At 67.5% G+C, this 54,616-nt stretch carries 63 protein-coding genes (1 of these 63 cut by a window edge); 44 read left to right on the top strand and 19 right to left on the bottom strand.

The features are described 5' to 3' along the window. The 8 genes from CYU89_RS01075 to CYU89_RS01110 all read left to right on the top strand — a co-directional run. The coding region (locus tag CYU89_RS01075; RefSeq protein WP_296278373.1) for a Fe2+-dependent dioxygenase at window positions 1–397 on the top strand (397 nt) is incomplete at its 5' end. A 102-nt stretch (window positions 398–499) separates the two neighbouring features. Further along, entirely contained in the window at window positions 500–955 is a 456-nt protein-coding gene (locus tag CYU89_RS01080) for a hypothetical protein (protein ID WP_296278374.1), read from the top strand. A gap of 92 nt (window positions 956–1,047) precedes the next feature. Next, window positions 1,048–3,429, top strand: coding sequence for a TonB-dependent receptor (locus CYU89_RS01085; protein ID WP_296278375.1), 2,382 nt, complete (start codon window positions 1,048–1,050; stop codon window positions 3,427–3,429). 106 nt (window positions 3,430–3,535) lie between these two features. Then, a complete protein-coding gene (locus CYU89_RS01090) occupies window positions 3,536–4,171 on the top strand; it encodes a PepSY-associated TM helix domain-containing protein (RefSeq protein ID WP_296278376.1) in 636 nt (211 codons plus the stop codon). Between the two features lie 23 nt (window positions 4,172–4,194). Continuing rightward, window positions 4,195–4,725, top strand: coding sequence for a DUF2271 domain-containing protein (locus tag CYU89_RS01095; protein WP_296278377.1), 531 nt, complete (start codon window positions 4,195–4,197; stop codon window positions 4,723–4,725). Between the two features lie 29 nt (window positions 4,726–4,754). Next, a complete protein-coding gene (locus CYU89_RS01100; RefSeq protein ID WP_296278378.1) occupies window positions 4,755–5,567 on the top strand; it encodes a DUF4198 domain-containing protein in 813 nt (270 codons plus the stop codon). 45 nt (window positions 5,568–5,612) lie between these two features. Next, on the top strand, window positions 5,613–6,605 hold the full coding sequence (locus CYU89_RS01105; RefSeq protein ID WP_296278379.1) for an FAD:protein FMN transferase: 993 nt from the start codon (window positions 5,613–5,615) through the stop codon (window positions 6,603–6,605). Continuing rightward, window positions 6,602–8,248 carry a sulfite reductase subunit alpha gene (locus CYU89_RS01110; protein WP_296278380.1) on the top strand — a complete coding sequence of 549 codons (1,647 nt, stop codon included), beginning with the start codon at window positions 6,602–6,604 and terminating at the stop codon, window positions 8,246–8,248. Before CYU89_RS01105 ends, CYU89_RS01110 begins: the two co-directional genes overlap by 4 nt. Window positions 8,249–8,257: 9 nt before the next feature. Here CYU89_RS01110 and CYU89_RS01115 read toward each other — a convergent pair whose 3' ends face one another. Together CYU89_RS01115 and CYU89_RS01120 are read right to left on the bottom strand one after the other, a co-directional pair. Continuing rightward, entirely contained in the window at window positions 8,258–8,848 is a 591-nt protein-coding gene (locus CYU89_RS01115; RefSeq protein WP_296278381.1) for a HutD family protein, read from the bottom strand. 284 nt (window positions 8,849–9,132) lie between these two features. Further along, complete coding sequence (locus CYU89_RS01120) at window positions 9,133–9,471, bottom strand: helix-hairpin-helix domain-containing protein (RefSeq protein ID WP_296278382.1); 339 nt, start codon at window positions 9,469–9,471, stop codon at window positions 9,133–9,135. Window positions 9,472–9,712: 241 nt separating this feature from the next. On the opposite strand from CYU89_RS01120, the gene CYU89_RS01125 reads away from it, so the two are divergent. Beyond that, window positions 9,713–11,203 carry a M20 family metallopeptidase gene (locus CYU89_RS01125; protein WP_296278383.1) on the top strand — a complete coding sequence of 497 codons (1,491 nt, stop codon included), beginning with the start codon at window positions 9,713–9,715 and terminating at the stop codon, window positions 11,201–11,203. Between the two features lie 247 nt (window positions 11,204–11,450). Continuing rightward, window positions 11,451–11,717 (top strand): GlsB/YeaQ/YmgE family stress response membrane protein, encoded by a 267-nt coding sequence (locus CYU89_RS01130; RefSeq protein WP_296278384.1) that lies wholly within the window; start codon window positions 11,451–11,453, stop codon window positions 11,715–11,717. Between the two features lie 319 nt (window positions 11,718–12,036). On the opposite strand, the gene CYU89_RS01135 is transcribed toward CYU89_RS01130, so the two are convergent. Next, complete coding sequence (locus CYU89_RS01135) at window positions 12,037–13,443, bottom strand: mannose-1-phosphate guanylyltransferase/mannose-6-phosphate isomerase (protein WP_296278385.1); 1,407 nt, start codon at window positions 13,441–13,443, stop codon at window positions 12,037–12,039. Window positions 13,444–13,514: 71 nt separating this feature from the next. On the opposite strand from CYU89_RS01135, the gene CYU89_RS01140 reads away from it, so the two are divergent. Genes CYU89_RS01140 through CYU89_RS01160 form a run of 5 tightly spaced genes read left to right on the top strand, consistent with a single transcriptional unit; the run spans window position 13,515 to window position 17,084 of the window. Then, on the top strand, window positions 13,515–14,531 hold the full coding sequence (locus CYU89_RS01140; RefSeq protein WP_296278386.1) for a phosphotransferase: 1,017 nt from the start codon (window positions 13,515–13,517) through the stop codon (window positions 14,529–14,531). Beyond that, complete coding sequence (gene murU / locus CYU89_RS01145; RefSeq protein WP_296278387.1) at window positions 14,528–15,235, top strand: N-acetylmuramate alpha-1-phosphate uridylyltransferase MurU; 708 nt, start codon at window positions 14,528–14,530, stop codon at window positions 15,233–15,235. The genes CYU89_RS01140 and murU overlap by 4 nt, the downstream gene beginning before the upstream one ends. Before the next feature lie 41 nt (window positions 15,236–15,276). Continuing rightward, window positions 15,277–15,825, top strand: coding sequence for an RNA polymerase sigma factor (locus CYU89_RS01150; protein WP_296278388.1), 549 nt, complete (start codon window positions 15,277–15,279; stop codon window positions 15,823–15,825). Beyond that, window positions 15,815–16,198, top strand: a complete 384-nt coding sequence (locus CYU89_RS01155) for a hypothetical protein (protein WP_296278389.1) — start codon at window positions 15,815–15,817, stop codon at window positions 16,196–16,198. The genes CYU89_RS01150 and CYU89_RS01155 overlap by 11 nt, the downstream gene beginning before the upstream one ends. Next, complete coding sequence (locus tag CYU89_RS01160) at window positions 16,161–17,084, top strand: PDZ domain-containing protein (RefSeq protein WP_296278390.1); 924 nt, start codon at window positions 16,161–16,163, stop codon at window positions 17,082–17,084. The genes CYU89_RS01155 and CYU89_RS01160 overlap by 38 nt, the downstream gene beginning before the upstream one ends. Window position 17,085: 1 nt before the next feature. On the opposite strand, the gene hda is transcribed toward CYU89_RS01160, so the two are convergent. From hda to CYU89_RS01175, 3 genes are read right to left on the bottom strand one after another with little or no spacing between them, the layout of a single operon-like run. After that, window positions 17,086–17,820: a DnaA regulatory inactivator Hda gene (gene hda / locus CYU89_RS01165; protein ID WP_296278391.1), complete on the bottom strand. Its 735-nt coding sequence runs from the start codon at window positions 17,818–17,820 to the stop codon at window positions 17,086–17,088. Continuing rightward, window positions 17,817–18,980: an AI-2E family transporter gene (locus tag CYU89_RS01170; RefSeq protein WP_296278392.1), complete on the bottom strand. Its 1,164-nt coding sequence runs from the start codon at window positions 18,978–18,980 to the stop codon at window positions 17,817–17,819. The genes hda and CYU89_RS01170 overlap by 4 nt, the downstream gene beginning before the upstream one ends. A 14-nt stretch (window positions 18,981–18,994) precedes the next feature. Then, window positions 18,995–20,080 (bottom strand): DUF2066 domain-containing protein, encoded by a 1,086-nt coding sequence (locus tag CYU89_RS01175; protein ID WP_343125234.1) that lies wholly within the window; start codon window positions 20,078–20,080, stop codon window positions 18,995–18,997. 170 nt (window positions 20,081–20,250) lie between these two features. On the opposite strand from CYU89_RS01175, the gene purM reads away from it, so the two are divergent. The 6 genes from purM to CYU89_RS01205 all read left to right on the top strand — a co-directional run bounded on the left by purM (window position 20,251) and on the right by CYU89_RS01205 (window position 24,246). Next, window positions 20,251–21,267 (top strand): phosphoribosylformylglycinamidine cyclo-ligase, encoded by a 1,017-nt coding sequence (purM, locus tag CYU89_RS01180; protein ID WP_296278561.1) that lies wholly within the window; start codon window positions 20,251–20,253, stop codon window positions 21,265–21,267. A gap of 7 nt (window positions 21,268–21,274) precedes the next feature. After that, entirely contained in the window at window positions 21,275–21,895 is a 621-nt protein-coding gene (locus CYU89_RS01185) for a DUF2238 domain-containing protein (RefSeq protein ID WP_296278393.1), read from the top strand. Next, window positions 21,892–22,545 carry a phosphoribosylglycinamide formyltransferase gene (gene purN, locus CYU89_RS01190; RefSeq protein WP_296278394.1) on the top strand — a complete coding sequence of 218 codons (654 nt, stop codon included), beginning with the start codon at window positions 21,892–21,894 and terminating at the stop codon, window positions 22,543–22,545. Before CYU89_RS01185 ends, purN begins: the two co-directional genes overlap by 4 nt. Window positions 22,546–22,598: 53 nt before the next feature. Then, the gene (locus tag CYU89_RS01195) at window positions 22,599–23,276 is read left to right on the top strand and encodes a DUF3108 domain-containing protein (RefSeq protein ID WP_296278562.1); all 678 of its coding nucleotides are present in this window, start codon (window positions 22,599–22,601) and stop codon (window positions 23,274–23,276) included. A 2-nt stretch (window positions 23,277–23,278) separates the two neighbouring features. Further along, window positions 23,279–23,968 carry a DUF3108 domain-containing protein gene (locus CYU89_RS01200; protein WP_296278395.1) on the top strand — a complete coding sequence of 230 codons (690 nt, stop codon included), beginning with the start codon at window positions 23,279–23,281 and terminating at the stop codon, window positions 23,966–23,968. An 86-nt stretch (window positions 23,969–24,054) separates the two neighbouring features. After that, a complete protein-coding gene (locus CYU89_RS01205) occupies window positions 24,055–24,246 on the top strand; it encodes a hypothetical protein (protein ID WP_296278396.1) in 192 nt (63 codons plus the stop codon). Window positions 24,247–24,352: 106 nt separating this feature from the next. Here the strand turns inward: CYU89_RS01205 and murA are convergent, their stop codons facing one another. After that, complete coding sequence (gene murA / locus CYU89_RS01210; protein WP_296278397.1) at window positions 24,353–25,624, bottom strand: UDP-N-acetylglucosamine 1-carboxyvinyltransferase; 1,272 nt, start codon at window positions 25,622–25,624, stop codon at window positions 24,353–24,355. A gap of 63 nt (window positions 25,625–25,687) precedes the next feature. Next, window positions 25,688–25,927, bottom strand: a complete 240-nt coding sequence (locus CYU89_RS01215) for a BolA family protein (protein ID WP_296278398.1) — start codon at window positions 25,925–25,927, stop codon at window positions 25,688–25,690. 53 nt (window positions 25,928–25,980) lie between these two features. Here CYU89_RS01215 and CYU89_RS01220 point away from each other — a divergent pair, with 53 nt between their 5' ends. The 18 genes from CYU89_RS01220 to CYU89_RS01305 all read left to right on the top strand — a co-directional run bounded on the left by CYU89_RS01220 (window position 25,981) and on the right by CYU89_RS01305 (window position 42,088). Beyond that, window positions 25,981–26,985: a KpsF/GutQ family sugar-phosphate isomerase gene (locus CYU89_RS01220; RefSeq protein WP_296278399.1), complete on the top strand. Its 1,005-nt coding sequence runs from the start codon at window positions 25,981–25,983 to the stop codon at window positions 26,983–26,985. A 46-nt stretch (window positions 26,986–27,031) separates the two neighbouring features. Then, a complete protein-coding gene (locus CYU89_RS01225) occupies window positions 27,032–27,577 on the top strand; it encodes an HAD hydrolase family protein (RefSeq protein WP_296278400.1) in 546 nt (181 codons plus the stop codon). Next, entirely contained in the window at window positions 27,574–28,137 is a 564-nt protein-coding gene (gene lptC, locus CYU89_RS01230; protein ID WP_296278401.1) for an LPS export ABC transporter periplasmic protein LptC, read from the top strand. Before CYU89_RS01225 ends, lptC begins: the two co-directional genes overlap by 4 nt. Next, window positions 28,115–28,624: a lipopolysaccharide transport periplasmic protein LptA gene (gene lptA / locus CYU89_RS01235; protein WP_296278402.1), complete on the top strand. Its 510-nt coding sequence runs from the start codon at window positions 28,115–28,117 to the stop codon at window positions 28,622–28,624. The genes lptC and lptA overlap by 23 nt, the downstream gene beginning before the upstream one ends. Further along, window positions 28,624–29,343: an LPS export ABC transporter ATP-binding protein gene (lptB, locus tag CYU89_RS01240; protein WP_055936391.1), complete on the top strand. Its 720-nt coding sequence runs from the start codon at window positions 28,624–28,626 to the stop codon at window positions 29,341–29,343. The genes lptA and lptB overlap by 1 nt, the downstream gene beginning before the upstream one ends. A 46-nt stretch (window positions 29,344–29,389) precedes the next feature. Continuing rightward, window positions 29,390–30,826, top strand: a complete 1,437-nt coding sequence (locus tag CYU89_RS01245; protein ID WP_296278403.1) for an RNA polymerase factor sigma-54 — start codon at window positions 29,390–29,392, stop codon at window positions 30,824–30,826. A gap of 258 nt (window positions 30,827–31,084) precedes the next feature. Further along, entirely contained in the window at window positions 31,085–31,405 is a 321-nt protein-coding gene (gene raiA / locus CYU89_RS01250; protein WP_296278404.1) for a ribosome-associated translation inhibitor RaiA, read from the top strand. A gap of 208 nt (window positions 31,406–31,613) precedes the next feature. Further along, window positions 31,614–32,564: an HPr(Ser) kinase/phosphatase gene (gene hprK, locus CYU89_RS01255; RefSeq protein ID WP_296278563.1), complete on the top strand. Its 951-nt coding sequence runs from the start codon at window positions 31,614–31,616 to the stop codon at window positions 32,562–32,564. Next, window positions 32,561–33,481 carry an RNase adapter RapZ gene (rapZ, locus tag CYU89_RS01260; RefSeq protein ID WP_296278405.1) on the top strand — a complete coding sequence of 307 codons (921 nt, stop codon included), beginning with the start codon at window positions 32,561–32,563 and terminating at the stop codon, window positions 33,479–33,481. The genes hprK and rapZ overlap by 4 nt, the downstream gene beginning before the upstream one ends. A gap of 174 nt (window positions 33,482–33,655) precedes the next feature. Beyond that, complete coding sequence (locus CYU89_RS01265) at window positions 33,656–34,048, top strand: PTS fructose IIA subunit family protein (protein WP_296278406.1); 393 nt, start codon at window positions 33,656–33,658, stop codon at window positions 34,046–34,048. Then, window positions 34,041–34,310 carry an HPr family phosphocarrier protein gene (locus tag CYU89_RS01270; protein ID WP_296278407.1) on the top strand — a complete coding sequence of 90 codons (270 nt, stop codon included), beginning with the start codon at window positions 34,041–34,043 and terminating at the stop codon, window positions 34,308–34,310. The genes CYU89_RS01265 and CYU89_RS01270 overlap by 8 nt, the downstream gene beginning before the upstream one ends. A 4-nt stretch (window positions 34,311–34,314) precedes the next feature. After that, window positions 34,315–36,036 (top strand): phosphoenolpyruvate--protein phosphotransferase, encoded by a 1,722-nt coding sequence (gene ptsP, locus CYU89_RS01275; RefSeq protein ID WP_296278408.1) that lies wholly within the window; start codon window positions 34,315–34,317, stop codon window positions 36,034–36,036. Window positions 36,037–36,239: 203 nt separating this feature from the next. After that, window positions 36,240–37,601 (top strand): magnesium transporter, encoded by a 1,362-nt coding sequence (gene mgtE, locus CYU89_RS01280; RefSeq protein ID WP_296278409.1) that lies wholly within the window; start codon window positions 36,240–36,242, stop codon window positions 37,599–37,601. A 9-nt stretch (window positions 37,602–37,610) separates the two neighbouring features. Next, window positions 37,611–38,222: a DUF1294 domain-containing protein gene (locus CYU89_RS01285; protein WP_296278410.1), complete on the top strand. Its 612-nt coding sequence runs from the start codon at window positions 37,611–37,613 to the stop codon at window positions 38,220–38,222. Between the two features lie 161 nt (window positions 38,223–38,383). Next, window positions 38,384–39,232, top strand: a complete 849-nt coding sequence (locus tag CYU89_RS01290; protein ID WP_296278411.1) for a DNA ligase — start codon at window positions 38,384–38,386, stop codon at window positions 39,230–39,232. 70 nt (window positions 39,233–39,302) lie between these two features. Continuing rightward, window positions 39,303–40,106, top strand: a complete 804-nt coding sequence (locus CYU89_RS01295) for a prolyl oligopeptidase family serine peptidase (RefSeq protein WP_296278412.1) — start codon at window positions 39,303–39,305, stop codon at window positions 40,104–40,106. A 3-nt stretch (window positions 40,107–40,109) separates the two neighbouring features. Continuing rightward, window positions 40,110–40,388 (top strand): hypothetical protein, encoded by a 279-nt coding sequence (locus tag CYU89_RS01300; RefSeq protein WP_296278413.1) that lies wholly within the window; start codon window positions 40,110–40,112, stop codon window positions 40,386–40,388. Between the two features lie 149 nt (window positions 40,389–40,537). Continuing rightward, window positions 40,538–42,088 (top strand): GGDEF domain-containing protein, encoded by a 1,551-nt coding sequence (locus tag CYU89_RS01305; RefSeq protein ID WP_296278414.1) that lies wholly within the window; start codon window positions 40,538–40,540, stop codon window positions 42,086–42,088. Window positions 42,089–42,242: 154 nt separating this feature from the next. Here the strand turns inward: CYU89_RS01305 and CYU89_RS01310 are convergent, their stop codons facing one another. From CYU89_RS01310 to CYU89_RS01320, 3 genes are all read right to left on the bottom strand, one after another. Then, window positions 42,243–43,187: an aspartate carbamoyltransferase catalytic subunit gene (locus CYU89_RS01310; RefSeq protein ID WP_296278415.1), complete on the bottom strand. Its 945-nt coding sequence runs from the start codon at window positions 43,185–43,187 to the stop codon at window positions 42,243–42,245. Window positions 43,188–43,207: 20 nt separating this feature from the next. Next, window positions 43,208–43,657: a Holliday junction resolvase RuvX gene (ruvX, locus tag CYU89_RS01315; protein ID WP_296278416.1), complete on the bottom strand. Its 450-nt coding sequence runs from the start codon at window positions 43,655–43,657 to the stop codon at window positions 43,208–43,210. 81 nt (window positions 43,658–43,738) lie between these two features. Continuing rightward, on the bottom strand, window positions 43,739–44,305 hold the full coding sequence (locus tag CYU89_RS01320) for a YqgE/AlgH family protein (protein ID WP_296278417.1): 567 nt from the start codon (window positions 44,303–44,305) through the stop codon (window positions 43,739–43,741). Between the two features lie 100 nt (window positions 44,306–44,405). Here CYU89_RS01320 and CYU89_RS01325 point away from each other — a divergent pair, with 100 nt between their 5' ends. After that, window positions 44,406–44,951, top strand: a complete 546-nt coding sequence (locus tag CYU89_RS01325; RefSeq protein ID WP_296278418.1) for a DNA-3-methyladenine glycosylase I — start codon at window positions 44,406–44,408, stop codon at window positions 44,949–44,951. An 85-nt stretch (window positions 44,952–45,036) separates the two neighbouring features. After that, on the top strand, window positions 45,037–46,551 hold the full coding sequence (locus CYU89_RS01330) for an acetyl-CoA hydrolase/transferase family protein (RefSeq protein WP_296278564.1): 1,515 nt from the start codon (window positions 45,037–45,039) through the stop codon (window positions 46,549–46,551). A 122-nt stretch (window positions 46,552–46,673) separates the two neighbouring features. Here CYU89_RS01330 and CYU89_RS01335 read toward each other — a convergent pair whose 3' ends face one another. From CYU89_RS01335 to CYU89_RS01360, 6 genes are all read right to left on the bottom strand, one after another. Next, window positions 46,674–47,090: a hypothetical protein gene (locus CYU89_RS01335; protein WP_296278419.1), complete on the bottom strand. Its 417-nt coding sequence runs from the start codon at window positions 47,088–47,090 to the stop codon at window positions 46,674–46,676. A 98-nt stretch (window positions 47,091–47,188) separates the two neighbouring features. Then, window positions 47,189–47,698 carry a DUF6622 family protein gene (locus CYU89_RS01340; protein ID WP_296278420.1) on the bottom strand — a complete coding sequence of 170 codons (510 nt, stop codon included), beginning with the start codon at window positions 47,696–47,698 and terminating at the stop codon, window positions 47,189–47,191. Window positions 47,699–47,735: 37 nt separating this feature from the next. Further along, window positions 47,736–48,128, bottom strand: coding sequence for a hypothetical protein (locus CYU89_RS01345; protein WP_296278421.1), 393 nt, complete (start codon window positions 48,126–48,128; stop codon window positions 47,736–47,738). A 99-nt stretch (window positions 48,129–48,227) separates the two neighbouring features. Continuing rightward, on the bottom strand, window positions 48,228–48,767 hold the full coding sequence (locus CYU89_RS01350) for a hypothetical protein (protein WP_296278422.1): 540 nt from the start codon (window positions 48,765–48,767) through the stop codon (window positions 48,228–48,230). Between the two features lie 185 nt (window positions 48,768–48,952). Then, on the bottom strand, window positions 48,953–50,083 hold the full coding sequence (locus CYU89_RS01355; RefSeq protein ID WP_296278423.1) for a PilT/PilU family type 4a pilus ATPase: 1,131 nt from the start codon (window positions 50,081–50,083) through the stop codon (window positions 48,953–48,955). 66 nt (window positions 50,084–50,149) lie between these two features. After that, entirely contained in the window at window positions 50,150–51,187 is a 1,038-nt protein-coding gene (locus CYU89_RS01360; protein WP_062352229.1) for a type IV pilus twitching motility protein PilT, read from the bottom strand. A 93-nt stretch (window positions 51,188–51,280) separates the two neighbouring features. On the opposite strand from CYU89_RS01360, the gene CYU89_RS01365 reads away from it, so the two are divergent. The 3 genes from CYU89_RS01365 (at window position 51,281) to CYU89_RS01375 (ending at window position 53,354) form a co-directional block, all read left to right on the top strand. Continuing rightward, window positions 51,281–51,964, top strand: coding sequence for a YggS family pyridoxal phosphate-dependent enzyme (locus tag CYU89_RS01365; RefSeq protein ID WP_296278565.1), 684 nt, complete (start codon window positions 51,281–51,283; stop codon window positions 51,962–51,964). Window positions 51,965–51,994: 30 nt separating this feature from the next. Further along, on the top strand, window positions 51,995–52,837 hold the full coding sequence (gene proC, locus CYU89_RS01370; RefSeq protein WP_296278424.1) for a pyrroline-5-carboxylate reductase: 843 nt from the start codon (window positions 51,995–51,997) through the stop codon (window positions 52,835–52,837). Between the two features lie 61 nt (window positions 52,838–52,898). Continuing rightward, window positions 52,899–53,354, top strand: coding sequence for a DUF4426 domain-containing protein (locus tag CYU89_RS01375; RefSeq protein ID WP_296278425.1), 456 nt, complete (start codon window positions 52,899–52,901; stop codon window positions 53,352–53,354). 167 nt (window positions 53,355–53,521) lie between these two features. Here CYU89_RS01375 and CYU89_RS01380 read toward each other — a convergent pair whose 3' ends face one another. Both CYU89_RS01380 and pdxH read right to left on the bottom strand, forming a co-directional pair. Then, entirely contained in the window at window positions 53,522–54,319 is a 798-nt protein-coding gene (locus CYU89_RS01380) for a cobalamin-binding protein (RefSeq protein ID WP_296278426.1), read from the bottom strand. Window positions 54,320–54,419: 100 nt separating this feature from the next. Then, window positions 54,420–54,616 carry the end of a pyridoxamine 5'-phosphate oxidase gene (pdxH, locus tag CYU89_RS01385; RefSeq protein ID WP_296278427.1) on the bottom strand. The gene runs 406 nt beyond the window's last position, so only the last 197 of its 603 coding nucleotides appear in the window; the start codon falls outside the window, past its right edge; its stop codon occupies window positions 54,420–54,422.

Genomic DNA, 54,616 nt, shown 5'->3' on the forward strand with positions numbered 1-54,616 from the left:
CGACAATGCGATCCGCTACGACCGCAGCCGCGGCGGCGTGGACCCCGTGCGCACGGATCTCTCCGCCACGCTCTTCCTGAGTGCACCGGAAGACTACGACGGCGGCGAACTGATCATCGAGGACACCTTCGGCACCCAAAGCGTGAAGCTTCCGGCCGGACACATGGTGCTCTACCCCGGCACCAGCCTGCACCGGGTGACGCCGGTGACGCGCGGCGCGCGCGTGGCTTCGTTCTTCTGGCTGCAGAGCATGGTGCGCGACGATGGCCACCGCAGGCTGATGTTCGAGCTGGATGTCTCCATCCGTCGCCTGACCGCCGACGTGCCCGAGCACCCTGCGCTGGTGCAGCTGACGGGCGTGTACCACAACCTGCTGCGGCAATGGGCGGAGGCCTGACCGATCCAAACAAGATCCATCCTTGTTTGCATTTGATAAGTATTCTCATTTAAGATTCGCCGTGTCCGGTGGGCCGCCATGGCTCGCCGCCGGGGAAGTCAGGTGTTCCAAGCATTCGCCTCCATCGTCGGACAGAGCCGCGCGCCACAGGCCCGCGCGGGACTGTACTGCCGTCTGCTGGGCCTGCTGGCGATCGTGCTCTTCCATGCCGCGATCAGCCTTTCGCTGGGAAGTGGCCATGTCAAAGCCTTGGACGCCGCCGGGTCCGGCACGCGGATAACACTCGCAATCGCTGCGGAGGACGGTGATCCGCCACCGGTGATGCCGTATCGCGGACCGCACCTGAAGAAGCCTCGTGTCAGCGCGCTGAAGGTCTGGACTGGGTCCGCCTCCCGCGCTGCCGCGCCGGCGCCGGCATTCCTGGCCGGCCACGCTCTCAGCGTTTCGTCCGAAGGAACGCGAGCGTCGAGCGCACCTCTGTCGAACACCACGCCGATGCTTCGGTCCGACGCCACACGGCGCCTGCATCCCGGCCAGGCGCCACCGCGCGTCGCCTGATCTTCGCCGGCCGTGCGAGGCACGGCGGCCCGGTCCGCGTCGCGCCATTGCCCGCGTGATGCGCCTCCTTCTTCATCCCTGCGAAACCCGTCATGAACCTCTCTTGCAGCTCCCTGCAGGCGCCGCCGCGCCACACCCGCCTTGCACTCGCCCTTGTCGTCCTGGTGTGCGCGCCCGCGCTGGCCCAGCCCGTGCCTGAGGGCGCGGCGGAGGCCACCGAACTCGACGCCGTGGTCGTCACCGCATCCGGTTTCGAGCAGAAGATCACCGATGCGCCCGCGAGCATCAGCGTGATCACCGCCGAAGAACTGCGGCAGCGCCCCTACATCACGCTGATCGACGCCGTGCGCGACCTGGAAGGCGTGGACGTCGGCGAAACCTCGGACAAGACCGGGCAGAAGACGATCAGCATCCGCGGCATGGGGCCGGACTACACGCTGATCCTCATCGACGGCAAGCGCCAGAACAATCATGGCGACATCTACCCGAACTCGTTCGGCGGCAACCAGTTCAACCACATTCCGCCGCTGGACATGATCCAGCGCATCGAAGTCATCCGCGGTCCCGCCTCGACGCTGTACGGCGCCGATGCGCTGGGCGGCGTGATCAACATCATCACCCGCAAGGTCTCGGATCGCTGGCGCGGCTCGGCCACGCTCGGCCACGGCATCCAGGAGAACAGCGATTTCGGCAGCGACACCACGCTCGACTTCGCGCTGATGGGACCCCTGCTGCAGGATCGCCTGGGCGTTGGCGTACGCGGCTCCTGGTATGAGCGCAATGCGTCGACGCCGGAGTACGAAACGATCACCGCGCCGGATGGCACGGTGTTCGAACGCGCGCTGGGCTTCGGAGGTGGCGGCAAGACCGTGGACAACACCAACAAGAGCGCGGGGATCACGCTGAGCTGGACGCCGACGGATCTCCAGAGCGTCACCTTCGACTACGACACCTCCGAACAGGTCTACGACAACACGCCCTACATCAACAACCTGGGCACGGAAACATATCCGCTGGGTACCGTGGATGGCCTGGCAGGCATCTGGCGTGCGGCGCCGCAGGTAGGCTACGCGGCCGACCAGGAGTTCACGCGCGACCAGTGGTCGGTCACGCACAACGGCCAGTGGGCCTTCGGCACCAGCTTCGTGTCGCTGGCGCACATCGACACCGGCAATCATGGACGCACCCTCCCCTTCACGGTGGCCGAGCGCCTGCTGCACCGTGACATCTACTGCAACAACGCGGCCACCTGCGCCACCGGCCCTTACGCCGGGCAGACGCGCGCGCAACGCCAGCAGTTGGCCCTCGCGACGTTCCTGCCTCGTCCGAAACGCACCATGGAGAGCAGCCAGTACACGCTGGACGCAAAGCTGGATTTCGCTGTCGGTGACGCACATCGATTCATCGTCGGAAGCCAGGTCATCGACGGTGAACTGCAGGACGGCGTCTTCGGCATGGAAGGGGGCGGCGATGGCGCCGGTACCGTACAGGAACACAAGATGTGGTCGCTGTTTGCGGAGGACAACTGGACGCCGATCGAGAGGCTCACCATCACACTGGGTCTGCGCCATGACGACCACAACGTGTTCGGCGGCCAGTTGAGTCCCCGTGCCTATGCCGTATGGGATGTCAGCAGCGCATGGACCCTGAAGGGCGGCGTCAGCACGGGCTTCAAGACCCCCAAGACGACCGACCTTTACGACGGCGTCACCGGATTCGGGGGCCAGGGCACCACGCCCTTCGTCGGCAACCCGGACCTGCAGCCCGAAACCAGCGTCAACAGCGAAATCGCATTGTACTGGACCTCGCCGGACGACGCGCACAACTTCAACATCACCATGTTCCGCAACGACTTCGACGACAAGATCGCGCGCGGCGAGACCAGCCTGAGCTGCGAGCAGACGGGGGGCGTCCGCCCCTGCGCCAACCTGGGGGACTACGCGCTGCTGGGTTACACCACGTATGCGCAGAACATCAATATCGACGAAGTGCGCATCCAGGGCGTCGAGATCGCAGGCCGTTGGGGCATCAGTGACAGCCTCTCACTGCGCGCCAACTACACGTTTACCGACAGCGAGCAGCTGAGTGGAGCGCAGAAGGGCCTGCCCCTCACCAACACCGCGCGCCACATGGCCAATGCCAGCCTGAACTGGCAGGCGACCGACGCGTTCAGCATGCAGTTGCTGGCGGAGGCCCGCTCGAGGCGCTACCGCGACACCCTCAACGGCGTGCGCCGCGACTACCAGGACTACACCGTGCTGCACCTGGGGGCGCAGTACCGCTTCAACGAACACGTGTCGCTGTCCGGCCGCATCAACAATCTGCTCGACGAGGACTTCACCACGTTCCAGACCGTCTTCACCGACCTCGATAACGACGGCATCTACACCTCCAACGAAGTGTCCTACCTCGACGATTACAACAACAAGGACAAGTCACGGAACCTGTGGCTGAGCCTCAACGTCAGCTTCTGACGTGCGAGCGCGTGCGCGGTCGTGTCCGCCGCGAACGCCAGTCAATTGAGAGCGATTCTCATCTGTGATGTAATGGTCGCCCGCTTCATCTGCGCCGAGAAAGCCGTTGTCCCCTTCCGCCTCCCCTGCCCTCCCGCAACAGCGCCGCGGCTTCTGGCTGCGCACGTTGCACCAATGGCACTGGATCAGCTCGGCCGTCTGCCTGATCGGCATGCTGCTGTTCGCGATCACCGGGATCACGCTGAACCACGCATCGAAGATCGAAGCCACACCCGACGTCGAGAACATCACGACGACCGTGCCCGCCCCGATCCTTGCGGCACTTGGCGACCGTCAGGAGGGGAATGCGCCCCTGCCAGCCACCGTCGCGAGGTGGCTGGAAAAGGAGCTGTCGGTCGCCATCGGCACGCGACCGGCTGAATGGTCGGACGTGGAGCTCTACCTCTCCATGCCCGGCCCCGGCAGCGATGCCTGGTTGAGCATCGACAGCGAAACCGGCGCCGTGGAATACGAGCGGACCGACCGCGGCTGGATTTCCTATTTCAACGATCTCCACAAGGGCCGCAACGCCGGGCCGGCATGGGGATGGTTCCTGGACATCTTCGCCGTGGCCTGCCTGGTGTTCTGCATCACCGGGCTGTTCCTGCTGTACCTCCATGGCAGGCAGCGCAGCATGACCTGGCCGATGGTCGGGCTCGGCCTGCTGGTGCCCCTGCTCATTGCGCTGCTCTTCATCCACTGACCCTCTTCCTTCCGGAAACCCGCATGTCGAAGATCGCCGTCCACACCACCCTGACCATCGCGCTCAGCGGCCTGCTGGCCACGCCGGCCTACGCCGCCGCGCTTGACGTCACTGTCGAGATCCCCAAGCTCAATGTGGCCGAATACCACCGGCCTTATGTCGCCGTGTGGATCGAAGGCGCGGACCAGAAGGTCGCCGCCAACCTGTCGGTCTGGTACCAGCAGACGAGCAATTCGGAAGGCCATGGCACCAAATGGCTGCCCGACATGCGCCAGTGGTGGCGCAAGTCCGGGCGCTCTTTGCAGGTGCCGGTGGATGGCGTGACCGGACCCACCAAGCCGGTCGGCAAGCACGCATTGAGCTTCAGCGACAAACAGCACCTGGCCAAGCTGGCGCCCGGCCAGTACACCCTGGTCGTCGAGGCCGCGCGCGAAGTCGGTGGCCGTGAACTGCTGAAGATTCCCTTCACCTGGCCCGCCAAGGGCGCAGCGCAGTCGGGCAAGGCGCAGGGCGCCACCGAACTGGGCGCCGTCACGCTGACGGTCAAGCCCTGATCCTTTCCCTCTATCCGCTGGAGATTCCGATGAAGCGTTCCCTCGCCGTAGCCATCGTCCTGGCCTCCGCCATTCCCGCCAGTGCGCTGGCGCACAAGGCGTGGCTGCAACCCTCGCAGACTGTCATCGCCGGTACCAACCCATGGATCACGGTCGATGCCGCGGTGTCCAATGACCTCTTCTACTTCAACCACGTACCGCTGCGCACCGAAGGCCTGGTCATCACCGCGCCGGATGGGTCTACTGTCGAGGCGCAGAACCTGGCGACGGGCAAGTACCGCACCGTGTTCGACGTCGAGCTGAAACAGCAAGGCACTTATCGCATCGCGACCGTCAACAGGAACCTGATGGTTCGCTGGGAAGGCGCCGACGGCAAGCCGGGCGGCCTGCGCGGCGCGAAGCCGGAAGACCTGGCCACCAAGGTGCCGAAGGATGCGAAGAACCTGCAGGTGTCGGAATCGATCGGCCGCATCGAGACGTTCGTGACCAACGGTTCGCCGAACGACACCGCGCTGAAGGCCACGGGCACGGGCATCGAACTGGTGCCGGTCACGCATCCCAACGACCTGTTCGCCGGTGAGGCCGCCACGTTCAGGATGCTGGTGGACGGCAAGCCCGCCGCGGGGCTGGAGTTCGAGATCACCCGCGGCGGAACGCGCTACCGGAACGCGCAGGAGGAGATCAAGGTCACCACCAACGGCGACGGCGAGTTCAGCGTGACCTGGCCGGAAGCCGGCATGTACTGGCTGGAAACCGGCACCCAGGACGACAAGACCACGGTGCCGCAGGCCAAGCAGCGCCGCCTGAGCTATGTCGCCACGCTGGAAGTGCTGCCGCAATAAGCCGACCCCACGTTGCCGGACGCTCGTCCGACGTCGTGCATCGACATGAACATCCCCCTCTCTTCGCCTCCCGTTTCCCCGGCGCCCGTGCACGCATTGCGTGGGCATACCATGGGCACGACGTGGTCGGTCCAGTACGGCAGCGCGGTGCGTACCGATCCGCATGCGCTGCATGATGCGGTACAGGCGGAACTCGACCGCGTCGTGGCCCAGATGAGCACGTGGGAGGAAGACGCGGACATCATGCGTTTCAACCGCTGTGCGCCCGGCCAATGGTTTGACCTGCAGGACGACCTGCTACGCGTGCTCGCTGCGGCATTCGATGTCGCAGCACGCAGTGGAGGGGCATTCGATCCGACCGTATCGCCGCTCGTGGCGGTATGGGGCTTCGGCGCGCACGCCGGCCACCGCCGTCGTCCGGCGGACGTGGACCTGGTCGAGGCGCGCGCGAGGGTCGGCTGGCAACATCTGCGGCTCGACGCCGAGCAGCGCCGACTTCGCCAACCCGGTGGCGTGATGCTGGATCTGTCGGCCATCGCCAAGGGGTATGGCGTGGACCTGGTCGCCGGCCTGCTGCGGCGCCGCGGCATCGACGCCGCACTTGTCGAGGTCGGCGGCGAGCTGTACGGCTACGGCCGGAAGCCGGATGGGCAGTCGTGGCGGGTACTGGTGGAATCGTCGCCCGACGAAGAAGCCGACAGCGAAGGCATGGCGCCGCGCGTGCTGAGGCTTGAGGGCGTTGCGGTCGCCACGTCCGGGGACCGTTGGCATGCCTATGCACAGGATGGTCGTCGTTACTCCCACACGATCGATCCGCGCAGTGGCGAACCGGTGACGGATGCCGCCGCTGCGGTGACCGTGGTCGCTGCCGATGCCATGCATGCCGACGCCTGGGCGACCGCGCTGACGGTGATGGGTCCCCATGAAGGCCACGCGTTCGCGCTTCGGCATGGCCTGGCCGCGCGCTTCCTGCATCGCACTGCTGACGGTCTGCGGGAATCGTTGACGCCCGCCTTCGAACAGCATCTCGCGGCATGAGTGCGCCATCCGCCAGTGCGCGACGCAGCATCGCCCCCTTGGTCGGGAATGCATGTGCGATGGCGCTGCTGGTCGCATGCGCCTGGTGGCTCGGGGGCCTGCACGACGCCGAAGGGTGGCAGGCCATGCCGTCGACGATCCGGCGCCAAGCCGCCGTCGCGGCGGTGCTGGCGTATGCCGGCCTTGTTGCCGCGTGCCTGTACCGGGCGCGCGCCCGCGACCGCTCGGCGCGCCCTGCCCCGCGCGTTCCGCAGGATGCCATCTGGGTGGTGCATGCCAGCCAGACCGGCTTTGCGATGGAGCTGGCGGACCTGACGGCAGCGGCGCTTCGCAAGGGCGGCGTGAGCGTGCAGCGCGCCGCACTGGAACGCCTGGATGAAACGCGACTGGCCGGCATCACGCGGGCCCTCTTCGTGGTCAGCACCACCGGGGAGGGGGATCCGCCCGACCCTGCACTCGGTTTCGTGCGACGGGTGATGCCACTGTCGCTGTCGCTGGACAACCTGCAGTACGCGGTGCTGGCGCTGGGCGACCGCGAGTACGACCACTTCTGTGCCTTCGGCCATCAGCTGGATGACTGGTTGCGGAAGCACCATGCAAAACCGTTGTTCGATCTTATCGAAGTGGACAACGCCGACGACAGCGCATTGCGCCATTGGCAGCACCACATCGGCCAGCTCGGCAACGGGAACGAAGCGCCGGACTGGGCGCCGCCCCGCTACGGCTCGTGGCAGCTGCGGCACCGCGTCAACCTGAATCCGGGCAGCATGGGCGGGCCTGCTTTTCACCTCGTGCTGGAGCCAGCGGAGGGCGCCTTGCCGTCCTGGACGGCGGGAGACATCGCCGAGATCGGGCCGCGCCGCGCCGCGGGGGATGTCGAAGAGGTACTGCGCCGCATCGACAAGCCGGGCAATGCGAAGGTGCGCTGGCAGGACGAAGTGCAGCCGCTGGCATCCGTCCTGGCGCGCACCCGCTGGCCCGATCTTGCGACGATGTCCACCGCAACGGACGCACAGGCGCTGGCGGATGCCTGCACGCCGCTCCCGCACCGCGAGTACTCAATCGCCTCCCTTCCCGCAGATGGCGGCGTGCACCTGCTGGTACGCATGATGCAGCGCGCCGATGGCGTGCCTGGCCTGGGCAGCGGCTGGCTGTGCAGGTACGCACAGCCAGGGGATGCGATCGCCCTTCGCATCCGGCGCAATCCGAACTTCCACCCACCCTCGCCTCACGTGCCGATGATCCTGATCGGCAACGGCACCGGCCTCGCCGGCCTGCGCGCCCACCTGCGGGCACGCGTGCAAGCGGGTGCTGCGCGCAACTGGCTGCTGTTCGGTGAGCGCCAGCGCGCGCACGACTTCTTCCACGGAGATGAATTGCTGGCCTGGCAGGCGAACGGAATGCTCGAGCATCTCGACCTGGCGTTTTCGCGCGATGGCAGTGAGCATCGCTATGTCCAGCATGCGTTGCTGGCACGCGCTGACCGGTTGCGGCAGTGGATTGCGGAAGGTGCCGTGGTTTACGTCTGCGGCAGCCTGGCCGGCATGGCCCCCGAGGTGGAGGCTGTGCTGTGCAGCCTTCTGGGCGAGGATCATGTCGACATACTGCGCGCCGAGGGACGCTATCGCCGCGACGTGTACTGACCCGTGGCCTCAGCCGGCGCCATCCTCGATGCGGATAGCCAGCAACTCCCCTCCCCCCTGGAGCGCGTAGCGCTCGCGGCCTTCGCCAGGCACCAGGATGGCCGTATCGCCGCTCCACAGCGGGCCCAGGCCACTGGCGTCATCGAAGGTCGCCTGGCCGGCGATCAGGTGGATGACCCAGTGCACGCCCGGCCGTGTGAAGAACAACATCGGCCCCACCAGCGGACGATGCAGCAGTTCGGCCCGCACGCGACCGCGCCGCCACATCAGGTTGAAATCGTGCGTCACGCCATCGATCAGTTCGCCGGTGACGCTGTCTTCGCCGGCGAACCGCACGCGATCGTGCGGCGGCATCACGTCGACCACCCGTCCATCGCCGAACCGCAGGCGCAGTCCGTTGCCGCGGAGCAGCACCAGTTCGCGTTCGATGCCGGGAAATGAAGAGAACGCCGCGTCATGCTCGATCTCAGCGATCGACAATCGCCAGTCCCACGCATCGCTGTCGGGAACCCGCAGGATCTCGCGCGTCCATCCGAGACCGTTCTTCCAGCGATCACGACGGTACTCGTTCGCAGGAATGAGGCATGACGATGCCGGCATGGTGTTTCCGTGTGAGGGCGCGGCGCGATTCTAGCCGGTCCCTCTGCCGGCTACGCGAAGCGCGACCCGGAAACGACATCGCCCGGGCGCGCATCCTGCGCTCCCGGGCGATGTCCACGTCCGTGTCGGCATCCTGCCGGTATCAGGCTCCTGCCCGCTCCTGACCCTTGCGCATCCTGCGCGGTGTAGGTACGTCCTTGTCGGCTTCCTGCCTGTTTCCCTTGGCCTCCTGCCCCTGCGCCTGGCGCCGCACGTCCTGTGAGGACGCCAGGCGCGGGATTCGATCAGCGTCGCGCAACCGGTTTGGCGGGCTTCGCAGCGGCGGCCGCCGGCTTGCTTGCCGGGGTCGCGCCGGTCCGCAGTTCGATCCGTTCGCGGTTCTGCTCGATCGTGCTCAAGCCGATTCCCTTCACCATCGCCAGTTCCTCGGCGCTCTTGAACGGGCCATTCGTCTTGCGGTACTCGACGATCGCAGCCGCCTTGGCCGGCCCCACGCCGACCAGCACACGATCGAGCGCGGCTGCGTCGGCCGTATTGATGTTGACTCTCTCCGTGGCCATCGCCTGCATGGCGAACAGCAGCGACAGCGCGGTGGCGAACACGATCTGGATGAACGACTTCATGACGACTCTCCTTGTGGCATTGGACTCTCCATGCATGCGGGATGCGTCACGGCATCCGGCATGTTTCCGCCGGCGGCGCATGGCCTGCGGCGGTAGGGAAAGTGTCCAATCCCGACAGCTGCCACGGTATCGCCCATGCACGGGCGAATCTGCCCGTAAACGCCGCAGCCGGCTGTAGGAAAAGTCCTACCCCGGGCCAGGGCGTAGAATGGCGACCTGCCTTTCAGTGCCCGGAGTTGCCATGGATACCGCCAAAGTCGACCGTTACGTTGCCGAGAAATGGGATGACGACATCGTCCCGCAGCTGGTCGAGTACATCCGCATCCCGAACAAGTCGCCGATGTTCGACAAGGACTGGGTGGCCAACGGCTACATGGAGCAGGCCGTCCAACTGATGGAGCGCTGGGCGAAAGCGCAGCCGGTGCCGGGCATGCAGGTGGAGGTCATCCGCCTGGAGGGCCGCACGCCGCTGATCTTCATCGAGGTTCCCGCCAGCGGGCCGGAGACGGGGGCCGACACCGTGCTCCTGTACGGCCACCTCGACAAGCAGCCGGAAATGACCGGCTGGGACGACGACCTTGGCCCGTGGGTGCCGGTCATCAAGGGCGACAAGCTCTACGGCCGAGGTGGTGCGGATGACGGCTACGCGATCTTCGGGTCGCTGGCGGCGCTCCAGGCGTTGCAGCAACAGGGCGTGCCGCATGCGCGCTGCGTGGTGTTGATCGAAGCCTGCGAAGAGTCGGGCAGCTACGACCTGCCCGCTTACGTGGATCATCTGGCCGACCGCATCGGCAAGCCCTCGCTCGTCGTCTGCCTGGATTCGGGGTGCGGCAACTATGAGCAGCTCTGGTGCACCACGTCGCTGCGCGGCCTGGCCGGCGGCAACTTCACCGTGAAGGTGCTGGAGGAAGGCGTGCATTCCGGCGACGCTTCGGGTGTGGTGCCGTCGAGCTTCCGCCTGCTGCGCCAGCTGCTGTCGCGCCTGGAGGACGAGCAGACCGGCCGCATCCTGCCGGACGGCCTGCAGGCGGAGATTCCCGCCGCCCGCGTCTCACAGGCGCAGGAAGCCGCGCGTGTGCTGGACACGGCGGTATTCGACAAGTTCCCGTTCCTGCCCGGCATGACGCCGATGGCCGAAGACCTGGCCGAACTGGTACTCAACCGCACGTGGCGCCCCGCATTGTCGGTCACCGGCGTGGACGGCATGCCGCCACTGTCATCGGCGGGCAACGTCCTGCGCCCCTACACGTCGGTGAAACTGTCGCTGCGCCTGCCGCCCACGCTGGAGGGCAAGCAGGCAGGCCAGTTGCTGAAGGACCTGCTGGAAAAGGATTCGCCGAACGGCGCGCAGGTCAGCCTCGACCTGGAGAAGGCCAGCACCGGCTGGAACGCGCCGGCGATGTCGCCGTGGCTGGAGAACGCCATCGATGCGTCCAGCCGGGAGTTCTTCGGCAAACCGGCGATGTACATGGGCGAAGGCGGCACCATTCCCTTCATGGGCATGCTGGGCGAGAAGTTTCCAGGCGCGCAGTTCATGATCACCGGCGTGCTGGGCCCGCATTCCAATGCGCACGGCCCGAACGAGTTCCTGCACATCCCCATGGGCAAGAAAGTCACCGCCTGCGTCGCACGCGTAATTGCCGAACACCACGCTGCGAGCGTGCGTGGCGAGACCACGGGCGTGGCTGCGGTGGCGGGCGGCGAACAGCACGGTGATCACGGCTGCTGCTGATTCGCACGGGCGTCGTCATGCGCAGAAGGCCGGGGCAGCCCGGCCTTCGTCGTTTCCGGACGACATCGAAGACGACGTGCGCGTCGCGGCGCGGAGAGTGCGGCGCGACTCACGTCGCCTCTACATGACGCTGCGGATGCTTCACATCGACCGCCTGCGGCTCCACTTCGCCTCCTCTGCCAGCAACCGCTTGGACGATGGCTGGGTTACGCTGCGCAGGCCCCCATTTCCCAACCGGAGTGTTTCGATGGAACAGATCTTTGGCGGTGGCATCCTCTGGACCTTGCTGATCGGCTTCCTCGCCGGCCTGCTCGCACGGGCGCTCAAGCCGGGCAACGACAAGCTCGGCTTCTTCATGACCATCGTGCTGGGCATCCTGGGTGCATTGCTGGCGCGCTTCGTCGGCATGCAACTGGGCTGGTACGGTCCCGGTGAACCGGCGGGCTTCATCGCCGCCGTCGTCGGCGCCATCGTGCTGCTGGTGATCTATGCGATGGTGAAGAAGAAGCGCTGACACTTCATCCCGGCGCAATCGAATGCCCCTCCCGGGGCATTCTTTTTTCCACCCTGCCGAATCGCCATGCGCGCGACCAAGCCGTCCTGCTGCGGCAATCGTGAAGGGCGAGCCACAGTGTCAGCGGCAAGCCTCACCGCATCGCGCTTCGAGGTCGCGCGGGCCTGCTGTCCGGCAGCATCGTCGACAGCGATGCACGGGAGGTCAACGTCAGTCTGGACCCGCGGGGCGCCAGAGCATGGACGCGCTGCGGGTAGGGCAAGCGCCAGCGAACGCGAAGCGTGCCGGCGACTCCGTCGGGACTCGGCAACACGCCTGTTTACTGGCTGCGACCGTAGACATCTTCGAAGCGCACGATGTCGTCTTCCCCCAGATAGCTGCCCGACTGCACTTCGATCAGTTCCAGCGGCACCTTGCCGGGATTCTCCAGCCGGTGCTTCACGCCGAGGGGAATGTAGGTGCTTTCGTTCTCCGAAAGCAGCAGCGTCTCGTCGCCCCGCGTCACCTTGGCGGTGCCGCTGACCACGATCCAGTGCTCGGCGCGGTGATGGTGCATCTGCAGGCTCAGCGCGGCGCCCGGCTTCACCTTGATCCGCTTCACCTGGTGGCGACCGCCGTTGTCGACGGAATCGTAGCTGCCCCACGGCCGATGCACTTCACGATGCAGGATGGCCTGGCTGCGCTGCTCCTTCTTGAGCCGGGCGACGACCTGCTTGACGTCCTGCACCCGATCCTTGCGGGCGACCAGTACCGCATCATCGGTTTCGACGACCACGATGTCGTCCACGCCCACCAGCGCGACCAACCGTTGCGCGTAGGCATAGCTGTTGCGACTGTCCACGGCGATCACGTCACCGTGATGCGCGTTGCCGTGTTCATCGCGTTCGGCCACTTCCCACAGCGCCGACCAGCTGCCGACGTCGTTCCAGCCGATATCGACCGGCAGCACCATCGCATGTGCGGTCTTTTCGAAAACCGCGTAGTCGATGGAGTCGGAAGGACAGGCAGCGAAGGCGTCCCGGTCCAGGCGCACGAAGTCGCCGTCGTTCCGCGCGCCTGCATGGGCCGCACGCACCGCTTCCACGATATCCGGGCGGAAGCGTGCGAGCTCCTCGAGATAGCGGCTGGCGCGGAACAGGAACATGCCGCTGTTCCAGTAGTAGCCGCCGGCATCGAGGTAGGACCGGGCGGTGGCGGCGTCGGGCTTCTCGACGAAGCGCGACACCTTGCGCAGGCCCTCGCCGGACTCCGCATGGATATAGCCGAAGCCGGTCTCGGGCGCGTCGGGCACGATGCCGAACGTCACCAGCGCACCGGACTCCGCGGCCGCCGAGGCTTCGCGCACGGCGCGCTGGAAACCTGCCACGTCGCGGACCACATGGTCGGACGGCAGCACGAGCAGCAGCGGGTCGGCACCGCCCGACATGGCCTGCAGCGCGGCGGCCGCAATCGCAGGCGCGGTGTTGCGGCCAACGGGCTCCAACAGGATCGACGGTAGCGGCGCGCCGATCTGCCGCAGCTGTTCTGCGACCAGGAAACGGTGCTCCTCGTTCGCGACGACGATGGGCGCAAGCCCGGCGATGGCGTCCACGCGGCGCCACGTGGCCTGCAGCATCGTGTCGTCGCCCGCCAGCGGCAGGAACTGCTTGGGATAGGCCTCGCGCGAGAGCGGCCACAGGCGCGTGCCGGAGCCGCCGGACAGCAGCACGGGTTGGAGAGGGGTCATGCAAGCCTCGCAAGTCGGTAGGGCGCCAGTTTACCCTGTAGGCCTCATCGCCTCTGCGTGGCCGCGACTGCATGAACCCAACGATTCAGGACCCCTCGGGGCGTGGCGCCCAGCGCCTGGACTGGGCGCGCGGCGCGCTCGGCGACCCGTATGCGCAACTCGAACGCGCTTCCATGGACGCCGGCTACCGCAGCTACTGGCGCAGCCTGGGCGATGGACCGGGACGGATCGTGATGGATTCCCCGCCCGGCCTGGAGGACGTGCGGCCCTGGTTGGCGATGCGCGAGCTGCTGGCCTCCGGCGATGTGCGCGTCCCCGAGGTGCTGGCCGTCGACACGGAACTCGGTTTCCTGCTGCTCGAGGACCTCGGCGGTCCGACGCTGGCGCACGTGATCAGCGACGACAACGCGGATACCTGGTTCGATGCGGCCATCGAACAGCTGCTGCGCCTGCAGGCCATCACGCCGCCGGAGGGCATGGGCGAGTTCGGTGAAGCGCTGCTGCAGCGCGATGCCGGGTTGTTCGACGAATGGTTCCTGCGTCGCCATCTCGGGCTGACGCTGGACTGCGGCGAGATCGACGGGTTGGAGCTGTCCCAGCGCCGGCTGATGGACAACGCGCTGGCGCAGGCACGTGTACTCACCCACCGCGACTTCATGCCGCGTAATCTGATGCCCGTGACGCCGGGGCCTGCCGTGATCGACTTCCAGGATTGCGTGCGCGGCCCCGTTGCCTACGACGCCATGAGCCTGTTCAAGGATGCGTTCCTGAGCTGGCCGATCGAACGCGTGGATGGCTGGCTGGCGCGCTACCACGCCCGCGCCACGCGCGCCGGATTGCCGGTGCCGGAACTCAAGGTGTTCCTGCGCGATGCGGACTGGATGGGCATCCAGCGGCACCTGAAGATCCTCGGCATCTTCTCCCGACTGCACTATCGCGACGGCAAGACCCGCTACCTGCCCGACGTACCGCGCTTCATCCGCTATCTGGACGAGGTGCTGCCCCGTTATCCGGAACTGGCAGGACTGCAGGCGCTGCTCGACGCGCGCATCAAACCCGTGCTGCACGCGCGCGGTGAAATCGCATGAAGGCGCTGGTGTTCGCAGCGGGACTCGGCGAGCGCATGCGTCCGCTGACCGACCACACGCCCAAGCCATTGATCGAGGCTGGCGGCAAGCCGCTGATCGTCTGGCATCTGGAGAAGCTAGCGGCGATGGGTGTGGAAGACGTGGTGGTCAACACCAGTTGGCTGGCCGATCGCTTTCCCGCGACGCTCGGCGACGGTACGCGCTGGGGGCTGCGGCTCCACTACCTGCACGAAGGCGACACGCCGCTGGAAACGGGCGGCGGCATGCTCAACGCGCGGCCGTTGCTGGGTGAAGCGCCGTTCCTGCTGGTGAACGGCGATATCTGGACCGACTTCGACTTCGGGAGCCTGCCGAGGGAGCCGACCGGATTGGCGCATCTGGTGATGATAGATCCCCCTGGATACGCAACCCATGGGGATTTCGCGCTGGACGAAGCGGGCTGCGTTCGCAGAGATGGCGAACGCCGTCTGACGTACGCGGGCATCGGCATCTACCGGACGGCCCTGCTTGATGATTGGCGGAATCACGTGGACGATCATGCTGGACTAGCTCCAAATGGAAAGCCCCGCTTCCGCTTGGCACCTCTACTAAGAGCACACATGGACGTCGGCCGTATTCGCGGCGACCATCACAGTGGCTGCTGGACCGACGTAGGCACGCCGCAGCGCCTTGCGGAACTGAACGCCGACCTCGCCGCCCACTGACCGCGCCGCGACGGTTTCAAGTCCGCGCACGTATCCCCCGCATGGACTCAGCCGTCGCTCCGGAAGACGAACCAGCACTGGTCAGGAAGGCACGCCGGGGGGATTCGTCCGCCTTCGCGACGCTGTACCACCGGCATGCGAGCGCGGTGCATACGCTGGCCTACCGCGTGACGGGCAACACCGCGACCGCAGAGGACATCACGCAGGACACTTTTCTCCGCATGGTGCAGTTCCTCGGAGGCTTCCGCGACGGGGAGCCCTTACGGCCCTGGCTCAAGCGCGTCGCCGCGAACGCAGCCATCGATCACCTGCGACGCACCGGACGGCTGGTACAGGACGACGGCGTCGAGACCCGGCTCCACGCGGCTGGCCACCCGTCCGATCTCGCGGAAGCCGACGGCCTGCTGCGACGCCTCAGCGCTACCGAACGTACTGTCGTGTGGCTGCATGAAATGGAAGGCTGGTCGCACGAGGACCTGGGCCGCCGCTTCGGGCATACCACCAGTTGGTCCAAGTCGCTGCTCTCTCGCGCACTCGCGCGACTGCGTGCCGACCTGGAAAAGGAAGAGGCATCTACCCATGAAAGTTGAATTACTGCGCACCCACTTCGCCGAGTTGCCTGAGCCTGCCCTGCCGCCTGAGTTATGGCCAAGAATCGAGCGGGCACGCGTGCGCCAGCGTACGCGGCGCAGGCAGCTGCTCGCGACCTCGGTGATGGCGGCGGCGATGGCCGTCATCTCCCTGCCTCTTCTCCACGACCGCATTGCAACCGCCCCGGACATCATGGCCGGCGCGCCGCGCGCGCCGTTGCGCGAACACCCCTTGCGTACCCTAGACCGCGAGTTGCAGCACGCGTACGAGCGCGGCGCCAGTGACCAGGAGCTGAAAAGGCTGTGGCAGCAGCGCGAAGCACTGGCACGCCAGGGTGCCGACACCGACATTCCCCGACCCGTCGAAATATGAGGCCATCGTTATGGACGCCCTTCGTAAATCCCTTCGCGCTGTGCTTGCCGTCGCCGTGACCGTCTGCGCCGCGGCGGACAGCCAAGCGCAATCGACCCGTGAACTGGATGCCGCCCTGCTCCAGATGTCGGAGCGCGGCGAGCTCAAGGACGCTGGCCGTCCCCAGGTCATCCAGAAGCCTGCGCAGGTCCGGTACGAGTTGGGCGCGGTCGTCGACGTGCGGTCGTCGCGAGGCGCTGGATTGCCCATCCTGGCCGTGACGCCGGAAGGCGCTGCGACCCGTATCGGCATGAAGGTGGGAGACCGGCTGGTCGCTTTGAACGGCGTGCGGCTCGATGGGACGGCAGCGCCAGCGCCGCTGTTGGAGCAGGCGATGCAAAGCGGCCAGGGTCGCATCACCGCAGCGGTGATGCGTGGCACCGCGACACAGACGCTGCAGGGCGCTGCAGACGTCGTTGCGGTGCCGGCCTACCGGCTGGAAATCGGTCCCGATGCCAAGGGTGCGTGCGGATTCGTCACCGTACGGGCCGGAACCGTCCCAAAGACACGCAATATCTTCCGCGCCGAAATCACCACCATCGACGGGCGCAGTACGCCTCTGCAGTCGACCAACCGCCATCAGCTGGCGGCGGGGCGCCATGTCCTGGTCGTGCAGGAGTTGATAGACACGAATCGCCTGAGCCCTTCGCAGTTGGTGCAGATCGCCAAGACGAAGCGTTTCGCCATGGCCAGGGCGTACAAGCCACTGGTCATCGACATCAAGCCGAATACCAGCTACCGCATCGGCGCACGCCTCCTGCGCGACAAACTGGATGTCCAGAGCCTGCGCGACAATGCCTACTGGGAGCCGGTGGTGTGGGAGGAAGTCGCGGAACGCTGCCCGTGACTCAAGGAGCCTCCGTGTGACCGTGACCCAGCGCCTGCCGGAGGAAAGGCACGGTGACCCGTCGCTGCGCGGCGAGGGATGCGCGGTCCAGGCGGTCCAGCAGGGCGACGAGCGCACCCAGGTCGCGGTCGGTATGGGTGAGCAGCCAGTCCAGCGCGGCATCCTCCACGACCAGCCCGCGCCGTTGCGCACGATCGCGCAGTACGTCGCGACGGCCGTCATCGTCGAGCGGGTGCAGCGCGACGCGCAGGCACTGCTGCAGGCGGGAGCGCAGGTCCGGCAGGACCAGGCCGATCTCGTCCGGAATGCCGCGCGCGGTGTACAGCACGTTGAGGCCGGACGTCCGGGCGCGGTTGTGGAAGTCGAACAGCGCCACTTCGTCCTCCCGCGTACCCGCGATCGCATCCACGCCATCCAGCGCGACCACGTCATGCCCTTCCAGCGCGTCCAGCGCATCGCGCAGGCGACCTGCGGCGGCCGCCATCGGCAGGTAGGCGGCACGCCGGTGTTGCTGCTCCGCCGCGGCACAGGCCGCAAGCGCGAGGTGGGTCTTTCCCGTCCTCGTCGCGCCGCACAGGTAGACCCAGTCGGCATCCGGTTCGGCCGCCAGCGCCTGCAGTGCCGACACCGCGCCCTCGGGCGGAGCGATGAAACTCTCGAAGCGCTGGTCGGGCGGATAACGCAGTGCCAGCGGCAACTGCGGGCCGAGGCCGGTCGCCTGCGTTCCGCTGCTCACGGCAGCTCGATGTCGCGCACCGGCGCCTGTTCCACGCTGCCCTTGTCGATATACGAATCGAGCACGATGGAAGGGCGATCGCCCGCATACAGGCGACTCTGCGTGTAGCGCTCGTGCGCGAAGCGCAGCAGGACGTTCGCGATCGCCGCGACCGGCAAGGCAAGCAGCATGCCGAGGAAACCGAACAGCTGGCCGCCTGCCATGATGGCGAAGATGACCGCCACCGGATGCAGGCCGATCCGGTCGCCGACGATGCGCGGCGTCAGTACGTAGCCTTCCAGCATCTGGCCGACCACGAACACGCCCATCACCATCGCCACCAGCGACCAGTCGCCGCCGGACTGAACCAGCGCGGCGATCACGCCCAGCACGATGCCCGTGGCCGTTCCCAAGTAGGGCACGAAGCTGATCAGTCCGGCGATGATGCCGACCAGCAGGCCCACCTTCAGGCCGACCACCGACAGCCCGATCGCATAGATCGCACCCAGCGCCAGCATCACCAGGAACTGGCCGCGCAGGAACGCGCCCAGTACCTCGTTGGATTCCAGCGCCAGGCGCGTCACCGTCGCGATGTGGTCGCGTGGCACCAGCGCGGCGATGCGCTCGACCAGCAGGTCCCAGTCGCGCAGGAAGTAGAACGTCAGGATAGGCAGCAGTACCAGGTTGGCGATCCACGCCATCACCGCGAAACCGGAGCGCGAGAAGTACCCGAACATCGTCGCTGCGACGCCGCCCGCCTGCTGCCAGTGGCTGCGGACCCAGTCCGTCAGCCGGTCCGGGTCGAGCCAGGCGACCAGTTCCAGCCCTGTACGACGCTCGACCCACGGCAATGCGGTCTGCACGAACCAGTCCCGGTACGCCGGCATCGATTCGATGACGGTCACCACCTGCCGCTCGATCATCGGTACCAGGATCACCAGCGCCAGCACCAGCAGCAGCGTCATCAGGGTGAACACCAGCACCACCGCCGTGGTGCGCGAACGTCCCGAGCGCTCCAGCCGGTCCACCCACGGATCGCCCAGCCAGCCAAGCAGCGCGGCGCACACGAAGGGCGTGAGCACCGGTGCCAGCAGCCAGATCAGCCAACCCACGATCAGCGCGATCAGCAACCATTGCCAGCGACGGGCCAGCGTGCCGGCAGGCGTTGAAGAAAGGTCCATGCAGCGTCCTTGTGTCAGCGCATCTGGTAGGCCGGCGGCTCGCCTTCGCCACCGGTGAACGGAGCGTCGTCGCCCATGGTGCGTCGGAAGCCGGCCAGGCCGGAGACCAACTCCAGGTCGAACTCCAGCACGTCGCCACTGGCGCGCACGGGCGTGATTCGGCGGACCACGGCCATCTTCTGCAGGTGACCGGTCAGGCGCAGGTAGTCATCGGTGTTGCGGATGCCGGTGAACAGCACGCGGTAGGTACCGGCCGGACCCGCACTGCCACGCTTGCCATAGCGCTTGACCAGCGCGTCGGCCGTACCGTCGGCACCGGAGGCCATCGCGCGGCGCGCATCGGCATCGGTCACCGACCACTTCGCCAGCACCTTGCCGGCGTCGACGAACACCCAGTCCGCCGTCCAGCCGCCCTTGGCGTTGCGGTAGAGCTTGCCGATCAGCTGCATCGGCGGGCTGTAGCGGGCCGAGGCACGCGCCACGGCCGCGGTGTCCTGGCGCCAGATGGCACCGACCAGCGCCTGCTCCGCCGCGCCGCCCGCCGGCAGGCCGAGGCCATACCCCCGCTCGATGGCGCGGTTCAGCAGCGGTCGCGCGGCATTGGACTGCGGCAGCCCGACCAGGCGCGGCCCGCTGCCATCGTTGATCGCCAGCCACACCACCGGCTTGGGACGGGGCTGCGGCCACACCGGCAGGCCCAGCGCGCCGGCCAGACCGTTGACCTGGTCGGCATCGAAACGCACCACCAGCGTCGTGCGGAAGGTGGGCGCACCGGTGGCCGACGTGCCCTGGTCCTGGCGGTAGTCATACCCCTCCACGTAATCCTTGGCGTTGCGCAGTTCGGCGCCCACGCCCGGGCGCGACATCGCGCCACGGTCGCCCGACAGCTTGCCCAGCACGTTGCCCAGCGCGCGCGCGAAGCCGCCCTGGCGCTCCGCCTCGCCCTGCCCGTTGACCGGCACCTCCGTCTGGTACAGCCCGCGTGCGGAGACCGCGTCGCCTTCCGTGCGCAGGCCGGACTGCGCCTGCACGGGGGGCGTCGTGGTCAGTGCCGCCAGCAGCAATGCCGTGGCGAGTGCGATACCTGGGATCCGGCGCATCGAGCGTCCTTGAGCTCTACAGACCCGGTGAATTGTTGCCCGAATGACCCTGTACCGCCAACGGCACCCGTTCAGGACGGCCGCTCGACGCACCGATTCCTTTAAAATCACGCCTCTTGCCCCACCGACGACGACCCGTGACCCAGCCGACGCCTTCCAGCCCCACCCCGATGACCTATCGCGACGCGGGTGTCGACATCGACGCCGGCAACGAGCTGGTCGAGCGCATCAAGCCGCTGGTGAAGCGCAGCTTCCGGCCGGAGGTGATGGGCGGCCTGGGCGGCTTCGGCGCGCTGTTTGACCTGTCGGGCAAGTATCGCGAGCCGGTGCTGGTCTCGGGCACCGACGGCGTGGGCACCAAGCTGAAGCTGGCCCAGCAACTGGGTCGCCACGACACCATCGGCATCGACCTGGTCGCGATGTGCGTGAACGACGTACTGGTGCAGGGCGCCGAGCCGCTGTTCTTCCTCGACTACTTCGCCACCGGCAAGCTGGATGTCGACACCACGGTGGCCGTGGTCGGCGGTATCGCCCGCGGCTGCGAACTGTCCGGTTGCGCACTGATCGGGGGCGAGACCGCCGAAATGCCCGACATGTACGGCCCGGGCGAATACGACCTGGCCGGCTTCTGCGTGGCGGCGGTGGAGAAATCGCGACTGTTGGATGGCGCCAAGGTGCGTGCCGGCGATGTGCTGGTCGGCATCGCCTCCAGCGGCCCCCATTCCAACGGCTACTCGCTGGTCCGGCGCATCTACGACCGCGCGGGCCGCCCGGCCGACATCGACGTCGGCGGCGTGAAACTCGCGGACGCATTGATGGCGCCCACGACCCTCTATGTGAAGCCGATCCTTGAACTGCTGCAGGCGCACGACCTGCACGGCATGGCGCACATCACGGGCGGCGGCCTGACCGAGAACATCATCCGCGTGGTTCCCGAGGGGCTGGGCCTGGAGATCGATGCCAGCGCCTGGGCGCTGCCGCCTGTGTTCGACTGGCTGCAGCGCGAGGGCGGGGTCGAGAACAGCGAAATGTGGCGAACGTTCAACTGCGGCATCGGCTTCGTGCTGGTGGTCGCACCGGACCAGCTGTCCGCGGTACAGGCCGACCTCGCCCGCTTGCAGTTGACCCACTGGCAGATCGGCGAAGTCGTCGCTGCCGGCAGCGGCGAACGCGTCCACATCGGTTGAGCGCGGCATGCCGCGTAACAAGGCGATCGCCTTCGGGCTGACACTGGCGGTGTTCGCCGCCAGTTGGATCGCACCGCGCTGGCCGGTCGAACAGGCGATGCACAGCAGCCTCACCGTGCTCGGCCTGGCGTGGCTGTGGCGGCATGACCGGCGCTGGCCGCTGCGGCCTTCGCACTTCGCGCTGATCTGCGCCTTCATCGTCGCCCACTGCATCGGCGCGCGCTGGCTGTATTCGTACGTGCCCTACGACGCCTGGATGCAGTCCGCGCTCGGCTGGTCGCCCGCGGACGCCTTCGGCTGGCAACGCAACCACTTCGACCGCTTCATCCACCTGACTTACGGCGTCTGCTTCACCCCGGCCGCATCGCACTGGCTGCGCCAGCGGTGGCCGCGGTTGTCGATCGGACAAGCCTTTGGCCTGGCGGTGATGCTGATCATGTGCACCAGCCTGGCGTACGAGTGGCTGGAGTGGGGCATCGCGCTGACGATGTCCCCCGAAGCGGCCGAGTCCTACAACGGCCAGCAGGGCGACGTGTGGGATGCGCACGCAGACATGCTGCTGGCGACGCTCGGCGCCCTGGTCGTCTGGCCGCTGGCCTCCGCGGAACGCAAGGGAGCGCCGGCGTGACCGCACGCATTGCCGTCCTGGCGTCGGGTCGCGGCAGCAACCTGCGCGCGATCGTGCAAGCCATCGATGCCGGCTCCCTGGATGCCGAGGTCGTGGGCGTGTTCTCAGACAAGCCGAACGCCCCCGCCCTGCGGCAGGTACCCCGCGATCGCCGCTGGAGCGCGCGTCCCGCGTCCTTCCCGCATCGCCCGGCGTATGAAACCGCCCTGGCGGAGGCCGTCGGCGCGAGCCAGCCGGACTGGGTCGTGTGCGCTGGCTACATGCGCATCCTGGGCGACGCCTTCATCGCCCGCTTCCGTGGGCGCCTGCTGAACATCCACCCGTCGCTGCTGCCCAAGCACCGGGGCCTGCACACCCATGCCCGCGCGATCGAAGCGGGCGACCCGGAGCACGGTGCCAGCGTCCACTTCGTCATTCCTGAACTGGATGCCGGCGCCGTCATCGCCCAGGCGAAGGTACCGATCCTGGCAGGCGATACGCCGGAGACACTGGCAGCGCGCCTGCTCCCCCGCGAACACGCCCTGCTGGTGGCGGTACTGCGGCTGGCGGCCGCAGGCGCACTGGCTGAACAGGGCGACATCACGCTCTGTCACGGTCAGCCGCTATTAAATGCCCTGTCCCTAGATTCAGCCGACCGTTTGCTGCCCTGAGCCTCGCTCTTCCGATGTTCCGCTCCCTCCGCCCTCTGCTGTTCGGCCTGGCAATGGCCGGCGCCACTGCCCCCGCGCTGGCGCTGGAGCCGTTCGTGGCCAGCTACCAGGCCTACAACGAGGGCAAGCTGGCCGGCAGCGCGAGCATGAAGGTGGTACCCAAGGCGGGTAGCCAGTGGCAGATCGACCTGAACGTGAAAGGGACGCGCGGCTTCGCGCGTCTGGCGGGACTGAACATCGAACAGAGCACCGTCTTCGATACCGCTGGTGGCCAGTTCCGCCCCCTCAGCCAGGCCACCGTCCGCCATGCGTTGCTCATGGGCAGGAAAATGGTGGGCACCTACGATTGGAACGCCAGAACCGCGCAGTGGCAGGGTGACATCAAGAAGAGCCGGCGCGCGCCGTTGCCGTTGCAGCCGGGCGACGTGAGCGCGCTGCTGATGAACCTCGCGGTGATCCGCGATGCTGCTCCCGGCAGGCAACTCGATTACCGGGTCGTGGACAATGGCCGCATCCGCGACTACCAGTACGTGGTGTCGTCCGAGCCGGAAAACGTGACCGTCGAAGACCTCAGCTACAGCGCCCTGCGCGTCAGCCGGGCCAACGGCGGCGATGACGAAACGATTTTCTGGGTCGCCGATGGCGTGCCCACCCCCGTGCGCATCCTGCAGCGGGAAAACGGACAGGACGGCGTGGATCTCCGCCTGGTCGAATACCAAGGAGCACCGTGAACATGACGAAGAATGCACTCCCGTATCCGCGCGCCCTGTTGGCCGCCATGCTGCTGGCCGGCGCCAGCGCGCCCGCCTGGGCCGTCGAGGCGTTCACCGCGCAATACAGCGCCAGCGCGCTGGGCATGGTGGGCGAAGGACAGATGTCGGTGACGCCGCAGCCGGGCAACCGCTGGCAGTACGCGTTGACCGTGCGCAACCAAGCCGTCGACCTGAGCCAGAAGACCGTCTTCGACGTGCAGGAGGGCCGCATGCGTCCCCTGAGCAGCAGCGACAGCTCGCGCCTGCTCATCAAGAAGAAGAACGTCAACACGGTCTACGACTGGGGGAAAGCGCAGGCTACCTGGAACGGTGATGTGAAGCCCGACCGCGCCGGCCCCGTGAAGCTCGTCGCGGGCGACATGGATGCGCTGCTGGTCAACCTGGCCATCGTGCGCGACGTCGCCGCCGGCAAGCCGTTGACCTACCGCATGGTGGAAAACGGCCGCGCCAAGCCGATGAACTACCAGATCGCCGGCAAGGAGCGCATCACCATCGGGGGCAAGCCGCAGGATGCGACGAAGGTCGTTCGCACCGATGGGGACAAGCAGACCATCGTCTGGGTGGTCGCCGACGCTCCGGTGCCGGCACGCATCCTGCAGCGCGAGAATGGGCAGGACACGATCGACCTGACGCTGAAGTCCTGGCGCTGACGCGGCACGTTGCCGCGAACAAGAAAGCCCGGCGTTGCCGGGCTTTTTTTAATTCCTTGGTTGCTGCGTCGGCCTGGAACACGGTCTTGCAGTCCATCCGGATCGTGCCGGCGCCACTGCGCCAGGCGAAGGTGTTGCACTGGCGGTTGCCGTCCTGCTTCTGCTCCACCACGACCGAGAAGATCGCCTGCGCGATTTCGCCCTGCGTGACCGTGCCGTCAGCGTTCCAGTCCATGTCGCGCGTGGTGATGCCGTGCGTCGCGGCGGATCCGGTGTAGTGCAACCCGGCGACCAGCGCGAGCAACCCCACCACGATGCCCAGCAGGATCTTCCGGCGCAGCGGGAAGCGCGGCCGGATGCCCGACAACGAGGGATCGTGCCGGCTCACGACACGCGCCTGATCTTCGCGCCCAAGCCACCGAGCTTCTCTTCGATGTTCTCGTAGCCGCGGTCGAGGTGATAGATGCGGTCGATGGTGGTTTCTCCCTCGGCGACCAGGCCGGCCAGGATCAGCGACGCCGACGCGCGCAGGTCGGTGGCCATCACGGGCGCGCCGCCGAGCTGCTGCACGCCACGCACGATGGCGGTATGGCCTTCCACGCGGATGTCGGCGCCCAGGCGCAGGAGTTCGTTGACGTGCATGAAGCGGTTTTCGAAGATCGTCTCGTTGATCACGCCCACGCCGTCGGCCACGCAGTTCAGCGCCATGAACTGCGCCTGCATGTCGGTAGGGAAGGCCGGGTACGGCGCGGTGGTCAGATCGACCGCCTTCGGTCGCTTGCCCTGCATGTCGAGGGTGATGCTGTCGGCGGTCGTGTCGATCTTCGCACCGGCTTCGGTCAGCTTGTCGAGCACGGCTTCGAGCGTGTCGGGACGCGCATTGCGCGCAGTGACCTTGCCGCCGGTCATCGCCGCCGCGACCAGGAAGGTACCCGTCTCGATGCGGTCCGGTACTACCGAGTGGCGCCCGCCGCCGAGGCGCTCGACGCCGTGGATGGTGATGCGCGACGTCCCCGCGCCCTCGATCTTCGCGCCCAGCGCATTGAGGCATTCGGCAAGGTCGGTGACTTCCGGCTCCATCGCTGCGTTTTCCAGCACCGTGGTGCCTTCGGCCAGGGTGGCGGCGGCCATGACGTTCTCGGTGCCGGTCACGGTGACCATGTCGAACACGAAGCGGGCACCCTTCAGGCGCGCCGCACGCGCCTTGATGTAGCCGTTCTCGACGGTGATCTCGGCACCCAGCGCCTGCAGGCCCTTGATGTGCTGGTCGACCGGGCGCGAGCCGATCGCGCAACCGCCCGGCAGCGACACGACCGCGGCACCGTGGCGCGCGACCAGCGGGCCGAGCACGAGGATCGACGCGCGCATGGTCTTCACCAACTCATACGGTGCGACGAAGCGGCTCACCGTGGTGGGATCGACGGTGATGCCACGCCCCTTCGCCAGCGTGCCCTCGTCGATGGTGATGCCAGCACCCAGCTCGCCCAACAGTTTCACGGTGGTGACCACGTCGTGCAGGTGCGGCACGTTGGTGATCTCCACCGGCGCATCCGCCAGCAGCGTCGCGCACAGGATAGGGAGCACGGCGTTCTTGGCGCCGGAGATGGTGACTTCGCCGTTGAGCGTGTTGCCACCGGTGACGATGATCTTCTGCATGGAAGTCCGGAAAGGAAACTGCGGGTGGGAATCGGGATCGCCGGGATCGCCGGCGGGTTAGCGTCAGCGGGCGGCGCCAGCCTCATCGGGCGTTACGGTCCTGAGCTGCAAGGCATGGATCGCACCGCCCATCAGGTCGCCGAGGGTGGCGTAGACCATGCGGTGCCGCGCCAGCGGCAGCTTGCCGCGGAAGGCGTCGGCCACCACGGTCGCCTCGAAATGGACGCCATCGTCGCCCTGTACGTCGGCACGGGCGCCGGGCAGGCCGGATTCGATCAGTTTACGGATGGTTTCGGCGTCCAACGGGCTTTCCTAATAAAATACCCGGCCATTCTACCCGCCGGCGCCCCGTCCGCATGTCCCAGCCGCTGCCCCAGACCCCGTCCGTTTCCGCTGCCAGCCTGACGGCGAGCGGGCGTCGCGTGGTCGAGATCGAGGCCAGGGCGCTGGACGCATTGGCGGCCCGCATCGACGGCGCTTTCTCGTCCGCCTGCCAAGCCATCCTGGCCGGCCATGGCCGGGTGGTGTGCACCGGCATGGGCAAGTCGGGGCACGTGGCCCGCAAGATCGCCGCGACCCTGGCATCGACCGGCACGCCGGCGTTCTACGTGCACCCGGGTGAGGCCGGGCATGGCGACCTGGGCATGATCACCGATGCCGACGTGGTGCTGGCACTGTCGTATTCCGGGGAATCGGACGAAGTGTTGATGCTGCTGCCCGTGCTCAAGCGCCAGGGCAATCTGGTCATCGGCATGACCGGCCGGCCCCAGTCCACGCTGGCGCGGGAAAGCGATGTCCACCTGGACGTGAGCGTACCGGCCGAGGCCTGCCCGCTCGATCTGGCCCCGACCAGCAGCACCACCGCGTCGCTGGCGATGGGTGACGCCTTGGCTGTCGCGCTACTGGATGCGCGTGGCTTTACCGCCGACGATTTCGCCCGCTCCCATCCCGCCGGCAGCCTGGGCCGGCGCCTGCTGCTGCACATCACCGACGTGATGCATGCGGGCGAGGATGTTCCCCGCGTGGACGTGGCGGCGACGCTGAGCGACGCCTTGATGGAGATGAGCCGCAAGCGCCTGGGCATGACGGCCGTGGTCGACGCGGACGGTCGCCTGGCCGGACTGTTCACCGACGGCGACCTGCGCCGCACGCTGGACAATCCGGCGCTGGACGTCCGCAGCGCACGCATCGCCGACCTGATGACGCGCGCGCCCAAGACCATCGGTGCGGACCAGTTGGCGGTGGAGGCGGCACGCCTGATGGAAACCCACAAGATCAGCGGTCTCATCGTCGTGGACGAGGCGCTGCGTCCGGTCGGCGCACTCAACATTCACGACCTGTTGCGTGCCCGCGTGGTGTAAACCACAAGGTTGCACGCTTTCCCTCCCACGATTCCTCCGCCTGCCCATGCCCCTCCGCCACCTCCATGACCTGACCGATGACGTGCTGGCCCGCGCCGCGCGCATCCGCCTGGCGTGCTTCGATGTGGATGGCACCCTCACCGACGGCCGGCTGTTCCTCGACAGCGAAGGCCGCGAACAGAAGGCCTTCCATGTGCAGGATGGCCAGGGTCTCGTGCTGCTGAAGCGCGTGGGGATCGAGGTCGCCTTCATCACGGCTCGCGGCGGTACCGTCGCCGTGGCGCGTGGCCGCGAACTGGGTGTGCAGGTGTTCACCGGGATCAAGGACAAGCTCGCCACCGTCCGAGAATTGGGCGCCGGCCTCGGCATCGGCCTGGACCAGGTCGCCTTCATGGGCGACGACCTGCCGGATGTGCCCCCGTTCCGTGCCGTCGGACTGGCCATCGCGCCGGCCGACGCACATCCGTGGACCGCCCAGCATGCGCACTGGCGTACCCGCCGCGGGGGTGGCGAGGGAGCCGCGCGCGAAGCCTGCGACCTGCTGCTGGGCACGCAGGGCCATGCGCCTTCGTTCGAGGGAGGCACGGCATGAGCTGGCGCGTCACGTTGGGCTTGGTGTTGCTGGTCGCCGCCATCGTGAGCGGCTGGTCCGCCTGGAAGAACCGCGATGTGCCCCCGCCCAACCGTGTGGTCGCGGACCGGTCGGACTACGTGATGCGCGACTTCGAGATGATCGCACTCAACGGCGAGGGCAAGGAGGCCGTCGCCGTGCGCGCGCCGGAGATGGCGCGCAACCCGCAGGACCAGACCTACACCATCACCACGCCGCTTTTCCTGCTGCCCGAAGAGGACGGTCGCTCGTGGGAGCTGCGGTCGAAGACCGGCTGGCTCAGCGCGAAGGGCGAAGAACTGCGCCTGAAGGGTGACGTGCACGGTACGTCACCCGAAGGCGGTGCGCGCCCGGCCGAATTCCGTACCGACACGCTCAATGTCTTCCCCGACCGCGACCTGGCCCAGACCGAGGACGTGGTGACGGTGGTCCAGCCTGGCTCTAGACTGAGCGGGCGCGGTTTTGAGACCAATCTCAAGACCAAGGAATACACATTCAAATCCCAGGTGAGATCGATCTATGAACCGCGTTCTGCTCGCTAGCGCTGCGCTGCTGCTCCTGCTGCCCGCCGCGGGCGCCATGGCCAAGGCCAGCGACCGCAACCAGGCCATGACCATCGACTCCGGCAGCCAGAGCGGCAACATGGAAGGCAGCGGCAAGACCGTGCTGGGCGGCGGCGTGGTAGTGACCCAAGGCACGCTGGAGATCCGCTCGGCCGCTGCCGAGATCTACATGGCCGACGGCGAGGTATCGCGATCGGTCTTCACCGGCAAGCAGGTGAAGATGAAGCAGCAGATGGACGACGGCACGTGGATGGACGCACAGGCTGATCGCGTCGAGTACGACATGAAGACCGAGACCATCACGTTCATCGGCAACTACACGGTCAAGTCGGAGCGCGGATCCAACAGCGGCCAGCGCATGGTTTACAACACCAAGAGCGGCAACATGCAGAGCGGCGGCGACGGCACCCGCGTGCGCACCGTAATCCAGCCCAAGTCCGCTGCGCCGGCGCAGGGCAAGAACTGATGCTCACCGCCAAGGGCCTGCGCAAGCGCTACAAGCAGCGCGAAGTCGTCGCCGACTTCGGCCTGACCCTGCAGCCGGGCGAAGTCGTCGGCCTGCTGGGTCCGAATGGCGCCGGCAAGACCACCTGCTTCTACATGATCGTCGGCCTCGTGGCCGCCGATGCCGGCAGCATCGAGCTGGACGGCCAGGACATCACCGCCCAGCCCATGTACCAGCGCGCCAAGCTCGGCGTCGGCTACCTGCCGCAGGAACCCTCGGTGTTCCGCAAGCTCAGCGTGGCCGACAACATCCGACTGGTGCTGGAACTGCGCGAAGACCTCGACGGCGCCGGCATCGAGCGAGAACTGGCCTCGCTGCTCGACGAACTGCAGGTCACCCACGTGGCCGACCAGTTGGGCGCGAGCCTCTCCGGCGGCGAGCGCCGTCGCGTGGAAATCGCCCGCGCCCTTGCCGCCCGCCCGCGCCTGATGCTGCTGGACGAACCCTTCGCCGGCGTCGACCCCATCTCGGTCGGCGAGATCCAGCGCATCGTCAAACACCTGAAGGACCGCGGTATCGGCGTGCTCATCACCGACCACAACGTGCGCGAAACCTTGGGAATCTGCGACCGGGCGTATATCCTCAATGCCGGTAGCGTTCTGGCGCAGGGGGCCCCGGACGCATTGCTGGCCAATCCGGACGTACGCCGGGTCTATCTGGGCGAAACCTTCCGCCTGTGATCCCGTCGGCGGCCGTGGGCCGCCTCACGGGTTTCCAAGGTCGGGAATGAAGCCACGCCTGCAGACATCGCTGGGACAACAGCTGGTCATGACGCCGCAGTTGCGTCAGGCCATCCGGCTGCTGCAGATGTCGACCGCCGAGCTCGAGATCGAACTGACCGAAGCGGTCGAGACCAACCCGCTGCTCGACTGGAGCGAGCCGGAAGAAGAACCCGCGCAGCTCCGCGGCAACGACGACGACCAGCCACCCGCCGAACCGGCGCCCGAAGCCGCACGCGAGACCGCCGAGGACCGCGACGACTGGTCGCCGGACGAAGGCCCTTGGACGACGTCCGGCAGCGGCGGCTCGTTCGACGACGATGAGGACGGCAGCCCGGCCGAACGCGTCGCGGAGGCCGACACGCTGCATGACCACCTGCTGTGGCAGCTGCACCTCTCGCATCTTTCCCTTCGCGACCGTCGCATCGGCGCGACCCTGATCGATGCGCTCGAGGACGACGGCTACCTGCGGGAGCCGCTGTCCGGCATCGTGCAGGCGCTGCGCCCCGACATCGAGGCCGACGAGGACGAGGTCCTGGTGGTGTTGCGACAGATTCAGCGCTTCGATCCCGTCGGCGTCGCCGCGCGCACCCTGGGCGAGTGCCTGCACCTCCAGTTGGCGGTCCTGAGCGACGACACGCCCGGCAAGGCGTTGGCGCTGCGGATCGCCGATACCGCGCTCGAGCGCCTGCCCCGCAGCGGCGTGGCGGGCATCGCGCAGGAGCTCAAGCGGCCGGTCGCCGAGGTCGAGGAAGCCGTGCACCTGCTCCGCACCCTAGATCCCAAGCCCGGCGCGCAAGTGGGCGAGCTGTCGCACGACACCTACGTGGTTCCCGACTGCGTGGTGTGGCGCCAACGCGGCGTCTGGCGCGCCGCCCTGTCCGGCAACACGCTGCCGCGCATCACCATCCATCGCGGGTACGAACAGATGATCCGGCAGTGCGGCGACAGCGACGCCGGATACCTCAAGGCCCAGTTGCAGGAAGCGCGCTGGCTGCTCAAGAGCGTCGAGGCCCGCGGCGACACGCTGCTGAAGGTGATGCGGTGCCTGCTCCACCAGCAGGCCGGCTTCCTCGAATTCGGGGAACAGGCCCTTCGCCCGCTGACCTTGCGCGACGTGGCCGACGAAGTCGGCCTGCACGAATCCACGGTGTCGCGCGCGATCGCCCGCAAGTATGTCCGCACCCCGCGCGGCACGCTGCCGATGCGCGCCTTCTTCGCCTCCGGCATCGACACGGACGGCGGCGGCGAAGCGTCGAGCACGGCGATCCAGGCGATGATCAGGCGGCTGGTCGACGCCGAGAATCCGCGCAAGCCGCTGTCCGACGCGAAGCTCGCCGATCTGCTGAAAGCGTCCGGCATTCCGGTCGCCCGCAGGACGGTGGCCAAGTACCGCGAGGCGCTCAACATCCTGTCCTCGCACGAACGCGTGCGCATCGCCTGAACCACGCCGACCCGGCGCCGATTCCGTGATCGCGTTCCACCCGCGCAAAACGGTTTCCTAACACGCCGCACTGGGACTCGAAAAAGAAACCCGCAACGGTTGATAGTTGCCGCGGACGGGTCCATCTTTGCTATGCAGGCGTCGCCTGCCATCGTCACCGGCACAGGAGCATCCACGGAACCCCAGACCCTGCCGCGTTGTCATTCCTGACACGCTCCGCGCCACACGCGCGGTTCTACCGACCTGAAGGAGGCATACATGCGTATCGAGACTTACGGCCATGAAATCGAAGTCACTCCCGCCCTGCGCGAATACGTCGAAACCAAGCTGAGGCGGTTGGAACGCCACTTCGAGCAACCCTGCGAAGTCCGTACGCAACTGGGCACCCGTAAACCCGATTACCTGGCCGAAGCCACGGTCAACGTTGCCGGCCGCCGGCTGCACGCCGATGCCGGCGCGCCGGACATGTACGCCGCCATCGACATCCTCGCCGACAAGCTCGACCGCCTGCTGGTCAAGCACAAGGAAAAGCGCACCGACGTCCAGCGCCACGGCGCGCGCGGCGAACTGATCGGCTGATCCCGTCCCCGCCGGAGTCGCTCCGCCATGCGGAGCGGTTCCGTCTTGTCCTCCATCCATTCTCGGCGTCGCGGCCTGCGCGGTCGCATGCCCACGCTCCGGCGTTTACACTCCCCATGCCACTACCGGAGCAGTCGGTATCGACGCATGTCGCGCTGCCTGCGCGCCGCCGGAACGGCGTTCCCTTCCCGCCGGCTGCCTCCGCATGATGAATACCAGCATCACCGCCCGTGAACTGTTCGACCAGCAGAAAGACAAGCTGGCGCTGCGCTGGCTCGCGGGGCAGAAGGGCGAAAAGCGCGTGCTCGAATCCGGCGACACCGTCTCGCGGCGTCCCTCCCTGGCGGGTTATCTCAATGCCGTCTATCCCAACAAGGTCCAGATCCTCGGCACCGAGGAGCTGACCTGGCTCGATTCGCTCGACTCCCGTCAGCGCTGGGAAACGATCGAGAAGATCGTGCAGGCCAAGCCGCTGGCGCTGGTCATCAGCAAGAGCCAGTCCTGTCCCGAAGACCTGCGCGAAGCCGCCAACGAGAACGACACGCCGCTGTGGGGCTCGCCCAAGCGCGGACACGAACTGCTCAACCACCTCTCTTACCACCTCGCGCGCACGCTGGCGCCGCGGGTGACGCTGCATGGCGTCTTCATGGAGATCTACTCGATCGGCGTACTCATCACGGGCGAGGCGGGGTCGGGCAAGAGCGAACTGGCGCTGGAACTGTTGAGCCGCGGCCACCGCCTGGTCGCCGACGACGCACCCGAGTTCACCCAGATCGCGCCGGACGTGCTCGACGGCACCTGCCCCGAACTGCTGCAGGACCTGCTGGAAGTACGCGGCCTGGGCGTGCTCAACGTGCGCGAGATGTTCGGCGACACCGCGGTGAAGAAGAACAAGTACCTGCGCCTGATCGTGCACCTGACACGCCCGATGACCGAGCCCAACCCGCACGGTTACGAGCGGCTGACCGGCGACTCCGGCACCCGCCACGTGCTGGACCTCGACGTGCCGCTGATCACCCTGCCCGTGATGCCGGGCCGCAACCTGGCCGTGCTGACCGAAGCCGCCACGCGCCTGCACATCCTGCGCACCAAGGGCATCGACCCGGCCGCGATGTTCATCGCCCGGCACAGCAACCTGCTCGAGCGCAGCACGCCATGACGCAGTTCGAACCGGCCTCCGACCTGCACGACGACACCGGCGCCGCGACGCCGGTGGCGCCGACGGTGGTGATCGTCAGCGGGCTGTCCGGCTCGGGCAAGTCGGTCGCGCTGAAGACCTTCGAGGACCTCGACTACTACTGCGTCGACAACCTGCCGGTCGATCTGCTGCCGTCGTTCGTGCGCAGCCTGGTGCGCGAGGACGAACTGCCGCCCAAGATCGCCGTGGGCATCGACGTTCGCAGCCGGCATAGCGACCTGTCGAAGCTGGCGCAGTGGCGCGCGGCCCTGGCGCAGCTTGGGCTGGAAGGCCGGCTGGTCTTCTTCGACGCCGACGACGACGTACTGCTGCGTCGCTACTCCGACACCCGCCGCCGCCATCCCCTCGGCCACGGCGGCCTGTCGCTGCAGGAAGCGATCCGCCAGGAACGCGCCATCATCCAGCCGCTGCGCGACGAAGCCGACGTGGTCATCGATACCGGCCAGCTCAACGTTCACCAGTTGCGTCGCCGGATCATCGCCGAGTTCGCCTTCAACAAGGGCACGCAGCTCTCGCTGCTGTTCGAATCTTTCGCCTACAAGCGCGGCGTGCCGGCGGACGCGGACTTCGTCTTCGATGCGCGCGTACTGCCGAACCCGCACTGGAATCCGGAACTGCGCCCCTATGCCGGTCGCGACCCGAAGGTGCGGGCATTCCTGGACGCGCAGCCGGAAGTGGCCGAATACGTCGGCCAGGTCAGCGGCTTCCTCGACACGTGGCTGCCCCGGCTGCGGGGCGAGACGCGCAGTTACGTGACCATCGCGTTCGGCTGCACGGGGGGCAAGCATCGCTCGGTCTATCTGGCGGAAACCCTGGCCCGGCACGCCCGCGAGCAGGGCTGGGAAGAAGTCGCGACCTTCCACCGCGAACTGGATTGACCCCGGATTCCGTAGCGCCGAGCTTGCTCGGCTGGCTGACGCTGTCCTGAGCCCCGGACAGAACGGCAGCGGAGCAAGCTCCGCTCTACGTTGCCGATCCGCGGATAGCTGGGACCCTTACCGTTCCATCCGCGCCGCTTCCAGCCTGTCATGCCCGTCTGTTAACGTTCCTGCATGGCCTGTGGCATTCTCCTTGTGACTCATCCTGGCGTGGGCGTGTCGATCCTGACGGTCGCCACTGCGCTGCTGCGGCAACTGCCCCTGAAGGCAGAGGCCTTCGAGGTGCCGTTCGACGCGGACCTGGAGGCCCTGCTCCCGCAGGCGTCGGCCGCACTGCGGCGCGTCGACGGCGGCGAGGGTGTGCTGGTGCTGACCGACCTGTACGGGGCCAGCCCCAGCAACCTGGCGGGCAAGCTCGCCCGTCTGGGCACCCCGGTGCGCCGCGTGTCGGCGCTCAGCCTGCCGATGCTGCTGCGGGTGATGAACTATTCGGAACAGGGATTGGACGAACTGCCGGTCACGGCCGCGGCCGGCGCACGCAATGGAGTCATTCACGACGATGCTTGAACAAGAACTCACCATTTCCAACCGCCTCGGCCTGCATGCGCGCGCGACCGCCAAGCTGGTGCAGACGCTGTCCGGCTTCCGCTGCAACGCGACGCTGGCGGCCAAGGGCCGGGAGGTGAACGCGAAGAGCATCATGGGCGTCATGCTGCTCGCCGCCGGCCAGGGCACGCCGGTCACCGTGCGCATCGAGGGCGAGGACGAGGCCGTCGCGATGCGGGAAGTCGTCTCGCTGTTCGAGCGACGATTCGACGAGGAAGGCTGACCCGATGAGGGCGCTGCTGCCGGGCCATGGGGCATCGCGCGGCAGCGCGCTGGGACGTGCGCGGGTCCGCTTGCCGCATGTCCTGGATGTCGCCGAGCAGCAGATCCGTGCGGACCAGGTCGACGACGAGGTGGCCCGCCTTCATGAGGCCGTCGACGCCACCCGCCGCGAAATGCACAGCCTGCGCACACGCCTGCATGGCGCGCTGGCGAAGGAGGTCGGCGAGTTCCTCGACCTGCATGCACTGCTGCTGGACGACCCGGAACTGCTGCATGGCCTGGACGAACTGATCCGCACCGGACGCTATTCGGCCGACTATGCGCTCCGCCTGCAGCGCGACCGGCTCGCCGCCGTGTTCGACGGCATGGACGACGCCTATCTCAAGAGCCGCATGGACGACCTCGACCATGTGATCGGCCGCATCCATGCGCACCTGCACCAGCGCGCGGCCGATGCCCCCGGCGTGGCCGGCGAGATCCTGGTCAGCGACAACGTGGCGCCGTCGGAACTGGCGGAGCTGCAGCAGCAGGGCGTCGTCGCCGTCATCACGGCCGCCGGCAGCACGCTGTCGCACAGCGCCATCCTCGCGCGCAGCCTGCACCTGCCGCTGGTGGTGGGCAACGCGCAGGCCCTGCAGAAGATCAACGACGGCGACGTACTGCTGGTGGACGGCGGCACCGGCGAAGTCGTGGTCAATCCCGACCCGGGCGACCTGCGCCGTTACCGCGAGCGCCTGCGCGATGCCGCGCGCGAGGCCCGCGAACTGGGACGCCTGCGGTCCAAGCCCAGCCGCACGCGCGACGGCGCCACCATCGCACTGTGGGCCAACGCCGAGTCGATGCAGGACGTGGCGAGCGCCCACGCCCTGGGCGCGTCGGGCGTCGGCCTGTATCGCACCGAGTTCCTGTTCCTGCAGCGCCGCGAACTGCCCAGCGAGGACGAACAGTTCCAGGTCTACCGCGACCTCGTGCTGGGCATGAGCGGTCGCCCGGTGACCATCCGCACCCTCGACTTGGGTGCAGACAAGGCCGATCGGACCGGACTGGTCGTCGGCGATGAAGAGAATCCCGCCCTCGGCCTGCGCGGCGTGCGCCTGTCGCTCGCCCATGGCGGCGTCTTCGACACGCAACTGCGCGCCATCCTGCGCGCGTCGGCCTACGGACCCGTGCGCATCCTCGTGCCGATGGTGAGCAGCCGCGAGGAGATCCTCGACGTCCGCCGCCGCCTGCGCCGCGTGTCCCTTCAGCTGCGCAAGCAGGGGCATGAGATGGCCGGGCAGGTCGAACTCGGCGCGATGATCGAAGTGCCCGCCGCCGCGATCGCCTTCCATTGTTTCGTAGACGTGGTCGACTTCGTCTCGATCGGTACCAACGACCTGGTGCAGTACCTGCTGGCGGCCGATCGCAACAACGAGGCCTTGGGCGAACTCTATTCCCCCCTGCACCCCGGCGTGCTGCGCCTGCTCCGGCACGTCATCGGCATCGGTGCCGAACACAAGGTCCCGGTGGCCATGTGCGGCGAGATTGCCGGCGACGCCGCCCTCGCGCCGATGCTGCTCGCGCTGGGACTGCGGGAGTTCAGCCTGCATCCGGCGACGTTGCTGGAACTGCGCAAGACGATCCGCGACAGCGACCTGACGGATTTGCAGGCACGCGCGCCCAAGCTGCTGCAGGCGCGGGACCGTGCCGGGATCGAGCGCTGGCTCAAGGCTGCCACCGCAACCTGATCCTTGCATTGTGGGAGCGACGTCAGTCGCGATCGACCACCGCAGGTGCCTCATCGCGACTGACGTCGCTCCCAACCCCACGCTTCGTTTCGGCCCCTCCTGCAGGGTGTCCATAAATCGCAGGCCGGGCGATAATGGCGGAATGAACGCTTGATGCCCCGGTCGCATCCGCCTGACGGATCGGCCCCATTCCGGAGTACCGAATGGTCGAGACCATCCGCCACGACAAGACCGCACGCCAGTTGCGCCTGCTCTCCGACGCGCTCGACAGCGGTCGGCTGGGTCCCGTGCGCCGGTTGGTCAACACCTTGTCGCCCGCGGAGATTGGCAACCTGCTGGAATCGCTGCCGCCGGGCAAGCGCGAAGTCGTCTGGGGCCTGGTCGATCCGGAAGACGACGGCGAGGTGCTGGTGCACGTCGGCGACGAGGTGCGCGAAAGCCTGCTGGCGGACATGGACACCGACGAGATCGTCGCCGCGGTCGAGGACCTCGACATCGACGACCTCGCGGACCTGGTCGAGGACCTGCCCGACACCGTCATCGACGAAGTCCTCAAGTCGATGGACCGCGAGAACCGCGAGCGCCTGGAGCAGGTGCTGTCGTACGCGGAGGACACCGCCGGCCGCCTGATGAACCCGGACGTGGTCACCGTGCGCGCCGACGTCAACGTCGACGTGGTGCTGCGCTACCTGCGCCTACGCGGCGAACTGCCCGACCACACCGACCACCTGTACGTGGTCAGCCGTCGCCACCAGTACCTCGGCCGCGTGCCGTTGGCCGCGCTGGTCACCCACGAGGACACAACGCCCATCAACCGGCTGATCGACGACGAGCAGCCGGCCATCGACGTGGGCGAGAGCGCGCAGGAAGTGGCGCGCCAGTTCTCCGACCATGACTGGGTGTCGGCGCCGGTCGTGGACGACAACAACATCCTGCTCGGCCGCATCACCATCGATGACGTGGTCGACATCATCCGCGAGCAGGCCGAGCACCAGGCGCTGGGCGCCGCCGGCCTGGACGAGGACGAGGACCTGTTCTCGCCGGTCACGCGTGCCGTGCGTGGTCGCGTGGTATGGCTGGGCATCAATCTGTTCACCGCGTTCATGGCGGCGACGGTCATCAAGGAGTTCGATGCCACGCTGGAGAAGATCGTCGCGCTTGCCGTGTTGATGCCCATCGTCGCCGGCATCGGCGGCAACGCGGCGGTGCAGGTGCTGACGCTGATGGTGCGAGGCCTGGCGCTGGGCCAGGTGGGCGCGAGCAACGCGCGGATCCTGTGGTGGAAGGAACTGCGCGTGGCGCTGATCAACGGCGTGCTGATCGGTGGCATCGTCGGTGTGATCGCCTTCCTGTGGTTCCGCAGCCCGATGCTGTCGCTGGTGATCGCGATGGCGCTGGTGCTGAACTTCTGCGCCGCCGCCACCGCCGGCGTACTGCTGCCGCTATTGCTCAAGCGGATGAACATCGACCCCGCCGTCGCCGGCACCGTCGTCGTCACCGCCGTGACCGACGTCATGGGCTTCTTCTGTTTCCTCGGCCTGGCGACGCTGATCCTGCTGCACTGAGGCCTGCGCATGGAGCGACTCGGCAAGGTCAGCGAATGGAACGACGACCGCGGCTTCGGTTTCCTCGCCCCGCTCGATGGCGAGCCCGCGCTCGTGTTCTTCCACGTCCGCGACTACCGGCTCGACGGTCGTCGTCCCGAAGTCGGTGAGCTGGTGAAATTCACCGCGCAGCGCCAGCCCGACGGCAAGTGGCGCGCACGGGCGGTACGGCGGACGGTGCCCGTCGCGCGCCATGCCAAGCCCGCCGCACGCGCCGCCGCTGCGCCCCGCCCCGCTTCCCCCCTCGCCGGTGCGACGGCGGTGGTGCTGTACGCGCTCTTCATCGGTTGGGCGATCCGCGGCAACCGGCTTCCGGTCGAAGCGATATTCGTGGCGCTCGCCGTGTCGGCCATCACCTTCGTCGTCTACGCGCTCGACAAGCATGCCGCGCAGACTGGCCGGTGGCGCACGCCGGAGTCCACGCTGCACCTGCTCGAACTCGCCGGCGGCTGGCCCGGCGCATGGATCGCGCAGCAGTGGCTGCGGCACAAGTCGCGCAAGCTCGGGTATCGCGTCGTCTTCTGGACGATGGTGGCGCTGCACGTGTTTGCGCTGGTCGCGTGGTGCTGGACGCGGGCGTGATCCCGATCCGACGGTCTGCCCTGGCGTGGCATCGCTGACCCGGCCATCCGGGCGGAGTTTCCACGGGACACTTTCCTACCGACTGATGCGGGTTGCCCCGATGCCCATGCGCGGGCGACGCGCACGATGCTGGCGCATCATCCGTTCCGGTCATCGCCGCCATGCGCCTGCTCCTGACCCTCCTGCTTTGCGTACTGGCCTGGCCGGTCCTGTCGGCATCCCCTGAGCCGATGCTGGCGACGGCCTACCGCGATGGCGTGCCGGTCGATGCCTTCCTCGTCAGCGAGAAACTCGACGGCGTGCGGGCGCGCTGGGACGGACGCGCACTCTGGACGCGGGGCGGCGCGCGCATCGCGGCCCCAGCGGCGTTCACCCGGGGCTGGCCCGGCGAGCCCATGGACGGGGAACTGTGGATCGCACGTGGCCGCTTCGACGACATCAGCGCCCTCGTCCGCCGCGCGGCCACCAACCCGCAGGCGTGGCGCGATGTCCGTTTCATGGTATTCGACCTGCCCTCACAGCCGGGACCGTTCGCGGAACGCGTCGTGCGGATGCGCCGCCTGGTGTCGACGGCGCGCAGTGCGCACCTGGCAATGATCCCGCAGCACCCCATTGCCACCCGCGCCGCACTGGACGCGGAACTGGCCCGCGTTGTCGCGGCCGGCGGGGAAGGACTGATGCTGCATCGACGCGACGCGCGCTATCGTGCTGGACGCAGCGACGACCTGCTCAAGTACAAACCCCACGAGGACGCCGAGGCGCAGGTGGTCGCGCACCTGCCCGGCAAGGGAAAGTACGAGGGCATGATGGGCGCGCTGCAGGTGCGCACGCGGGACGGGCGCCTGTTCCGCCTCGGGACCGGATTCACTGATGCCCAGCGCGCCAGCCCGCCCCCGCTGGGTGCGTGGCTGACCTATCGGTACACGGGCGTGACATCGACCGGGTTGCCGCGCTTCGCCCGCTTCCTTCGGCTGCGGGACGACATGCCGCCGGCGGATCCGACGCGCTGACGAAGCGACGCGATCCGACGCCCATTCCCGCGGGTTATGCTGCGACCGTTACCCTTCGATCACGACCGTCATGCGCCTTTTCGCCACCGCCTGTATGGGCTTGCTGCTGATCCTTATGACCGCCTGTACCACCACGTCCCCGATGAACCAGACGGGCGAGTTCGTCTCGCGCGAGGTCGCGCTTGCGGGCAAGACCTACCGCTACCAGGTCTTCGTGCCGGCCGCGCGCTTCCGCAAGGCCAAGCCGCCGGTGGTGCTGTTCCTCAATGGCTCGGGCGAGCGCGGCAGCGATGGCGTGAAGCAGACCATGGCGGGATTGGGACCGTACGTGCGGCAGCATGCCGATACCTTCCCGGCGCTGGTGGTGTTCCCGCAGGCACCCGACGACACCGAGTGGACCCAATCCGCCGGCCCCATCGCATTCGCGACCCTCGATGCCGCCATGCGGGAATTCAACGGGGACCCCGACCGCGTCTCCCTGACCGGCATGTCGATGGGCGGCTACGGCACGTGGGAACTGGCGCTGCAGCAGCCGACGCGTTTCGCCGCGCTGGTGCCCGTGTGCGGCGGCATCACCGTCGACTGGGGACGTGACCGTTCCAGCATGAACGTCCACAGCGTGGCGGGCGAGGCGGATCCCTTCGCCGCCGCCGCGCAGCGCCTGAAGGACGTGCCCGTGTGGATTTTCCATGGCGGCAAGGACGACGTCGTACCGCCGTCGCAATCGCGCCGCATGGAGGCGGCACTGGACAAGGCCGGCGCGCGCGATGCGCGATACACCGAGTTCCCCGATGCCAACCACAACAGCTGGGACGCGACGTACGCCCATGCCCCTTTGTGGGACTGGCTGTTCGCCCAGCGGCGCGGGCGCTGAGCCGTGGCCGAACTCGTCCCCGACTACTTCAGTGCCGGCTGGCGCGGACGTTCCCTGGCCTGCCCCTGCGACTGGGCGGGCGACAGTCGCGCCATGGCGATGGAGTTGCACGATGCCGTCACCGACTATGCCTGCCCGCAGTGCGGCAACCTGCTGCTGATCGTCTCGCACCCCAGTCTCGAGCAGGTCCGCGCCGCCGCCGCGGAGGGCAATGAAGAAGCCAGGACCCACCTCGGCATCATTGAAGAAGCCCACGCCCGGCTGTCCCCGGCCAGCAACTGACGCCCGCGCCGGCGTCACGCTTTCGGCCACCTCCCGTCCGACACGTCCTGCCTGCCCTCAACCTGCGCGCACCGCGGCCGATAACCCGGCATCCCCTGGTGGTCATCGGGCATCTGCCCCTGGCCGTGCGAGCGACTTGAATGGCTGACGTGGCCGACGAAAATTCGGGTATCGCGGGCGGTTTCCGCCGGCTCTGGTCGCGTCGCCGCGAGGCGGGCGCACCCGCCTCGCGCGAGTTGGCCACGACGACAACGGCCAGACCGCGGAACGCCATCAGCAGCGCGCAGCTGCAGGCGCTGTTCGCCCACGCGGAAGAACCCGGCGCCCTGCTGTCCGCGTTCGCCGACGGTGTCGCCGGCCTGCCGGGTGAACTGCACGGCATGGGCGAACGGCTGCAATCCGCCCAGGCCGACAAGGACTGGCCGCGTTATGGCCGCGCGCTGCGCCAACTCATCGACAAGTACATCCGCACGATCCAGGACGAGCCGCTCGCCGGCGAGGCCGAACAGCTGCGCGACCTGCTGTACCAGCTACTGGTCGGCGGCGTGGAGCAGTTGCTGCGCGACGACGGCGCCCTCTTGCCGCAGGCGCATGCGCTGGCGGACCGCGTGCGTCAGTGGCAGGCCAACCAGCCGCTGGGCGAACTCGGCGCGGACCTCCGCGACCTCTGCCAGCAGGTGAGCCAGCGGTCGCACGAGGTGGACGACGCGCAGGAGCTGATGCGCAGCCTGTTCGACCTGCTGCTGGAGAACGTCGGCGAGCTGATCGAAGACGGCAGCTGGCTGCAGGACCAGATCGGTGCGGTACGCCAGTTGCTCGCGGGCCCGCTCGACCGAACCGCGCTGGAGCAGACGCGCGCCGGGCTGCGCGAGGTGATCTACAAGCAAGGCCTGCTCAAGCAGGGACTGGCCGAATCGAAGGCGTCGATGAAGGAGATGATGGTCACCTTCGTCGAACGCCTGGACGGCATGGCCAGCAGCACCGGCGAGTACCATGACCGCATCAGCTTCCACGCGCAGGCCGTGCGCGAGAGCCGCAGCATCGCCGAACTGGGCAAGCGGATGGAGGACATCCTGGAGGACACCGCGCAGGTGCAGGCGCAGGCCCTGCGCGCGCGCGACAGCCTGATGGAAGCGCGACGCGAAGTGGAAGACGCCGAGCGGCGCGTGATGGACCTCGAGCAGGAACTGCAGTCCGTGTCCGAACTGGTGCGCGTCGACCAGCTCACCGATGCGCTGAACCGGCGCGGCTTCGACGAGCTGTTCAAGCGCGAGTCCGTGCGTGCCCTGCGCAGCGGCCAGACGCTGACGCTGGCGATGCTGGACCTGGACGACTTCCGCCACATCAACGCCGCGCACGGACACCTGGGTGGCGATGCGGCGCTGTGCCATGTCGTGACGCTAGCGCGTGCCACACTGCGCGCCACGGATGCCGTCGCCCGCTTCGGCGGCGAGGAATTCGTGCTGCTGCTGCCGGAGACCAGCTTCCTCGAAGCGATGGGAACGCTGGAGCGCCTGCGCGACCGGCTCGCGCACAAGCCGCTGGTGTACGAAGGCCGCGGCATCCTGGCGACCTTCAGCGCGGGCGTCGCGCGCTGGGTGCCGGGGGAATCGCAGGACGATCTGCTGGCACGCGCGGACCGCGCCATGTACCAGGCCAAGCAGGCCGGCAAGAACCGGGTGGTCGCGGCGCCGGAGTGAGTGCGGCGCGCGAAGGCCGGCTGGCAAGCATGGATCGACGCCTTGCGCCCCCGCCATCGTCATTCCGGCGAACGCAGGGATGGCGGCAGCGTCCCGGTTACACGTGCAGAAATGCGCGGCCGTATCGCGAATCGCAACGGCAGACCGCTGGAACTCACCCCAGCAGCGTCTCCAGCACCGCCATGCGGATGGCGACACCGTTGCTCACCTGCCGCAGGACCAGCGACTGCGGCCCATCGGCGACCTCGTCGGTGATCTCGACGCCACGGTTGATCGGGCCGGGATGCAGCACCACCGCATCCCTGGCGGCCAGCGCCAGCCGCGTCGCGGTCAGGCCGTAATCGCGGTGGTAGTCCTCCAGCGACGACACCAGCCCCTCTTCCATGCGTTCGCGCTGCAGGCGCAGCATCATCACCACGTCGACGCCCTCGAGCATCTCGCCGAAATCCTGCCCCACGTCGCACCCCGACAGCGTGCCGTCGTCCGGCAACAGGGACGCCGGGCCGCACACGCGGATCCGGCCCGCGCCCAGCGTACGCAGCGCATGCAGGTCCGAGCGCGCCACGCGCGAATGCTTCACGTCGCCCACCATCAGCACGTTCAGGCGGGAAAAATCCGCACCCTTCGCCTGGCGGATCGTCAGCATGTCCAGCAATCCCTGGGTGGGATGGGCGCTGCGGCCATCGCCCGCATTGATGAGCGCGGTGCCCTCGCCGGCTTCGGCCGCCAAGGCCTCGACCGCACCGTCCTCGGCATGGCGCACGACGAACCCGCGCACGCCCATGGCTTCCAGGTTGCGCAGCGTGTCGCGCGCCGTCTCGCCCTTCCGGGTCGACGAGGTCGAGGCGTCCACGTTCAGCACGTCCGCGCCCAGCCGCTGCGCGGCGATATGGAACGAACTGCGGGTGCGAGTGGACGGCTCGAAGAACAGCGTGCAGAGGGTGGTGCCGTCGAGCGCCTGCCGCCGCGGCGTGCGGCCCAGCGCCGCGTCGCGGATCTGGCCCGCGCGGTCCATCAGGCGGCACAGGGTGTCGCGCGGCAAGCCGTCGAGGGTCAGCAGGTGGCGCAGGCGTCCATCGGAATCGAGTTGTGGGGTCATGGTGTGGAGTGGGCGAAGAGTCAGGTCAGTTGGGTCGCGTCATGGGGCGCGGCCAGCCAGCGCTCGATGATGACCGCAGCGGCGACGGCGTCGAGCGCGGCGGCATCGCGGCGGCGCTTGCGGCCTTCGGCACGATCCAGGGCAAAGCGTTCAGCGGCCTCGACGGAGCTGGTGCGTTCGTCCACCAGCACCACCGGCAGCTGGTAGCGTGCGCGCAGTTCGCGCGCGAAGGCATGGGCACGCTTGCGGATGGGCTGGTCGCCCCCGTCCAGGGTCATCGGATCGCCGACCACCAGGCCATCGGGCTTCCATTCTGCGTGCAGCTTGTCGATCGCCGGCCAGTCGGGACCATGGCCATGCACGTCGATTACCGCCAGCGCTCGGGCGCCGGTGCCGAACGCGCTGCCCACGGCCACGCCGATGCGGCGCGCGCCCACGTCGAATCCCAGTACGGTGCCATCCAGCTTCATGCCTGCTGCCTCCGTTTGATCACGCGTGAACCATCCTGCGCGGTGCGTCGTGGACACGACTCTGCGGGCGCAGGCGCCATGTCATGCGTGCCCGCTGTAGTCCGTCATGCACGTCATGTCCACGCCGATCCGTTGTCCTGCCGTTTGCCAGCGCTGCTCCAGCGGCACGCCGAACAGCAGCTCCGCATCGGCGGGCACCGTCAGCCAGCTGTTTTCGCCCAGCTCGTATTCCAGTTGGCCGGCGCCCCAGCCTGCGCACCCCAGGGCCATCACGGCGTTCGCCGGACCTTCGCCGATCGCCATCGCCTCGAGGATGTCGCGCGACGTGGTCAGGTAGAGGCCGGTCGCGACCTCCAGCGTCGATTCCCAGGCGTGCGCGCTGTCGTGCAGCACGAAACCCCGCTCCGGGTGCACGGGCCCGCCCGCCAGCACGATCTGGTCGTCCAGCCGCGAATCGTGGGATGCCAGGTTCATCTGCCGCAAGACGTCACCGAGGGTGTATTCGGAAGCACGATTCACGACCACGCCCATTGCGCCGTCGTCGTCGTGCTGGCAGATCAGCGTCACGCTGCGGGCGAAATTCGGGTCCGCGAGCGCCGGCAGGGCGATCAGCAACTGGTTGGCCAGGGGCGTGGCGGCGTCTTGCATGACGCCATTCTAGCCCGGCCCCGCGCACGACGCGCCGGCGAGGGCGGCCCTTGTCCGCGAGACGCCCTAGAATCCCGACTTCACTTCAGGACCCACCCCCATGTCTGGCTACTGCGACATCGCGCCCGGCCATCCCCTGCACGGCCCCTACCACGACCACGAATACGGCTTCCCGCAGCGCGAGGAATCGGTGCTGTTCGAGCGCCTGCTGCTGGAGATCAACCAGGCCGGCCTGAGCTGGGAGACCATGCTGAAGAAGCGCGAGGGGTTTCGCGCGGCGTACAGCGGCTTCGAGGTCGAGAAGGTCGCCCGCTACGGCGAGAAGGATCGCGCCCGGCTGCTGGCCGATCCCGGCATCATCCGCAACCGGCTGAAGGTTGAGGCCGCCATCCACAACGCCCAGGTGATCCTGGACTTGCGCGCCATGCACGGCGGTTTCGCCGCATGGCTCGATGCGCACCATCCGCTGTCGAAGGCCGAGTGGATCAAGCTGTTCAAGAAGACGTTCCGCTTCACCGGCGGCGAGATCACCAACGAGTTCCTGATGAGCCTGGGCTACCTGCCCGGCGCGCACCGGGAGGATTGCCCGGCATTCCGGCGTGCGGCAAAGCGCCGCCCACCGTGGATGGCCGCGGCGGGGCATTGATCCGGCGCAACCGCCGCGTGACCCGATGGCTTTATCCTGCGGCGCAACGTCCCAACGATGTCGTCGTGACTCAATGCTTCCATCGATAGACGAAGAACGCATCCGCCACGCCGGGCTGCGCGGGCGCGTGATCAGCGCCGAGCACGCCGCCCGCCTCATCCAGCCCGGTGAAACCGTTGCGATGAGCGGTTTCACGGGCTCGGGCTATCCCAAGGCCGTGCCGCTGGCGCTGGCGGCGCGCATCGAACGCGCGCATGCCGCAGGCGTGCCGTTCCAGATCAAGCTGATGACCGGCGCCTCCACCGCGCCGGAACTGGACGGCGCACTCGCGAAGGCCGATGCCATCGCGCTGCGCATGCCGTTCCAGAGCGACCCGGACGCGCGCAAGCGGATCAACGACGGCACCCTGGACTACATCGACATCCACCTCAGCCACGTCGCCCAGCATGTGTGGTTCGGCTTCTACGGCCCCATCGATACGGCCGTGGTGGAAGTCTCGGCGATCCGCGAAGACGGCACGCTGGTGCCCTCGACCTCGGTCGGCAACAACAAGACCTGGCTGGACCTGGCGAAGAAGGTGATCGTCGAGGTCAACGACTGGCAGCCGGCCGGCCTGGAGGGCATGCACGACATCTACTACGGCACCGCGCTGCCGCCGCACCGCAGGCCGATCCCGCTGGAACACGTGCAGGACCGCATCGGCGATACCGCGCTGCATTGCGATCCCGACAAGATCGTCGCCGTGGTGCGCACGCACGGTCCCGACCGCAACAGCCCGTTCAGTCCGATCGACGCCACCAGCGAGCGCATCGCCGCGCACCTGATCGCGTTCCTCAAGCACGAAGTCGCGCAGGGCCGGTTGCCGGCGGACCTGCTGCCGCTGCAGTCGGGCGTGGGCAACATTCCCAACGCCGTGCTCGCGGGGCTGGCGAAGAGCGGCTTCCGCGGCCTCACGGCGTTCACCGAGGTCATCCAGGACGGCATGCTCGACCTGCTGCGCGATGGCGTGCTCGATGTCGCCTCGTGCACCGGCTTCGCGCTGAGCCCGGAGGCGAACGAGGTGTTCAAGCGCGATATCGCCTTCTACCGCGAGCGCATCATCCTGCGCACGCAGGAGATGTCGAACCACCCGGAACTGGTCCGCCGGCTCGGCTGCATCGGCATGAACGGCATGATCGAGGCCGACCTCTATGGCAACGTCAATTCCACCCACGTGATGGGCAGCCGCATCCAGAACGGCATCGGCGGCTCGGGCGACTTCGCCCGCAACGGTTTCATGTCGGTGTTCCTCAGCCCCAGCACTGCGAAAGGCGGCAGCATCTCCGCGCTGGTGCCGATGGTCAGCCACGTGGACCACACCGAACACGACGTCTCGGTGATCGTCACCGAACAGGGCCTGGCCGACCTGCGCGGCCTCACCCCCAAGCAGCGCGCCCGCACGCTGATCGCGAACTGCGCCCATCCCGACTATCGCGATGCACTGCAGGACTACTTCGACCGCGCCCTGCACCGCAGCTACGGCAAGCACACCCCGCACCTGCTACCCGAGGCGCTGTCATGGCACCAGCGGTGGTTGGAGACGGGGAGCATGAAGGAATAGGCGCCTTCACGCGTTCGCCACTCGGCAAGGTCGGGGTGAACGAAATCGTCCCAACGTACGTCATCCGCGGCGGCTATGTCGGGGTTCGCAAGATCACCCCAACCGATAGCCCTGCCGCTTCGTCAGGCCTCGCCCGCAGCGGCATCCGAAATCTCAAGAAACCATCGACGCCTTTCACTCGGCTGATCCAGCCTGTCGTAGTCCTGCGTGAAAGCATCCAGCAGCGCCGATGTAGGCGACTCATACTTCCAAAGCTTCTTCGCAAGCAGATGTTGAAGGACCTCCAGTTGGGACAGCACCTCGTCATCCCCTTCGGTTGCCAGAGCGGCGTCGGCAAAACGGCGATACAAGTCCGCCAGCAGGTCGCTGCCCTCGCGGGAAGAAAGCGCTTCATAGAGGTAGCGCTGGTCCACCACAGGATCGACCGATCCCGCATGTACGCCATGCTCCGAGAGGAAGCCTTCCATCAGTTCCGACCGGCACGCGATCTCGGCCGCCAGAAGCCTGTAAACCCCGGTGAACGCTTCGACCGCTGTCATGGGTGATCCTTTCTCCTGCACGTTGACCTCTGTGTCCACGACGAGTGGGGGGCTGGATCGAGCCGTCATCGTCCCCCCCCCATCCTACCCGTTCGCCGTCAGGCGTTCTGCTCCACCAAGCGCGGCGATTTCATCACCCCCAGCACCCGCAGCGCGCGTGCCATGAACAGGCCGCTGAAGAGGCCGTAGGTGCCGGCCACCACCACGACGGCCGTCGTCGTCTCGAGGAGGCCCGGCGTCATGGCATGGACCACCGCCACGGCGTACTTGAAGAAGAAGATGCCCATCATCAGCGCGAGCGGTAGCCAGCTGCCGGGGACGGTGAACTGCTTCGTCGATGCGTCGTAGGCCACGCGGCGCGACGGTGCGCGTAGCATCGCGATGGCCACCACGGCGACCCATGCGCAGGCCCAGGCGGTCAGCGCGGTAAGGTGGGCGTCGAACGTCGACCAGACCGAGTACAGCGACCACGCCAGCATGGCGACCGGCAGCACGATCAGGCGGCCGCGCGAGACCTGGCGCGTCCTGCTCTGCAGGCAACCCAGGTAGACCAGGCCGAAGAACAGGCCGAAGACCCAGAGGGGGGTGTGGGTGAGGATCTGCATCATGGGGCGAGGGTCCGGGAGGGGCCGACACCGCGTCGGCTCATGCACATCCTCGGACCCGCCCGCCTTGCCGTGAGGTGCCGGAAGTCAACACTTTCAGGTGCCGGAGGTCGTGGGGCCTCCCCGCGCGTCCGGTCGGCTCGGCGATGAGGCTTGCCGTCACCGTCGCAGGGCTTTCCTGTGCCATGACGAGGAAAATATCGTCGATGGCGAACCTATCTGGTGCGTCGCCGTCGTTCTTAAGTGCCATGACAAGGAAAATTTCTTTCGACGTCGAAGCATGGAGGTGCCATGACGATGAAATTTTCATCGATGGCGAAGTTCTTTTGTGCCATGACGAAGAAAATCGCAACGACGCCGCTGTTCTTTCTTGTGCCATGACAATGAAAATATCTTCGGCATCGACGCTCCATGGTGCGATGACCGGGAACATTTCTCCGATGGCGCCCCTCTCTGGTGCGGCATCGAAGAAAAAAGCATCGCCATCGATGAAATTTTCATCGCTTCCGGTATTTCCGGCCTCGGCAGCCGATCAGAGTGCACAGCCGCGGCGGCTCATCGAAGCCTGGATCGTGTTCGCGCTGGAGGGGCTGTTGCGCATGGCGCGGCGAAGTTCTTCACAGGTCACGTTCTTGAGGAACTGCTGGTAACGGCCAACGAACGAGCTGTCGTGGAGGATCACGTTGAGCCGTGACGGTGCCTCGAACGCGCGCTTGTCCTGGCGGACGAAGAGATCACGCTCGCCTGCGCGCAGCGGCGCGGCCGGCAGCGAGAGCACCAGCGGCCCCGTGTCCTGCGATGGCAGCGGCGGCGCGTCGTGCGGTGCCGTCTCAGGAGGCGTCGCCGACATGCGCGGCGCGGGTCGCGGGCGTGCAGGCAGCGACGGCAGGTTCGGGCGCGAAGCCACGGTGCGTGGAACGACGGTCGGGCGCGCGATGAAGCGCAGGCGCAGGCGATCGCTGTCCTCCGCCATCCGTCCCTGCCCCGACGGGCGGGAGACCAGCAGCACAACGCCGACACATGCATGCACCAGCACGACCACGACGACGGCGACGATCCTGTCCCTGCGCATGCGTTCCATCCTGGTGGCGAGCGAGTGTGCGAATGGCTCGCCACCCTACCTGCACGACCGCCGCGCCACGCATCGCAGCGCGAACACGTTCAGAACGAAGTCAGCCCCATGTAAGGGATGGGTTAAACGCCTACAAAAAAAGGGGCGGTCGCCCGCCCCTCTCCGTGCGTCGCGTCGGGCGGAGGTCAGCGAACCTCCGCGATCTCCACGCCATCCAGGCCCTGCGCCAGTGTGCGGGCGTCGCCGCCCTGGGCCAGCTTAATGCGCAGGCGCACCTCGTTCTGCGAGTCGGCGAAGCGCAGCGCATCCTCGTAGCTGATCTCGCCGGCCTGGTACAGCTCGAACAGGGCCTGGTCGAAGGTCTTCATGCCGAGGTTGGTGGATTCCTTCATCACTTCCTTCAGCTTGTGGACCTCGCCCTCGCGGATGTAGTCCTGCACCAGCGGCGTGCCGAGCAGGATTTCCATCGCCACGCGGCGCGCCTTGCCGTCCGGCGTGGGGATCAGCTGCTGCGCCACCACGCCCTTCAGGTTCAGCGAAAGATCCATCAGCAGCTGCTGCCGGCGGTCTTCCGGGAAGAAGTTGATGATGCGGTCCATCGCCTGGTTGGCGTTGTTGGCATGCAGCGTGCACAGCACCAGGTGGCCGGTTTCGGCGAAGGCGATGGCGTGGTCCATGCCCTCGCGGGTACGCACCTCGCCGATCATGATCACGTCCGGCGCCTGGCGCAGCGTGTTCTTCAGCGCGGCTTCCCAGCTGTCCGTATCGATGCCGACCTCGCGCTGGGTGATGATGCAGCCTTCATGCTTGTGCACGAACTCGATCGGATCCTCGATCGTGATGATGTGGCCGGTCGAATTCTGGTTGCGGTAGCCGATCATCGCCGCCAGCGAGGTCGACTTGCCGGTACCGGTGGCACCGACGAACAGGATGATGCCGCGCTTGGTCATCGAGAGCGTCTTGATGACGGGCGGCAGGTTCAGCTCTTCGATGGTCGGGATGCGCGTCTCGATGCGGCGCAACACCATGCCGACCTGGTTGCGCTGGTAGAAGCAGCTCACGCGGAAGCGTCCCACGCCCGCCACGCCGATGGCGAAGTTGCACTCGTGGGTCTTCTCGAACTCCTCGCGCTGCGCCGGCGTCATCACGTTCAGCACCAGGTCGCGCGACTGCTGCGAGGTCAGCGGCGTCTGCGTGATCGGCGAGATCTTGCCGTGCACCTTGATGGACGGCGGCATGCCGGACGTGATGAACAGGTCCGACGCCTTCTGGTGCGCCATCAGCTTGAGGAACGAGGTGAAATCGATGGTGCTCATGGCGATGCTCCGTAAGACGGAAGAAGCCGCGGGACGGCGGCCGCCGGTGGCGGCGCCGCGCGGCCGTTACTCGAACAACCGCTTTTCCTTGGCGTATTCCTTGGCCTGCTGGCGCGTGATCAGGCTGCGCTTCACCAGATCCTGCAGGTGCTGATCGAGCGTCATCATTCCGTAGTTCTGGCCGGTCTGGATGGCCGAGTACATTTGCGCCACCTTGTCCTCGCGGATCAGGTTGCGGATGGCCGGGGTGCCGACCATGATTTCCCAGGCCGCCGTGCGGCCACCGCCGATCTTCTTAAGCAGCGCCTGCGAAATGACCGCGCGCAGCGACTCGGACAGCATCGAGCGTACCATTGGCTTCTCGCCGGCGGGGAACACGTCGATGATGCGGTCGATGGTCTTGGCCGCCGAGCTGGTGTGCAGGGTGGCGAACACCAGGTGGCCGGTTTCCGCGGCGGTCAGCGCCAGGCGGATGGTTTCCAGGTCGCGCAACTCGCCGACCAGGATGTAGTCGGGGTCTTCACGCAGCGCCGAACGCAGCGCCTCGTTGAAGCCGTGCGTGTCGCGGTGCACTTCGCGCTGGTTGATCAGGCACTTCTGCGAGGTGTGCACGAACTCGATCGGGTCCTCGACGCTGAGGATGTGCCCGTACTCGTTCTTGTTGATGTGGTCGATCATCGCCGCCAGCGTGGTCGACTTGCCCGAACCGGTCGGGCCGGTGACCAGGATCAGGCCCTGCGGCTGCTGGATCAGTTCGCGGAACAGCGGCGGGCAGCCCAGGTCTTCCAGGGTCAGGACTTCCGACGGAATCGTGCGGAAGACGGCGCCGGCGCCACGGTTCTGGTTGAAGGCATTGACGCGGAAGCGCGCCAGCGACGGAATCTCGAACGAGAAGTCGACCTCGAGAAATTCTTCGAAGTCGCGCCGCTGCTTGTCCGACATGATGTCGTAGACCAGCGCGTGCACCTGCTTGTGGTCCAGCGCCGGGATGTTGATGCGGCGTACGTCGCCATCCACGCGGATCATCGGCGGCAGGCCGGCCGACAGGTGGAGGTCGGATGCTTTGTTCTTTACCGAGAACGCCAACAGTTCGGCGATATCCATGACGCTGCTTCCCCAAGTTGCTGCGAACTGGAACCTTGATTCCCCGGAGGGCAGTATAGCGCCCTCGCCGTTCCCGCCAATGGTTGGATGAACATGCTCGCCGACACCCTCAGCGAGACCCTGCAACACCTTGAAAACGCAGCGAAAGCCACGCATCGGCCAACCCCTGCATTGCTGGCCGTGTCCAAGCTGCAGCCGGCGTCGGCCGTCGCCGAACTGGCCCGCGCGGGCCAGCGCGCGTTCGGCGAGAACTACGTGCAGGAAGCCCAGGCAAAGATCGGGGAACTGGCAGGCATGGGCCTGGAATGGCACCTCATCGGCCACTTGCAATCGAACAAGGCCGAACTCGCGGCGCAGCTGTTCGACTGGGTGCAGACGGTAGACCGTCACAAATTGGTTGGCGCTCTGTCACGCTATCGCCCTTCCGATCGTGCGCCGCTCAACGTGCTGGTGCAGGTGAACATCGACGATGAAGCCAGCAAGCATGGCTGCCAACCCGACGAGGTCGCCGCCCTCGCCGCTGCCATCGCCGCCGAACCGCGCCTGCGCCTGCGCGGGCTGATGGCGATTCCCGCGCCCCACCCCGACACCGCCCGGCGCATCGACGCCTTCCGGCGCATGCAGGCACTGCAGGACCAGCTTGCGGCGAAGCATCCCGGCGTGGATACCCTGTCGATGGGCATGAGCGAGGACTACGCACTCGCCGTCGCGCACGGGGCCACGATGGTCCGCATCGGCACCGCCCTGTTCGGCGCGCGCCCGTCGCGACCCGCCTGACTCCTTTCGACTTTCCCGAGGCCTGACGCCATGACTCCTTCCACGTCGCGCTTGCTGACGCATCCCCTGGCCTTCATCGGCGGCGGCAACATGGCGCGCAGCCTGATCGGCGGCCTGCTCAAGCGTGGTGCGGACCCCTCGCGCATCCGCGTGGCCGAGCCCAACGAACCGCTGCGCGCGGCGCTGGCGGCCGACTTCGGCGTGCAGGTGTTCACCGAGGCCGGGGAAGCGGCCTATGGCGCGGACACCTGGCTGTTCGCGGTGAAGCCGCAGGTCATGCGAGCGGTGTGCGAATCCCTCGCCCCGATGGCGCAGGCGCAGCGACCGCTGGCCGTCTCCATCGCCGCCGGCATCACCGTCGCGCAGATGCAGCGCTGGCTGGGCGGTGGGGTGCCGGTGGTGCGCAGCATGCCCAACACGCCCGCCCTGCTCGGCGCCGGCGTCACCGGCCTGCATGCGAGCGGCGAAGTCGACGCGACGGGTCGCGAGCGCGCGGAACTGCTGCTCTCCGCCGCGGGCCCGACCGTCTGGATCGATGCCGAAGCGAAGATGGATGCCGTCACCGGCGTGTCCGGCAGCGGCCCGGCCTACGTCTTCCTGCTGGCCGAGGCGATGGAATCGGCTGCCGTGGCCGAAGGCCTGTCGGCCGACGCCGCACGCACCCTGGTGCTGCAGACCGTCCTGGGGGCGGCGCGCATGCTGACCGAAAGCGGCGAGACGCCGGCCGAATTGCGCCGCCGCGTGACCTCGCCCAACGGCACCACCCAGGCGGCGATCGAGACCTTCCAGGCCGGCGGCTTCGAAGCCCTGGTCGCGCGGGCCGTGCGCGCGGCGACCGCACGGGGCGGGGAACTGTCCGCGGCGAACGATTGACTTCGCATCCGGCCCGCTCGGAACCTCGTAACGTACCTACAGCACACAGGCACCCACGCCGATGAAACGCCTGATCGCCCCGCTGATTCTCGCCCTGTCCCTGGTCGCCTGCTCCGGCGGCGAGACGCCGCGTGCCGCCGAATTCGTTCCACCGGCGCCAGCCGAAACCGACTTCGGCAGCCTGCGCGTGCGCTACAACGCGCTGCCCACGCTGGCGCTGAGCGCGCCCGTCGCGAAGCAGTACGGCGTGCAGCGTGATGCCGGTACCGCGCTGGTGCTGGTCGCCCTGCGCGAGGTTAAAGGCGCCGAGGAAATCGATGCGGATGGCGAGGTCAGGGTGACCGCGCACGATCTCTCCGGCACGCGCCAGGCGATCGAACTGCGCAAAGTCGAAGCCGGGGGATACACCGACCTGATCGGTACCGCCCGCGTCTCGCCGCGCAATTCCTATCGCTTCGAGATCGTGGTGCAGGCCGGTGGCCGCACGGAAACGGTGACGTTCCAGCGGAATTTTTGAGGTCCGCGGGACCCGATGTAGGAGCGACGTAAGTCGCGACCGCACGCCGTCCCTATCGAACTGTCCATTGCAGAACACAGTGATGATGACGCACCCGCCCTATCGAACGAGCGGATGGCGTCTGGTGCGCGGTCGCGACTTACGTCGCTCCTACAGAAGCGTCAACCTCAGGACTGGCGAGCCGCCCAAGCCTGCACGATCGCCGCGATGGCTCGCACGCCGTCGGTCAGCGCGGCTGGCCCCGGCTGCAGGATCAGCGGCGACTTGATCTCGTGCAGCTCACCGTCGCGCACGGCGGGGATCGCGTCCCAGCCCGGACGTGCCGCCACGCGCTCGGGCCGGAACTTCTTGCCGCACCATGAGCCCAGGATGAGGTCGTGTGCGCGCCGCACCACCTCGCTGCCGTCGGCGAGGATGCGGTGCTTGGCCAGCGACTCGCGCGCCATCTCCGGGAACACGTCGTCGCCCCCGGCGATGCCGATCAGTTCGGACACCCAGCGGATGCCGGTGATCTGCGGTTCGTCCCACTCCTCGAAGTAGACCGTCGGCCGGCGCTGCAGCCGCGCCGCCTGCGAACGGATATCGTCCAGTCCGCTTGCGAGCGTGTCGGCGTACGTGTTGGCGCGCGCCGCGGCACCGACCAGCGCGCCCAGCCGCCGCACGTAGTCGATGATGCCGTCCACGCTGCGATGGTTGCTGATCCACACCTCCACGCCCCGCCGCACAAGTTCGGCGGCGATGTCGGCCTGGATGTCGGAAAAACCGATGGCGAGATCCGGCTGCAACGACAGGATGTCGTCGATCTTCGCGCTGGTGAACGCGCTGACCTTCGGCTTTTCCTTGCGGGCTTGCGGCGGACGCACGGTGAACCCGCTGATGCCGACGATGCGGTCCTGCTCGCCCAGCGCGTACAGCGTCTCGGTCGGCTCTTCGGTCAGGCAGACGATGCGCTGTGGGCCGGTCATCGCAGTATCTGTGCTTTGGGAGCGGCGTGAGTCGCGAGCTGCTGGCATGCCGGGACAAGCTCGCGACTCACGTCGCTCCCACAACGACGTTCAATAGCCATCACGGAAACAGCATCCGCTTGCTCCACGCGCCCGCGGCATCGCATTCGAAGCGCCAGCGCTCGTGCAGCCGGAACTGCGCGCCGTACCAGAACTCGATGGCGTCCGGCGCCACGCGATAGCCGCTCCAGCCTTCGGGACGCGGCACGTCGCCGCCGGCGAAGCGCGCTTCGACGTCGGCCATGCGGTTCTCGAAGG

Origin of the sequence: Pseudoxanthomonas sp. (genome assembly GCF_002863005.1) — a bacterium.
GTDB lineage: Bacteria > Pseudomonadota > Gammaproteobacteria > Xanthomonadales > Xanthomonadaceae > Pseudoxanthomonas_A.

Coding starts and splice junctions, on each gene's coding strand:
- CYU89_RS01085 (WP_296278375.1), top strand. CDS start 1,048: ATGAACCTCTCTTGCAGCTCCCTGCAGGCGCCGCCGCGCCACACCCGC.
- CYU89_RS01095 (WP_296278377.1), top strand. CDS start 4,195: ATGTCGAAGATCGCCGTCCACACCACCCTGACCATCGCGCTCAGCGGC.
- CYU89_RS01100 (WP_296278378.1), top strand. CDS start 4,755: ATGAAGCGTTCCCTCGCCGTAGCCATCGTCCTGGCCTCCGCCATTCCC.
- CYU89_RS01105 (WP_296278379.1), top strand. CDS start 5,613: ATGAACATCCCCCTCTCTTCGCCTCCCGTTTCCCCGGCGCCCGTGCAC.
- CYU89_RS01110 (WP_296278380.1), top strand. CDS start 6,602: ATGAGTGCGCCATCCGCCAGTGCGCGACGCAGCATCGCCCCCTTGGTC.
- CYU89_RS01115 (WP_296278381.1), bottom strand. CDS start 8,848: ATGCCGGCATCGTCATGCCTCATTCCTGCGAACGAGTACCGTCGTGAT.
- CYU89_RS01120 (WP_296278382.1), bottom strand. CDS start 9,471: ATGAAGTCGTTCATCCAGATCGTGTTCGCCACCGCGCTGTCGCTGCTG.
- CYU89_RS01125 (WP_296278383.1), top strand. CDS start 9,713: ATGGATACCGCCAAAGTCGACCGTTACGTTGCCGAGAAATGGGATGAC.
- CYU89_RS01130 (WP_296278384.1), top strand. CDS start 11,451: ATGGAACAGATCTTTGGCGGTGGCATCCTCTGGACCTTGCTGATCGGC.
- CYU89_RS01135 (WP_296278385.1), bottom strand. CDS start 13,443: ATGACCCCTCTCCAACCCGTGCTGCTGTCCGGCGGCTCCGGCACGCGC.
- CYU89_RS01140 (WP_296278386.1), top strand. CDS start 13,515: ATGAACCCAACGATTCAGGACCCCTCGGGGCGTGGCGCCCAGCGCCTG.
- murU (WP_296278387.1), top strand. CDS start 14,528: ATGAAGGCGCTGGTGTTCGCAGCGGGACTCGGCGAGCGCATGCGTCCG.
- CYU89_RS01150 (WP_296278388.1), top strand. CDS start 15,277: ATGGACTCAGCCGTCGCTCCGGAAGACGAACCAGCACTGGTCAGGAAG.
- CYU89_RS01155 (WP_296278389.1), top strand. CDS start 15,815: ATGAAAGTTGAATTACTGCGCACCCACTTCGCCGAGTTGCCTGAGCCT.
- CYU89_RS01170 (WP_296278392.1), bottom strand. CDS start 18,980: ATGGACCTTTCTTCAACGCCTGCCGGCACGCTGGCCCGTCGCTGGCAA.
- CYU89_RS01175 (WP_343125234.1), bottom strand. CDS start 20,080: ATGCGCCGGATCCCAGGTATCGCACTCGCCACGGCATTGCTGCTGGCG.
- purM (WP_296278561.1), top strand. CDS start 20,251: ATGACCTATCGCGACGCGGGTGTCGACATCGACGCCGGCAACGAGCTG.
- CYU89_RS01185 (WP_296278393.1), top strand. CDS start 21,275: ATGCCGCGTAACAAGGCGATCGCCTTCGGGCTGACACTGGCGGTGTTC.
- CYU89_RS01195 (WP_296278562.1), top strand. CDS start 22,599: ATGGCCGGCGCCACTGCCCCCGCGCTGGCGCTGGAGCCGTTCGTGGCC.
- CYU89_RS01200 (WP_296278395.1), top strand. CDS start 23,279: ATGACGAAGAATGCACTCCCGTATCCGCGCGCCCTGTTGGCCGCCATG.
- murA (WP_296278397.1), bottom strand. CDS start 25,624: ATGCAGAAGATCATCGTCACCGGTGGCAACACGCTCAACGGCGAAGTC.
- CYU89_RS01220 (WP_296278399.1), top strand. CDS start 25,981: ATGTCCCAGCCGCTGCCCCAGACCCCGTCCGTTTCCGCTGCCAGCCTG.
- CYU89_RS01225 (WP_296278400.1), top strand. CDS start 27,032: ATGCCCCTCCGCCACCTCCATGACCTGACCGATGACGTGCTGGCCCGC.
- lptC (WP_296278401.1), top strand. CDS start 27,574: ATGAGCTGGCGCGTCACGTTGGGCTTGGTGTTGCTGGTCGCCGCCATC.
- lptA (WP_296278402.1), top strand. CDS start 28,115: ATGAACCGCGTTCTGCTCGCTAGCGCTGCGCTGCTGCTCCTGCTGCCC.
- lptB (WP_055936391.1), top strand. CDS start 28,624: ATGCTCACCGCCAAGGGCCTGCGCAAGCGCTACAAGCAGCGCGAAGTC.
- CYU89_RS01245 (WP_296278403.1), top strand. CDS start 29,390: ATGAAGCCACGCCTGCAGACATCGCTGGGACAACAGCTGGTCATGACG.
- raiA (WP_296278404.1), top strand. CDS start 31,085: ATGCGTATCGAGACTTACGGCCATGAAATCGAAGTCACTCCCGCCCTG.
- hprK (WP_296278563.1), top strand. CDS start 31,614: ATGAATACCAGCATCACCGCCCGTGAACTGTTCGACCAGCAGAAAGAC.
- rapZ (WP_296278405.1), top strand. CDS start 32,561: ATGACGCAGTTCGAACCGGCCTCCGACCTGCACGACGACACCGGCGCC.
- CYU89_RS01265 (WP_296278406.1), top strand. CDS start 33,656: ATGGCCTGTGGCATTCTCCTTGTGACTCATCCTGGCGTGGGCGTGTCG.
- CYU89_RS01270 (WP_296278407.1), top strand. CDS start 34,041: ATGCTTGAACAAGAACTCACCATTTCCAACCGCCTCGGCCTGCATGCG.
- ptsP (WP_296278408.1), top strand. CDS start 34,315: ATGAGGGCGCTGCTGCCGGGCCATGGGGCATCGCGCGGCAGCGCGCTG.
- mgtE (WP_296278409.1), top strand. CDS start 36,240: ATGGTCGAGACCATCCGCCACGACAAGACCGCACGCCAGTTGCGCCTG.
- CYU89_RS01285 (WP_296278410.1), top strand. CDS start 37,611: ATGGAGCGACTCGGCAAGGTCAGCGAATGGAACGACGACCGCGGCTTC.
- CYU89_RS01290 (WP_296278411.1), top strand. CDS start 38,384: ATGCGCCTGCTCCTGACCCTCCTGCTTTGCGTACTGGCCTGGCCGGTC.
- CYU89_RS01295 (WP_296278412.1), top strand. CDS start 39,303: ATGCGCCTTTTCGCCACCGCCTGTATGGGCTTGCTGCTGATCCTTATG.
- CYU89_RS01310 (WP_296278415.1), bottom strand. CDS start 43,187: ATGACCCCACAACTCGATTCCGATGGACGCCTGCGCCACCTGCTGACC.
- ruvX (WP_296278416.1), bottom strand. CDS start 43,657: ATGAAGCTGGATGGCACCGTACTGGGATTCGACGTGGGCGCGCGCCGC.
- CYU89_RS01320 (WP_296278417.1), bottom strand. CDS start 44,305: ATGCAAGACGCCGCCACGCCCCTGGCCAACCAGTTGCTGATCGCCCTG.
- CYU89_RS01325 (WP_296278418.1), top strand. CDS start 44,406: ATGTCTGGCTACTGCGACATCGCGCCCGGCCATCCCCTGCACGGCCCC.
- CYU89_RS01335 (WP_296278419.1), bottom strand. CDS start 47,090: ATGACAGCGGTCGAAGCGTTCACCGGGGTTTACAGGCTTCTGGCGGCC.
- CYU89_RS01340 (WP_296278420.1), bottom strand. CDS start 47,698: ATGATGCAGATCCTCACCCACACCCCCCTCTGGGTCTTCGGCCTGTTC.
- CYU89_RS01345 (WP_296278421.1), bottom strand. CDS start 48,128: ATGTTCCCGGTCATCGCACCATGGAGCGTCGATGCCGAAGATATTTTC.
- CYU89_RS01350 (WP_296278422.1), bottom strand. CDS start 48,767: ATGCGCAGGGACAGGATCGTCGCCGTCGTCGTGGTCGTGCTGGTGCAT.
- CYU89_RS01355 (WP_296278423.1), bottom strand. CDS start 50,083: ATGAGCACCATCGATTTCACCTCGTTCCTCAAGCTGATGGCGCACCAG.
- CYU89_RS01360 (WP_062352229.1), bottom strand. CDS start 51,187: ATGGATATCGCCGAACTGTTGGCGTTCTCGGTAAAGAACAAAGCATCC.
- CYU89_RS01365 (WP_296278565.1), top strand. CDS start 51,281: ATGCTCGCCGACACCCTCAGCGAGACCCTGCAACACCTTGAAAACGCA.
- proC (WP_296278424.1), top strand. CDS start 51,995: ATGACTCCTTCCACGTCGCGCTTGCTGACGCATCCCCTGGCCTTCATC.
- CYU89_RS01375 (WP_296278425.1), top strand. CDS start 52,899: ATGAAACGCCTGATCGCCCCGCTGATTCTCGCCCTGTCCCTGGTCGCC.
- CYU89_RS01380 (WP_296278426.1), bottom strand. CDS start 54,319: ATGACCGGCCCACAGCGCATCGTCTGCCTGACCGAAGAGCCGACCGAG.